The sequence below is a fragment of the Micromonospora cremea genome (assembly GCF_900143515.1).
Lineage (GTDB): Bacteria > Actinomycetota > Actinomycetes > Mycobacteriales > Micromonosporaceae > Micromonospora > Micromonospora cremea.
The window spans coordinates 3,469,851-3,525,111 of sequence record NZ_FSQT01000002.1; the positions used below are offsets into that span (position 1 = coordinate 3,469,851).

The following is a 55,261-nucleotide window of genomic DNA, read 5'->3' on the forward strand; positions in this document are numbered from 1 at the left end:
CCGCGGGGCGGGACTCCTCGGCGAAGCACTCCTGGAGATAGACGCGAAGCCCGGCACGTCCGCGGTACCGGCGGAACATCGACGCCCAGTGGTCGCCGTCCTCGCTCTGCAGGGCGGCGATCGCCTCCACGTCCCGGACCGGCCAGGCTTCGGTCCAGGTCCTGGCCCACCGCCGGGCCAACTCTCGGGCGTCCACGACCGTCTCCTCCGCCAACCGATTCCGTGTCACCGCACGTCGTACCAGGAACCCCTGACATCCCCGGGGGCGGACATCCGGCCTAGTCCTGAGTCGCCAGCCGCGCGACCGCCTGGGCCAGGACCTTCGCCCGCGTCTCGGGGGTGCGGGCCTTGAGCAGCGGCAGGATCACGGCGTACCGGGCGGAGCGACCGAGCCGCTCGAAGGCGGCGGCCGCGCGTGGTTCGCCGGCCAGCGCGGCCGTGAGATCGGGCGGGACGGCGGCGGTGCGCTGCGACTCGTACGCCGCCTCCCACCGCCCGTCCGCCTTGGCGGCCGCGACCTCCGCGAGCCCCGCGGGGCGCATCCGCCCAGTCGCCGTCAGTGCCTCGACCTTCGCCACGTTGACCTGCGACCACGAGCTCCGTGGCCGGCGGCGCGAGTACCGCTGGAGGAACGACACGTCATCGAGGCCCTTGCGCTGGCCGTCGATCCAGCCGTAGCAGAGGGCCACGTCGAGCGCCTCCACGATCGTGATCGAGGCGAGCCCCGAGTGCCGCTTGGCGATTCGCAGCCACGCCTCGCCCCGCACCTCGTGCTGCGCGGCGAGCCAGGCCTCCCATGCCGTGGCATCGGCGAAGTCGAGCACGTCCACGTCACGCCGGCTTCAGGGACGAGAGGACGTCGAGGTAGTGCGGGTTGTTCATGACGCCCAGCACGTTGCCGAACGGGTCGACCACCGCGGCCGTGATGAACCCCTCGTCCCCGTGCGGCGTGATCGGCTGGTACTCCGTGGCGCCCATCGCCAGCAGTCGCGCGACGGTGGCGTTGAGGTCGTCTACGTGCCAGTGCACGACGGCGCCGCCGGGCCCGGTCGCGCCGGGCGGCGCGTACCTGCGGTCGATGATGCCCAGTTCGGCCTGGTAGTCGCCGATGCGGAACTCGGTGTAGGCGGGGCGTCCGTCGGGTCCGGCTCGCAGGAAGTAGGCCTGTGTGCCCAGGAACTCCGCGTACCAGGCCGTCGCCGCTGCCACGTCGTCCGCCCAGATGTTCAGTGTGGCGAATCCTCGCAGGCTCATCACGTGTCCCCTCGTCGATGTCTTCTGCGGCCACGTTATCGGCGATTGCGGAAGCTGCGGTTCCGCACTGACGGCACACGCGGAGTTGTTGGACGTACTGCGACCATCGACCGCCCGTCAGAAGAGGGTCAGGGGCTCGACCGGTATCGGCTCGGGCAGCGCTTCGAGCTCGGGTACGCGTGCTCGTACCTCATCGTGGAAGCGGCGGGCGAGCACGGGCGCGTCGGCGTTGTCCGGGGTGTGGACGAACATCGTCGGCGAGCGACCCTCGCGCAGCCATCCGGCGACGACGTCGACCCAGCGCTGCCACCCCTCGACCGTCCGCGTGGTGTCGTCGCGACCGAGGTAGCGGACGATCGGCCGGTCGGTCAGCGCGAGTGAGCGGAGCGGCACGCGCGGCTTCTTCGTCCAGGCGTCCCGCTCCGCGTCGCTGGTCGGCGGGCTGGCGAAGAACGCGGTGGTGTCGAACGGGATCCACTCCGCGGCCGCGGCGGTGAGGGTCTCCGCCAGAAGTCGGGTCGCGCGGGGGTCGGTGAAGAACGCGGGATGGCGGACCTCGACGGCGTACCGGTGGGACCGGGGGAGCCGGCTCAGGAAGCGGCTCAGGGTCGGGACGTCGGCGGGCGAGAACGACCCGGGCAACTGGATCCAGAGGGCATGGGCGCGCGGCCCGAGCGGCTCGATCGCGTCCAGGAACGCGCGCAGCGGTTCGTCGGCGTCGGTGAGCCGGCGTTCGTGGGTGACGACCTTGGGAAGCTTGAGGACGAACCGGAAGTCGGGATCCGTCTGCGCGGCCCAGGACGCCACGGTGTCCCGGGCCGGAGTCGCGTAGAACGTCGTGTTTCCCTCGACGGCGTCGCACCAACTGGCGTAGTGCCGTAGGCGCTCCTGCGGCGGAAGAGGATGCGCCAGCAGGCGGCCCTGCCACGACCTGTGGGTCCACATCGCGCATCCCACGTAAAGACGCACCGCCGCCCCTCCCCAGGTGAACCGCCTGACCGGAGCCCACGGTATACGCGCCGCCGGACGGACCGGGAGCGGCGGTGCGGCGTGTAGGGTCCGACGCCATGCGCGTGCTGTTTGCCAGCCTTGCGTCCGTCGGTCACACGTACCCGTTGATCCCACTGGCGATCGCCGCGCGGGAGGCCGGGCACGAGGTGCACTTCGCGGCCGGCACGGAGGTGCACGCGCCGCTGGCCGCGAACGGCCTGCGGCCGTTCCGCCCCGGCGACGCGTTCTACGAGGTGTACGCCGAGGATCTCGAACCGGAGCTGGCCCGACTGCGCCCCGACCTGGTGGTGCATGAGTGGGGGCTGCCGGGAGCGGCCGTCGCCGCCCAGCGGGCCGGCATCCCGGGCATCTGGCACGGGTTCGGTCGGATGTTCCCCGACGGCATCGGTCTCGAACTGCCCGCGAAGAACACCGAGGTGGCCGGTCGCCCGCACCTCGACATCTGTCCACCTTCGTTGCAGGACAAGGACTTCCTCGCCACGGAACGCCGGATCGAGCTGCGGCCGGTCCCGTTCTCGACACCGGCCGCGCTGCCCGCGTGGGCGAGCCACCGCACATCCCGAGCACTCATCTACCTGACCCTCGGTACCGCGTTCGGTACGGCGCAGCTGCTGAGAACGGCGATCGCGGGATTGGCGGCGCTGGACGCGCAGGTGGTGGTGGCCGCCGGTCGGGTGCCACCGGAGCAGCTCGGCGAGATTCCCGACAACGTGGCCGTGTACCCCTGGGTGTCGCAGGCGGAGCTGTTGCCGCACGTCGACCTGGTGGTGCACCACGGCGGCAGCGGCACCACCCTCGGCGCGCTCGCGGTCGGCGTCCCGCAACTGCTGCTGCCGCAGGGCGCGGATCAGTTCGCCAACGCCGACGCGGTCAGCGTCGCGGGCGCCGCCCTGCGCCTGCTCCCCGACGAGGTGGACGCGGACGCCATCGCCGAGCACAGCCGCAGGCTGCTGCCGCGCCACGCGAGGGCCGAGCACCGCCAGGCGGCCCGGGCGATCGCCGAGGAGATCGCCCGCATGCCATCCCCGGCCGCCGTCGCTCACCGCCTGCCGGAGTACGCCAGGGCGGGCTGAGCCGCCGATGCCCGGACGGGCCGCCCACCTACCGCCGCTGCGCCTATCCGACGATCAGGTCGAGCGTCGCGAGCTGTTCCGGGTCGGCCACCACCTCGATGCCGATGATCCGGTCGGTGACGATGAAGCTGAGCGCGAGCCGGACGCCCTCGCCGAGCTCCACGACCGCCCCCGGCATCCCGTCGACGTACGCCGGCGACGCCCCCTGGGCGCGGCCGTTGAAGAAGCCGGCGATGACGGCCGAGCCGCGCCTCTCGGCGGCCGACCCCAGGGCCGCGGCCACCGGATCGGCGCGCATGACGACGTGCGGGTCGAGCAGACTCACCAGGTCGTCGAACCGGCCCTCGCGCGAGGCGGCGAGGAAGGCCTCGACCACTCGCCGCTGACGGGCCGGGTCCGTCTCCCGAACGGTCCCGCCCTGGTGCACCCTGCGGCGGGCCCGGCTGGCGATCTGGCGGACGGCGGCGGGACTGCGGTCGACCACCGCGGCGATCTCCTCGAACGAGACCGCGAACATGTCGTGCAGGACGAACACGAACCGTTCCGTCGGCGCGAGGGTGTCCAGGACGACCAGGAGCGCCCGCCCGACCGACTCGGTCAGCATGGCCTCACGCTCGGGGTCGACCGGGGCGCTGTCGGTCGGGTCGGGCTCCGGTGCGGCGGTGTCCCACGGCTGCTCCGGACGGGCGGTACGCGTTCGCAGCCGGTCCAGGCAGACCCGGCCGACCGTGGTCGTCAGCCAGCCGGGCAGATTGTCGATGCCCGCGACATCGGCTCGACTGAGCCGCAACCAGGTGTCCTGAACGGCATCCTCGGCCTCCGCGCCGGAGCCCAGCATCCGGTGGGCGACCGCCCGTAGCCGCGACCGGTTCTCCTCGAAGCGACGGGCCAGCACATCCGCTTCGATCATGACCTTTCCACCCCCGCGCGCCTGAGCGCTCTGTGACCGCCGCCACATCTGTCACGCCGTCGGCTTGCCGGCCGACATCCCAGTGACAACCGGGACGTCGTACCGCGACGGACGCCGGGCAGCCTAACAAGACGGGACGACCAACATGATCACCGAACCGCGCATCCAGAACCCCGCCAGCCTGCTGCCGGACGCCGTGAAGGCGAGCAACCTGCTCTACAGGGCCGCGCACTCGGTCGGGGTGCCGGGCAGCACGCTGGAGCTGGTGCACCTTCGGGTCAGCCAGATCAACGGGTGCGGCGCATGCGTCGACTCGGGTGCCCGGGGCGCCCGGAAGGCGGGCGAGACCGAGGAGCGGCTGTTCGCGGTGGCCGCCTGGCGGGAAACCCCGTACTTCACCGAGGCGGAGCGGGCGGCGCTCGCGCTCGCGGAGGCCGCCACCCGGCTCGCCGACCGGGCCGACGCCGTGCCCGACGACGTCTGGGCGGAGGCGGCCCGGCACTTCGGCGAGAAGGAGCTCGCCGCGATCGTGCTCTGGGTGGCCACCAGCAACTTCTTCAACCGGCTCAACGTCACCACCCGGCAGCCGGCCCCGCAGGCATGGGGCTGACGAACCCTCAGCTTGATCACCTGGTGCTCAGCAGCTGCTCCGGCGACGTGCTGAGCATCAGGTGTTCGAGGGTGCATTGATCGTCAACTTGAGGTTGACGCCTGGGTGGCGTCAACCTATGGTTGACGCATGACGGATCCTATCCAGATGACGAATCCCGTTCGCCTCGACGACCTGATCCAGGCGATCAAGAAGGCGCACAGCGACGCGCTCGACCAGCTCACCGACGCGGTGATCGCCGCCGACCACCTGGGTGACGTCGCCGACCACCTCATCGGTCACTTCGTCGACCAGGCCCGGCGCTCGGGCGCCTCCTGGACCGACATCGGCCGCAGCATGGGGGTCAGCAAGCAGGCTGCGCAGAAGCGGTTCGTGCCGAAGGCCTCGACCGAGGCCGCGGCCCTCGACCCGAACGCCGGCTTCGGTCGGTTCACGCCCCGCGCCCGCAACGTGGTGGTGGCCTCGCAGGAGGAGGCCCGCGCCAGTGGACACGCCGAGATCGGCCCCGAGCACCTGGTGCTGGGCCTGCTCGCCGAGCCGGACGGGCTGGCCGCCAAGGTGATGGCTGGTCGGGGCGCCTCCCCGGAGGCGGTGCGCGAGGCGGTGGGCGCCGCCCTGCCGCCGCCGGCCGACCAGGTCCCGGACCTCATCCCGTACGACGTGCGCGGCAAGAAGGCGCTGGAGCTGACGTTCCGGGAGGCGCTGCGGCTCGGGCACAACTACATCGGCACCGAGCACATCCTGCTCGCCCTGCTCGAGCAGGAGGATGGCGCCGGCGTGCTCACCAACCTCGGCCTGGAGAAGTCGACCGTCGAGGCCGACCTGGCCGCCGCCCTCGCCGCAGCCGTCCGCCAGAAGTGACCCTGCGCGATCAGGGCGTCGGGAAGCCGTAACGCAGGGCGTGCTCCGGATCGGCCGGGTCGATCTGGCGCACGCCCGCGTCGGCGAGGCGCTTGTTGACCTCGTCGAGCTGCTCGCGCACCAGCCGGGCCTCCTCCTCGGTGACCCGTCCCCGGTGCGGCTTGCCGGCGTGGTCCAGCGTGCCGTGGTCGATCTTCTCGGCGCTCTTGCGCGCCTTCGGCGGGCGGACCCGCTCGGCCGTCTTCAGCAGCTGCGCCATCGGCACGTCGGTGGCCATCGCGTCGAACTCGCTGGCGGTCAGCACCACCCGGCGCGGCTCGCCGCCGCCGTGCCGGTCGTGGATCTCGACCACCGCGACGTCCAGCGCCGCGTCGTCGATGTTCTCCACCTCGGTCGGGGTGGCGTCCAGTTGCACGGGCCCGGCGACCAGGTCCGGGTGCTCCAGGACGACGACGCGGACCACCTCGTCGTCGTCCTGCAGGACCGTGCCGGTGAAGTCGGAGACGTGGATCGTCTTCTTGCCCATGCGCGGAGCTTCTCCTGTCGTAGGCCGGATTTCAGACCAGAAGAAGTTACCCGACAGGTGTGCGAAAGCCGGCGTTGGACAGCCCGGGTGTGTCGTGGCCGGCGCCACCCGGGTCAGCGGGTGTTGAGACCCCGCCGTGCGGAACTGCCGGCCGGCAGCTTGTTCAGCTCCGCCCAGGACAGGGCGTCCGCGCTTCCCGTCGTGCGGGTGCGGCGGTACCGCGGCTGGGCCGGAAAGCGTCCGGCGGCCTCCGCTGCCCGCCAGAGTCGCTCGGGGTCCTGCTGGTAGCGGTCGTTCGGCTGAATCGGCATGACCATACCGTCCCAAACAAAGGTGTCCATGTATGGAAATACCTATGACGGTCGATCGGTGCGCCTGGTTCCCCGTCTCAACGGCAAAGTGGTCTGCGGCGTCGCAGCCCGGCCCTCGGGGATCGTCCGCCCGTCGGGGCCGCCCGGCGTACGGTGATCCACGACGGGCCGGCTGAACGGGGAGGTGCGCATGCTCGACCGGCGGCTCCAGCTGCACCTGGCCACCTGGCTCGGCCAGTGGCCGGCCGCTCCCGGGCTGCACGTCGTCGCCTCGCACCGGCGGGCCGAACCGGCCTGGGATGGCCGGCTGCGCCCCGCGCTCGCCGTGGACACCGGGCAGAGCGCCGTGCTCTCCGTGCCGCCGGACCGGGTGGCGGCGGTCCGCGCTCTGATCCGGCGTGCGCCGGATCGGCTGCTTCCGTCGCTGCCGGAGACTGTCGGGCTGCCCGACTGGTGCGTGCACGACGGCCCCTTCCGGTGGACGCTGGCTCCCGCGCCGCTGCCGGACGTGGGGGAGTGGACCGAGTCGACGGCCCCCGGGCTGCCGCCCTGGCTGCGGCTGTTCGACCGGCCGGTGCTGGTGGTCCGCGACGCGGACGGCAACTACCTGGCCGGGGCGGGGATCAAGCGGCACGACGCGTACGGGCGCGAGCTGGCCGTCGGCACCGCGCCCGCCGCGCGCGGTCGCGGTCTCGCCCGCCGGCTCGTGGCGCAGGCGGCCCGGCGGGTGCTCGACGAGGGCGCGGTGCCCACCTACCTGCACGAGCGGGACAATCACGCCTCTGCCCGGGTCGCGGAGGCGGCTGGCTTCCCGGACCGGGGCTGGCGTGCGTACGGGGTCTATCCACGCTGAGGCTGCCGTCGCGGGGCGCGGACCGCGGATCCCGGGCCGGATCCACGGTCCGCAACCTTCCCCCCAGGTCCCGGCTTTCCGGTGACCGGCCGCGTGGTGGACGGGCCGGTACGTGCCGATCACGCTACGTATCGAGCAGGCTCGGTGCAAGGTGCGAGCTGTCGGTTCGGAGTGTCGAATAGCGGACTTGACCTGCGGCTGAGCTGGTCGAGGATGTCGGCCGGCTCAGTGACGTAGCGTGCGGATGAGGTCGAGCACCTGCCGGGTCACGGGGCGGAGCACCCGCAGCCGGGACAGCGCCACGAGCCGGTCGATCAGCGGTACGGCACCGTCGATCAGCTGCCGGGTCTTGATCTGCCCGGAGGATCTGTCGTGCACCCAGTAGAGGACCACGCCCATGTACGCCAGCCAGAGCAGCTCGGGCAGCTGGGGGCGTAGTTCGGCGTCGACCTTGGCGGTCGAGCCCGTCAGCACCTCGGCGAAGAGGTCGATCGCCGCCTGTCGGGCGCCGGACGACTCGGCGGAGAAAGGGCTGAGCGGGGAGGTGGGCTCCGCCGCCGTCTTGAAGAAGGTGGCCGCGAAACCATGCGATGGGGTCAGCACGTCGATGCCCGCGTGCAACACCCCGGCGAGCCGGGCGGCGAACTCGTCTTCCCGGTCGAGCACCGGTTGGGCGGCGGCCCGGTGCTCGATCTGGGAGTGAGCGTAGAACTCCTGGATCAGGTGGTCCTTGGACCCGAAATAGTAGTAGGCGTTGCCGACCGCGACGCCGGCCTCCTGCGCGATCGCCCGCATGGTGGTCTGGGCGTAACCGCGCTCGCGGAAGAGCCGCATCGCGGTGTCCCGGATCAGCTGCCGCGTCTGCTCGCCTCGGGCGGTCGCAGGCTCACCCGCAGCGGTCGTCGGCGCAGTCTCCTCGGTCATCGAGGTCACCGTATCCCGCCATCTCGTCAGCCGGCTCAGCCCGCGCATCGCGAACCCGCTCCCGTATCGCCGAGGCGGTGGCCACCACGTGCCGGGCGAGCGGCAACAGGTGCGGTCGGGCCAGCCGATCAGCCGTGGACCGGTGGTCGGCCAACGCCCAGAGGCAGGCGAACCAGGCGCCGTCGCCCGCGTACACCTCGCCGCTGTCGGCCACCACGGTCAGGTCGCGCAGTGTCGCGTCGTGGTTCAGGCCCGGAAAGCGCCGCCGGGCCTCGGCCGAGCCGGCCGGCACGAACTCCAGGGGTACGAGCTGGGCCCGGGAAGCCAGCCATCGGCGGGCGGCACGGCAGAGCGGGCAGTTCGCGTCGAACAGGACGACGAACTCCCGGATCCCACCGCCCCCGTGTGCGGTGGGATCCGGGAGCCGGCCGTGGCTGTCGGCCGGTGAGGCAGTCATCGCGGCGGCGGTGGATTGTGCACCGACCCGCCGCCCGGCTGCGAGGTCGGCTGGGCGGCTGCCTGCGCGCCGGTCGGCAGGAGTGGGCTGGTCGGAGGCGAGCCGTGCGGTGTGGACGGCATGGGAAGCCGGCCGACCGGTGCGAGCGGCGGATGGGTGGCGAGCTGGCGGAGTCGACCGCGGCGATAGCGGCCGAGCGCGAAGACGTTGAAGGAGTGCAGCGCGCCGAGCACCAGCAGCACCAAGCCGACCTTGAGGGACAGCTCCTCCATCGCCTGGCTGGTCGAACCCACCGGGTCGGGGTGTTTCATCGCCACCGTCACGTAGCCGAGGTTGAGCAGGTAGAAGCCGACCACCAGGAGGCTGTTCACCGCTTGGGCCAGCCGCTCGTCGGCGAACACCTCCTCGAGGAAGACCTGCCCGTTGCGGGACAGCGCCCGGGCCACCCAGATGGTCAGGCCGATGCTGACCACGAGGTAGATCAGGTACATCCAGACCTTGATATCCATGCGGACGCCCTTCTTGAACCTGTTCAACTACCGACGGCGTCAGCGTAGGACAGGTATTGAACATGTTCAAGAGAGGATGGCCGACCCCGGACCCGACCTGCTCGACCGCTCAGCCGGCCAGGCCGAGCGCCTCCGCCGCCGCCCGACCGTTGGCGTGGCTCGCGCCGTACGTGGTGACGAAGGCGCGTACGCCGGCCGGGCGCCACTGCGCCGGCCAGCCCATCTCCACCACGGTCACCGGGTGCTCCGCGGCCAGGCCGGCGATCAGCTCCGGGCCGCCGGGCAGCCGGTGCAGGTGCCGCCCGACCAGCACGATCGGCCGGTCACCGGCCAGCTCGCGCAGCGTCGCCTTGTCGGTCTCGGCGGCGATCACCCGGATCTCCTGCACACCGTCCAGGTGCGGGCCAAGGCCCCACGGCACCCGTCCTTCGGCGATGGTGGACTCGGTGTGCAGCTGCACCACCAGCGGCCGACCCAGGCCGGTGAGGATCCCGTCCACCTGGACCGCCCGGCGCGCGGCCGCGTACCCCAGGTCGGTTTCGGCGGTGCCCGGCGATTCGCCGGCGGTCCGGGTCCACTCCGCGAGCGCGGCGGCGCGGCCGGCCGCCTCCTCGACGCGGGAGGTCGCCAGCCGGCCGTCGGTGATCGCGTCGACGATCTCGGCGGCCACCCGCTCGACCAGTTCGGCGTCGACCTTCGCGCCGATGCAGAGCAGGTCGGCGCCGGCGGCCAGGGCGCGCACCGCGGCGGGGCCCACGCCGCCGGCCGCGACTGCCGCGCCCTTCATCTCCAGCGCGTCGGTGATGACGGTGCCGGTGAAGCCGTACTCGGTGCGCAGCAGGTCGACCAGGACGGCCCGGCTGAAGGTGGCCGGACCGGTGCCGGTCAGCGCCGGCACGCGGATGTGCGCGGTCATCACCGCGCGCGCCCCGGCGGCGACGACCGCGGCGAACGGCGGCAGGTCCCGCTGGCGCAACAGGTCCAGCGGAACGTCCACGGTGGGCAGCTCGTGGTGAGAGTCGGTGACGGTGGCGCCGTGGCCGGGGAAGTGCTTGGCGCAGGCGGCGACGCCGGCGGCCTGCAGGCCTGCCACAGCGGCGGCCGAGTGGGCGGCCACCCGCACCGGATCCGCGCCGAACGACCGCGTGCCGATCACCGGGTTGTCGTCGGCGGTGTTCACGTCCACCGTCGGGGCGAGGTCGACGGTGATGCCGAGGGCGGCCAGCTCGGCGCCGATCGCCTGGTAGACCCGTCGGGTGAGCGCCACGTCGCCGATCGCGCCGAGGGCGGCGTTGCCGGGGTACGGGCTGCCGGTGGCGTGGGCCAGCCGGGTCACGTCGCCACCCTCCTCGTCGATGGCGATCAGCACGTCCGCCCGGCCGGCGCGCAGCGCGGCGGTGCTCGCCGCCACCTGGGACGGGTCGTGCACGTTGGTGCCGAACAGGGTGTGCCCGGCCAGCCCGTCGGCCACCAGGTCGACGGCCCAGTCCGGGGGGACCGGTCCCGGGTACGCGGCGAGCAGCGTGCCGAGTGCGAGCCGGCGCAGTCCTGGATCGAGCCCCACGTGATCTTCCCCCTTCGGTACCCACGGGTACGAATGTCGTACCGGCGGTGGTCATCGCCCTGCCGGGTCGGCCGAGCGCTCCGCCTCCGGGTGGCCGATACGCTACGGCTACCCGTTCGCAGGTCGGTTTACAGTTAGCAAAGTTTACTAAAACTAGAGGACGTGGCATGAGTGCGACCCGGCTGCCCGGCACCCCCCGCCTGTTGCGCGCGCTCAACGACCGTGCCGCGCTGGAACTGCTCCTCGAACGCGGGCCGCTGACCCGGGCCCGGCTCGGCGAGCTGACCGGGCTGTCCAAGGTCACCGCCTCCCAGTTGGTCGAGCGGCTGGAGGAGCGCGGACTCGTCACCCGGGTCGGCGAGCAGGCCGGCGGGCGCGGCCCGAACGCCCAGCTCTACGCGGTACGCCCGGGCAGCGCCCACGTGGTCGGTGTGGACGTCGGGCCGGACCGGGTGGTGGCCGCCTGCGCCGACATCACCGGCGCCGTGATCGGCCGGGTCGAACAGTCCACCCGGGACACGGACGACCCGGTGGGCGTGGTGCACAACGCCGTGGTGCAGGCCGCGAGCAGCGCCCAGGCGCAGCTGAGCAGCGTACGGCGGATCGTGCTCGGCACGCCCGGTCTGGTCGACCCGCACACCGGCGACATCACCTTCGCCTTCAACCTGCCGCGCTGGCACAGCGGCCTGCTCGCCGCGCTGCGCGACGACCTGCACACCCCGGTGGTCTTCGAGAACGACGTCAACCTGGCCGCGGTGGCCGAGGCGCAGTCCGGCGCCGCGCAGGGGGTGGGCGACTTCGTGCTGGTCTGGGTGGGCGCCGGCGTCGGCCTGGCGATCATGCTGGGTGGGCGGCTGCACCACGGCAGCAGCGGCGCGGCCGGTGAGATCGGCTACCTTCCGGTGCCCGGCGCGCCCATCCCACGTGACGTCTCCCGTCGCGCCAAGCCGGCGTTCCAGCAGTTGATCGGCGCGGACTCGGTGCGCGCGGTGGCCCGCGAGCACGGCTACCCGGACGCCGACGCCGCCGAGGCGGTCCGCGCGGCCGTCGCCGACGGCGACCGCGGCGGCCCCATGCTCGACGAGCTGGCCCGCCGGCTCGCGCTCGGCGTGGCCAGCACCTGCGTGGTGCTCGACCCGCCGCTGGTGGTGCTCGCCGGGGAGGTCGGCCAGGCCGGCGGCGCCGCGCTCGCCGACCGCGTCCAGCAGGAGGTGGCGGCGATCACTCTGGTTCGGCCCCGGGTGGTGCCCACCGGGCTGACCGAGGAGCCGATCCTGCGCGGCGCGCTGCGCACCGCACTGGACGCCGTCCGCGACGAGGTGTTCGGCTCCACCGTCGGCTGAGCCCGCAGGGGCGGTCATGTGAAAGAATATTTCACCGCTGGCCGGCCTGCTGCAAGCTCTTGCCGCAACCGCCTGGGCCTGCCGGGCCGCCCGCACCGGGGCGGGCGGCCCGGACCGCGACTCAGATCAGATCGCGGCGACGGAACACGGCGAACGCCGCCACGGTCAGCCCGCCGGTGAGCACGAGCAGCACCACCAGCGCCGGCGCCCAGGTCAGCGAGTAGAACCCCTCGCAGTACATGCCCGGTTTCGTTCCGGTGCAGAGCTGGCTGTCGTAGAACTTCGCCTCACCGCTGAGCCACGCCCCGATGTAGCTGGAGAGCATCAGCTGGTCCGGGCGGCGGGCGTCGACGATCTCCAGCACCAGCCGGGCGCCCAGCTCCCAGACCACCGCGTACGCGGCGACCGCGCCGAGCGCCGCCGAGGTGTGCCGACCCAGCGTGGCGATGGCGAAGCCCAGCGCGCTGGCCAGCAGCACCAGCACCAGGCCACGGCCGTGCACCGCACCGAGGGAGCGCCAGAAGTCACTGCCCAGCCGGCCGGCCAGCCCGGCGGTCTGCCCGATCACCCAGAACGTGGCCAGGTAGACCACCGAGGCCACCACGGCCAGCGCCAGCACCGCGCCGAGCAGGGTGCCCAGCTTCGCGCCGAGCACCGTCAACCGGCGCGGTCGCCAGAGCAGCAGGTTCACCACGCCACCCGAGTTCAAGTCCGCGCCGATGTAGGAGGCGCCGACCAGGAACCCGAACAGCACCAGGAACGCGATGAGGAAGTAGAGCAGCGGACGTGCCTGCTGGGCGAAGCTGAACACCCCGGGGAGGAAGTCGGCGGCGATCGGCAGCCGGTCCCGCAGCGTCGGGTCGATCTCCGAGCAGTCGGAGGGGAAGTACTGCTCAGAGTCGCTCGGCGGGAGCGTGCCGTTCTGTCGGGCCAGACACTGCTGGTACGTGTCCTCCATGCTCTGCCGCGCCTCGGCGGCCTGGCTCCGCGCAGAGCTGAGCTCCTCCGCACTCGGCTTGTGCGAGCCAGCCAGGGTGGTCGCCGTGGTGACGCCGAACGCCAGCACCAGCAGCACGACCATGAGCTGCACGAATCGACGCGCGGACAGCCGCTCCACCTCGGCCCGGACCAGGTTCACGCGTCCACTCCCCGTACGTCGAGATCGATCTCAGCATCGCCCGCACCGAGCGGCAGCCCCGAGTCGTCCACCTGCCGGGGCACCGACGGATGCCCGCCAGCGCCAGTCAGCTCCAGGAAGACGCTCTCCAGATCCGGCCGCAGCGGGGTCAGCTCGCCCACCCACAGCCCCTGTTCACCGAGCACCCGGCTGATCACCGTCGGGTCGGTCACCCCGCCCACCACCAGCGCCTCGCCGTCCACGCTCGCCGTCAGCTCGGCCTCGTGCAGCAGCTCCACGGCCCGCTCCGGCTCGGCCACCCGGACCAGGAACTCATGCCGGTCATAGCCGGCCAGCACCTCGTCCACCCGGCCGGTCGCCACCCGCCGCCCCCGCGAGATGATCGTGACGTGGTCGCAGATCAGCTGGATCTCGCCCAGGATGTGACTGGACACCAGCACGGTCACCCCGGCCGCCGCCAGCGAGCGCATCAGGTCCCGCATCTCCCGGATGCCGGCCGGGTCCAGCCCGTTCGCCGGCTCGTCCAGGATGAGCAGCTGCGGGTCCTTCAACAGTGCCGACGCCACCGCGAGGCGCTGCTTCATGCCCAGCGAGTAGCCCTTCACCCGCTCGTCGCCCCGGTCGCGCAGGCCCACCGTGTCCAGCACCTCGTGAACCCGCGCGATCGGAACCCCGCCTGCCCGGGCCAGCAGCCGCAGAGTGCGGTACCCGGTGAAGTTGCCGAAGAACTGCGGGCTCTCCACGATGGCGCCGATCCGGCCGGCCACCCGGGGCAGCAGCTGTGGCGACGGCTCACCGAGCACGCTCATCCGCCCGCTGTCGGCCGAGACCAGCCCGAGCAGGGCACGCAGCGTGGTGGTCTTGCCGGAGCCGTTCGGGCCCAGGAACCCGTGGATCTGACCCGCCTCGACCAGCAGGTCGAACCCGTCGACCGCGACCCGTCGGCCGTTCCGCAGGCTGTGGAAAGTCTTTCGCAGACCCTCGATTTCGATGACCGCGCTCATCCGCGCGGCTCCGTACCTCGACGGGGCATGGGCCGTCCTCCGGGTGTGGTGATCAACGACACGGCGCTTCACCCTATGACTGGGACGCCGCCCATGGGGGGCACCACGGCGCTGCGTGGTTGGATGGTCCGGTGACTGGTGACCTGATCCCCGGCGCTGCCGGCGCCGCGCCTGCCGCCGCACCCGTGGACCCGGATCTGGTGGTCAGCCTCGACGGCGTCGGTGTACGCCGGTCCGGCACCGCCCTGCTGCAGGATCTGACCTGGCGGGTCGAGCTGGACGAGCGCTGGGTGGTGCTCGGCCCCAACGGGGCTGGCAAGACCACCCTGCTCAACCTCGCCGCCGGCCGGCTGCACCCCACCACCGGTGTCGCCCACGTGCTCGGCGAGCGGATCGGCCGCACCGACGTCAACGAGTTGCGTACCCGGATCGGGCTCTCCACCGCCGCGCTCGCCGAGCGGCTGCCCGCCGAGGAGCGCGTCAGCGACGTGGTGGTCACCGCCGCCTGGTCGGTGGTCGGCCGCTGGCGGGAGAGCTACGACCGCGGCGACGAGGCGCGGGCGCGGGCACTGCTGGGCCAGCTCGGCATCGGCGGCCTCGCCGAGCGCCGCTACGGCACCCTCTCCGAAGGTGAGCGCAAGCGGGTGCAGATCGCCCGCGCGCTGATGACCGACCCGGAGCTGCTGCTGCTCGACGAGCCCGCCGCCGGGCTCGACCTGGGTGGGCGGGAGGACCTCGTGGCCCGGCTGGCCGAGCTGGCGTACGACCCGGACGCCCCGGCCCTGGTGCTGGTCACCCACCACGTGGAGGAGATCCCACCGGGGTTCACCCACGCGCTGCTGCTGCGGGAGGGCGGGGTGGTCGCTCAGGGCCTGCTCGCCGAGACGCTGACCGGCGACAACCTCTCCAAGACCTTCGGCCTGCCCCTGGTGGTCGAGCGGTCGGGCGACCGCTACACCGCCCGCGCCGCCTGAGCGCGCGACAGGGCGGGAGGTGACCGTGCCGCAGACCCGGGTGGTCGTGGTGGGCAGCGCCAACATGGACCTGGTCGCGATGGCGCCCGCGCTGCCCCGGCCGGGCGAGACGATGCTCGGCACCGACTTCGTGATGGTGCCCGGCGGCAAGGGCGCCAACCAGGCGGTCGCCGCGGCCAGGGCGGGCGCCTCCAGCGCCTTCCTCGGCGCGATCGGCTCCGACGCGTTCGGCGTCACCCTCCGGGCCCGGATCACCGCGGCCGGTGTGGACACCGGCCACCTGCGGGTGGTCTACGGCGCTTCCGGGGTGGCGCTGGTGATGGTCAACGCGCAGGGGGAGAACGCCATCGTGGTGACCCCCGGCGCGAACGACGCGCTGACCGGCCTCACCGAGGAGGAGTTGGCCACGGTACGCGGGGCGGACGTCCTGGTCGCCCAGCTGGAGATCCCGGTGCAGACGGTGGCCGCCGCCGCGACGGCCGCCCGCGCCGCCGGCACCCGGGTCATCCTGAACGCCGCCCCGGCCCGGGATCTCCCACCGGAGCTGCTCGCCGCGGTGGATCTGCTCGTCGTCAACGAGGGTGAGGCGCAGGCGTTCACCGGCCGGGGTCGGGACGAGCCACGGGCGCTGCTCGACCTGGTGCCCCGGGCCGTGCTCACCCTCGGCGGTGAGGGTGCCTGGTACGTCGACCGGGAGGGCACCGAGGTGCACGTGCCCGCCGTCCGGGTCGACGTGGTCGACTCCACCGCGGCCGGCGACGCGTTCACCGCCGCGCTGGCCGTCGGCTGGGGCGAGGGACGGGACCTGGTCGACGCGGTGCGCTGGGCGTCGGCGGCCGGCGCGGCCTGCGTCCGTCGGCTCGGCGCCTCGGTGGCGCTGCCCCGCCGTGCCGAGATCGACGAGCTGTACGCCCCGGGCTGATCCCACCCGCGCTACGCCGGCCGGTCGGTAGCCGCCCCGGTGCGGAAGGCCCGGCGGTACGCCGACGGCGAGGTCCGCATGACCCGGCCGAAGTGGTGGCGGTACGTGACCGGGGCGTCGAAGCCCACCGCCCCGGCGATCTGTTCGACCGGGGCGTCGGTCTCCTCCAGCAGCGCCAGACTGGCCCGGACGCGCTGGTCGATCAGCCAGCGGATCGGGCTGGTTCCGGTGGCACGGGCGAAGTGCCGCAGGTAGGTGCGGGGCGACATGTGCGCCTGCTCGGCGAGCCGGGCCACGGTCAGCGGCTCGGTGAGGTGCGCGAGCGCCCAGTCGATGCTGCCGGCGATCCGGTCGTCGCCCGCGCCGCTGGGCACCGGCGCCTCGACGAACTGCGCCTGCCCACCATCGCGGTGCGGCGGGATCACCAGCCGGCGGGCGACCGCGTTGGCGATCGCCGCGCCATGGTCCCGCCGGATCACGTGCACGCAGAGGTCGAGCCCGGCGGCGCTGCCGGCGCTGGTGAGCAGGTCGCCGTCGTCGAGGTAGAGCACGTCCGGGTCCACCTCGACCCGCGGGTACCGCTGCGCCAGCAGTTCGGCGTACCGCCAGTGGGTGGTGGCCCGCCGGGCGTCCAGCAGCCCGGCGCCGGCCAGCGCGAACGCGCCGGAGCAGATCGACATGATCCGGGCGCCGCGTTGGTGCGCCTGACGCAGCGCGGTCACCAGCTCGGGCGACGCGTCGGCGGTCACGTCTGGCACGCCGGGCACGATCACCGTTCGCGCCGCCGCCAGCTCCGCCAGGCCGTACGGAGTGTGCAGGCTGGCCCCACCGACCACCGGCACCGGCCCGGGCCGTTCCGCGCAGACCACCAGGTCGTACCAGTCGACGTCGAACTCGGGCCGGGGCAGCCCGAACACCTCGGTGACGATGCCGGTCTCGAACACCGACATTCCCGGGTACGCGAGCACGGCGACGCGGTGACCGGCGGCCGGCCGCCGGGGCGACGGCAACGGAAGCGGCTCGGCCGCCAGAACACGGGTCGGCATGGCGGGATGTTAGCGCAGGACGTCGTTCCCGCCACTCGCCTCGGGTCGTGGTGCCCGCCAGGATCGGTCCATGACCTTCACCTTCGCCGTCCCGGCGGCCGATCCGGCCACCGCCGCCGCTCGTTTCCTCGCCCGGCTCAGCGTCGAGACCGACGTCAGCGACGTGCACGCCGACCTGTCCGCCCGCACTCCCGGGTTGGTGGTGGTCGATTCTCGGGGGGAGGCCGCCTGGGCGCAGGGACACCTGCCGGGGGCGGTGCACCTGCCCACCGCCGAGATCGCCAGCCGAGCGGCCGGGCTGATCCCGGCCGGCTCGGCCGTGGTCACCTACTGCTGGGGGCCGGGCTGCAACGGCGCGACCCGGGCCGCGTTGGAGTTCGCGCGGCTCGGTTACCCGGTCAAGGAGATGCTCGGCGGGTTCGAGTACTGGGTGCGGGAGGGTCTGCCGGTGGTGACCGAAGCCGGGCTGACCCGGCGCCCGGTCGACGATCTGACCGCGCCAGGCGCGTCGATCACCTGCGACTGCTGACTCCGGCTGCGGACCGTTAGGGGCCCGGCCGGCGAGGGCTCAGCCGACCAGATCGTCGCTGGCCTTCTCGCCCCGTCGGCGCAGCATGCCCAGGCCCGGGATGCCGGCGACGGCGAGCTTGAGGTCGCGGGTGACGTCGAGCAGGTCGTGCAGGTCGGGCCCGACCCGGTCCAGGGTGGCCAGGATCGGCAGGATGTCCGCCGTCAGGTGCTGCTTGAGCTTGGGCAGCTCGTCGATCAGGCGGATCGCCGCGGTGACCTCCTCGTGGCTCAGCTCCCCGACGAACCGGCCCGCCATCGGCGCGGCCCGCCGCAGGGCCGGCTCGTACGCCGCCAGCAGCTCAGCTGCGGTGGCCGCCGCCTCGGCCGCGGTGCCCACGGTGACCGCGGCCCGGCCGGCCACCGTGTCGGCCTCGGCGACCACCGTGCCGGCCAGGCGGGCGACCTGGTCGGCCTCCTGGACCACCACGGCCGCGGCCGTCGCCACCTCGGTGGCGGTGTCGATGGCGGTGGTGGCGGCGGCGCTGATCACCGCCACCTCGCGGACCGCCGTCTCGGCGTCGGTGAGCACCTGGTCGGTCCGGTCCAGCGTCGTCTCGATCCGATCCACCACGCCGTTGATCCGGGCCAGCAGCGCCTCCACCCCGTCCAGCACCGCGAACGCGCGGGCGGGCACGGCGGCGAATGAGGCGGCCGAGCCGAGCGCCTGGTCGAGAGCGGAGCGGGTCAGGCCGACCATCGCGGTGGGTGTGGGGAGAGGGATCGCCATGGGATCAAGTGTGCGCCGGCCGCACCACAACCCCCCGACGGCAGCCGGCCGGCGCGGCGGCCTCGGCCCGGCGGCTGGTCACCGATGATCCCCCTGCTGCTCGACGGCGCGTTGCACCGCTCGGTAGATCTGCCCGAACCGCAGCGCGTCCGGGGTGCGCAGCAGCAGCTGCTCCCGGCCGTGGTGCTGCACCCACAGCTCGTGCACGTGGTTGCCGCGCTCGTAGGAGCGGTCCAGCCAGCCGAGCGGGATCTCGAGGAACGGGGTCAACGCCAGCGCCCCCACGGCGCAGGCGACGAGGACGAGCAGCGCCATCTGCCAGTTGCCCCGGTCCTGCGCCGTGTAGGCCAGCGAGAGCACGCAGACCAGCGCGACCAGCGGCGGCAGCGAGAGCAGCAGGACCAGGACGCCGCGACCGAGCACCCGGCCGCGTACCGCGAGCGTCTTCGGGCCGCGCGCGTGCCAGACGTACGTCACGTCGGAGAGGGGGACGAGGTGACCGCCCGCCCGGATCGACTCGGAGGTCACCTGCACCGCGTCGTCCCGGTAATAGAGGGTCATCGCTAAGCCTAACCATCCGCCGGCAACCCGTACCCCTCGTGCGGTTTCGCTCAGATCTTGGACAGCTACCGTTCGCGCCGATCGGTAAGTGTCCAAGATCTTGGGGCTGGCGGGGTACGTCCGCCGCTTGCAAGCGACCGTCGGCGGTCGGTGCGGACACGGTCGTCCGGGTAGCTTGTCGAGACATGTCCGAGCAGGAACGCAATACCGAGGCGGTCCTCCGCTACCTCCGTACGTTCGTCACCAGGGACCTCGCCGAGCTGCGCGCGGTGGTCGCGCAGGACGTCCGGATCTACGGGTCAGGCATGGCGGTGCGGGGCCGGAACTTCGTGGAACAGGCCGTGCTCTCGCCCGGGTTGACGGTGCTTGACCAGGAGATCGTCGAGCTCTTCGCGGCCGGCGACCGGGTCGTCGTCTCGGTGGCGCAGACCTACCGGCGGGACGCCACCGGGGCCACTGCCGTGCAGAGTGCCTGCAAGATGTACCGGCTTGCGCAGAGCCGGATCGTCGAGTTCTGGGGCGAGCAGGACCTGTATGGCCTGCTGCGCGGGCTCGACCTGCTGCCGGACGAGCCGATCCGGTTATGAGCTGGGACCGCTATCGGCGGTTGCCGGGGCGGGCCGGTTGGCTGCGTTCGGCCGCGCGCTGCACCGCCCGGTAGATCTGACCGAAGCGCAGCGCGTCGCCGGTGCGCAGCAGCCGCACCGGCTGGCCGCGCCAGCGCGCCCAGATCTCCAGTTGCCGGCTGCCCCGGGCGTACGAGCGGTCCAGGTGTTCGAAAAGGAAGTCGGCGATCGGGCCGACGGCCAGCCCCACCAGCACCGACGCGCCGACGATCGCGATCGTCACGGTGGGCGAGCGTTGCAGCCAGACGGCCACGCCGATGCCGAGCACGGCCGCGACCAGCGGACCGGCCAGCGCGGCGCCGATCGCACCGCGCCCGACGAGGACCCGCCAGGAGCGGCTGCCCCGGCGGTGCCAGATCATGGTGATGTCGGCCAGCGCGTAGCTGCGGCCGTCCACTCGGACGGCGGTGGAGGTGACCTGCACCGACCTGTCGTCGTAATAGGTGATCATGGCTGAACTCCCGCCCGCGGGGCTGACACCAGACTACTTACCCAAACGAGCCGGGTCGTAAGGTTGGCACGCGACTTCGACGAGGAAGTGAGGGCAGCGTGGGCGAGTTCGTTCGGCTGGAAACCAAGGACGGCATCGGCACCATCCGGCTGGAGCGGCCGCCGATGAACGCGCTCAACACCCAGGTGCAGGAGGAGTTGCGCGCCGCCGCGACCGCGGCCACCGCGGACCCGCAGGTCCGCGCCGTCATCGTGTACGGCGGGGAGAAGGTCTTCGCCGCGGGCGCGGACATCAAGCAGATGGCCGAAATGTCCTACGTGGACATGGCCGACCGGGCCGCGAACCTGTCCAGCGCGCTCGGCGCGATCGCCCGGATCCCCAAGCCGGTGGTCGCCGCGATCACCGGTTACGCCCTCGGTGGCGGCTGCGAGCTGGCGCTGGCCTGCGACTGGCGGGTGGTGGCCGAGGACGCCAAGCTCGGCCAGCCGGAGATCAAGTTGGGCATCATCCCCGGTGCTGGCGGCACCCAGCGGCTGGCCCGGCTGGTCGGCCCGGCCCGCGCCAAGGATCTGATCATGTCGGGGCGGATGGTGGACGCGCAGGAGGCGTTGCGGATCGGCCTGGCCGACCGAATCGTCCCGGCCGCCGAGGTGTACGAGGCGGCGGTCGCGCTGGTGACGCCGTACCTGACCGGGCCGGTGCAGGCGCTGCGCGCGGCGAAGCTGGCGGTCGACGGCGGCCTCGACATGGACCTGAACTCGGGCCTGGCCTGGGAGAGTCAGCTCTTCGCGGCGCTGTTCGCCACCGACGACCGGCGCGAGGGCATGGCGGCATTCGTCGAGAAGCGCAAGCCGGGCTTCACGGGCCGCTGACCGGGCGGGGCCGGCGGTGCGCGACGCCGGCCCGACGGTGAGCCGAGAACGGTTCACATCCTGCCTACCGGCCAGTAGCGTGGGCCTCCGGTCAGAAGCGACGAAGGGAAGCGGCGATGACGGAGCGGGTCGAAGGTCACGGCGGGGAGTTGGCGCTCGCGGCGCTGCGGGCGCACGGGGTACGCGAGATGTTCACCCTCTCGGGCGGGCACGTCTTCCCGCTCTACGACGCCGCGCACAAGACCGGTTTCCCGATCTACGACGTCCGGCACGAGCAGTCCGCTGTCTTCGCCGCCGAGGCGGTGGCCAAGCTCCAGCGTCGCCCCGGCCTCGCCGTGCTCACCGCCGGCCCCGGCGTCACCAACGGGATCTCGGGCATGACCAGCGCCTTCTTCAACGCTTCACCGGTGCTCGTGCTCGGCGGCAGGGCGCCCGCGTTCCGCTGGGGCTCGGGCAGCCTGCAGGAGATGGACCACCTGCCGCTGGTCGCCCCGGTCACCAAGCACGCCGAGACGGTGTTCAGCACCGACGACATCCCGCGCGCGGTGGATGCGGCGCTCACCGCGGCGCTCACCCCGCACCGCGGCCCGGCCTTCCTCGACTTCCCGCTCGAGACGGTCTTCTCGGTCGCCGAGGCCGACCTGCCCGCCCCGACCGGCATCGACCCGGTCGAGCCGGACCCGGACGAGGTCTCCCGGGCCGCGACGCTGATCGCCGCCGCGCAGCGGCCGGTCATCATCGCCGGCTCCGACGTGTACGCCGGCGACGCAGTCGCCGCGCTCCGGGAGGCCGCCGAGACGTTGCAGGTGCCGGTCTTCACCAACGGCATGGGCCGAGGCTCGCTCCCGCCGGAGCACCCGCTCGCCTTCGCCAAGGCCCGCCGGGCCGCGCTCTCCGGCGCCGACGTGGTCGTGGTGGTCGGCACCCCGCTGGACTTCCGGCTCAGCTTCGGCGACTTCGGCGAGGCCAAGGTGGTGCACATCGTCGACGCGCCCAGCCAGCGCGCCGGGCACGTGCAGCCGGCCGCCGCCCCCGCCGGCGACCTGCGCCTAATCCTCTCCGCGCTGGCCGACCACGCGGGTGACCGGGCCGACCACAGCGGCTGGATCGCCGACCTGCGCACCGCCGAGGACGCCGCCCGGGCCCGCGACGCGGCCGAGATGGCCGCCGAGACCGACCCCATCCGGCCGGCGCGGATCTACGGCGAGCTGCGCCGGGTGCTGGCCCCTGACGCGATCACCATCGGCGACGGCGGTGACTTCGTCTCGTACGCCGGGCGGTACCTGGAGCCGGCCCAGCCCGGCACCTGGCTGGACCCGGGCCCGTACGGCTGCCTCGGCACCGGCATGGGCTACGCGATGGGCGCCCGGGTCAGTCACCCGGACCGGCAGATCTGCGTGCTGATGGGCGACGGGGCCGCCGGCTTCTCGCTGATGGACGTCGAGTCGCTGGTCCGCCAGAAGCTGCCGGTGGTGATCGTCGTCGGCAACAACGGCATCTGGGGTCTGGAGAAGCACCCGATGCGGGCCATGTACGGCTACGACGTCGCCGCCGACCTCCAGCCGGAGCTGCGCTACGACAATGTGGTCAGCGCGCTCGGCGGCGCGGGGGAGACGGTCGCCAAGGCCGCCGACCTGGGGCCGGCCCTGCAACGGGCGTTCGACGCCGGAGTGCCGTACCTGGTCAACGTGCTCACCGACCCGACCGACGCGTACCCCCGCTCGTCGAACCTGGCCTGAGTCGCACCCGCCACCCGCGCCGTCGCCCCCAGCGGGCGGCGGCGCGGTGTCGTCCCGCAGCTAAATCAGCGGAATGTCAGCGCCGGTCGTCGTAACGTCAGCCGGGGATCGGCGGGATGTCAGCCCTGTCGCCCATGGTGGTGTCCCCACCGAAGACGACAGGAGTTGCGATGGACCACGCGATCCGAGCCGAGGGCCTGGTGCGGCGTTTCGGCGCCACCACCGCCCTCGCCGGAGTTGATCTGGCGGTCCCGACCGGGACCGTCTTCGGCCTGCTCGGGCCGAACGGCGCCGGCAAGACCACCGCGGTGCGAGTGCTCGCCACCCTGCTGCGCGCCGACGAGGGGCACGCCACGGTCGGCGGCTTCGACGTCGTCCGCGACGCCCATCGGGTGCGCCAACTGATCGGCCTGACCGGCCAGTACGCCTCGGTCGACGAGACCCTGACCGGCGCGGAGAACCTGCTGCTGATCGGCCGGCTGCTCGGGCTGAGCCGGGCCGACGCCAAGCAGCGCGCCCGCCAACTGCTCGCCGACTTCCAGCTCAGCGACGCCGCCGACCGGGCCGCCAAGACCTTCTCCGGCGGTATGCGGCGCCGGTTGGATCTCGCCGCCAGCCTGGTCGGCCGGCCGCAGGTGCTCTTCCTCGACGAACCGACCACCGGCCTGGACCCGCGCAGCCGCAACGAGCTGTGGGACATCGTCCGCGCCCTGGTCTCCGACGGGGTGACGGTGCTGCTCACCACCCAGTACCTGGAGGAGGCCGACCAGCTCGCCGGTGAGATCGCGGTGGTCGACCACGGCCGGGTGATCGCGCAGGGAACGCCGGAGGAACTGAAGGCCAAGACCGGAGGTCAGACCCTCACCGTGCGGCCGTCCGACCTCGCCGACCTGGGCACCGTGACCGCCATCGCCGCCGAGGTGTCCGGCGCGACGCCCGAGGTGGCCCAGAACGCGGTCACCGTCGCGGTGAACGACCCCGGTGTGCTGCCCGCGGTGGTGAGCCGCCTCGACGCCGCCGAGATTGCGGTCGCCGAGCTGGCGCTGCGCGGCGCCAGCCTGGACGAGGTCTTCCTCTCCCTCACCGGCCACCGGGCCGAGGACGCCCCGGCCAGCACCGACGATCTGGAAAGGACGCCAGCTTGACATCCTCCACCGCCGTGAAGGGCGGGGAGTCCCTCGGTCGCCCGAGGGGGTTCCTGCTTCACCGGGCCGCGCCTTCACCGCTGACGCGGGTCGGGTCTTACCGTCCCTCCACAGGCGTTTTATCTCTCCGCGAGCCCGGCGGCGAGGATGTTGCGGGCGGCGTTGACGTCCCGGTCGTGCACGGCGTCGCAGCCGGGGCACGTCCAGATGCGGACGCCGAGGGTCATCGCGGTGTTGATCCGACCGCACGCCGAGCAGGTCTTCGTGCTCGGGTGCCATTGGTCGATGGCGATCACGGTCCGCCCGTACCAGGCGGCCTTGTACTCGATCATGTTGCGCAGGTGTGTCCACGCCGCGTCGGAGATGGCGCGGGCCAGCGAGTGGTTGCGCAGCATGTTGCGCACGCTGAGGTCTTCGATCACGACCGTTTGGTTCTCGCGGACGAGTCGAGTCGACAGCTTGTGCAGGTGATCCCGCCGCCGGTCGGCGATGCGGGCATGGATCCGGGCCACCGCAAGGCGGGCCTTGGCCCGGTTGGCGGAGTCCTTGGCCTTACGCGACAGGTTGCGTTGCGCCTTGGCCAGCTTGCGCCGGTCAGCGCGCTCGTGGCGCGGGTTGGTGATCTTCTCCCCGGTGGACAGGGTGAGCAGACTGGTGATGCCCGCGTCCATCCCCACCGCAGCGCCCACCGGCGGCAGGGCCGCGACGGCGGAGTCTTCCACCAGCAGGGACACAAACCACCGACCCGCCGCGTCGCGGGACACGGTGACCGTGGTCGGTTGTGTGCCCTCGGGCAGGGGCCGGGACCACACGATGTCCAGTGGGGTGTCCATCTTGGCGAGGGTGAGTTGCCCGTGACGCCAGCGGAACGCCGAGCGGGTGTACTCCGCCGACGCCCGGGACTTACGCTTGGACTTGAACCGCGGATAGCGCGAGCGCTTGTCCCAGAACGCGGCGAACCCGGCTTGCAGGTGCCGCAGCGCCTGCTGCAAGGGCACGGAGCTGACCTCGTTGAGGAACGCCAACTCCTCGGTGCGTTTCCATTCGGTGAGCCATGCCGAGGATTGCACGTAGGTGCTGCGTTGCCGGTCGACGGCCCACGCACGGGTGCGCGCTTCCAGCGCCAGGTTGTAAACCTTGCGCACACATCCGAAGGTGCGATTCAACTGTTCAGCCTGCTCAAGGGCCGGATAGAAGCGGTACTTGTACGCCCGCTTCACCACCTCACCCACGCCTCACATTCTAATCCACTTTGTAAGACGATTATTGAGGGGAGGGAGCGGCGTTTCCTCCTCCGCCTGAAAGCGGAGGTGTCCACGCCGCGATCCCGATGACCGCCGCTACTCTGCCCGCTCCGCTGGCCCCGGCCCGCCGGCTCAGCGCCGCCGCCGGTCTGCGGCACACCTTCACGCTGGCCTGGCGCAGCCTGGTGCAGATCAAGCACAACCCGATGGAGCTGCTCGACCTGAGCATCCAGCCGGTGATGTTCGTGCTGCTGTTCACCTACGTCTTCGGCACCGCCATCGCCGGGTCCTCCGGCGAGTACCTCACCTTCATGCTGCCCGGCATCATGGTGCAGAACGCGCTCTTCGCCACCATGACGACCGGGTTCGGGCTGAACAACGACCTCACCAAGGGCGTCTTCGACCGGCTCCGGGCGCTGCCCATCGCCCGGTGGGCGCCGCTGGCCGGTCGGATCCTCGCCGACACCGTCAAGCAGGCCTGGTCGATCGCGCTGCTGCTCGGCGTCGGGGCGATCCTGGGCTTCCGGGTCGGCAACGGCCTGCTCGGGGTGGTCGGGGCGTTCGCGCTGCTGCTGGCGTTCACGCTGGCCGCGTCCTGGATCTCGGTGCTGGTCGGGGTGCTGGTGAGCGAGCCGGACAAGGTGCAGATCTTCGGCTTCATGGTGATCTTCCCGCTGACCTTCACCAGCAACATCTTCGTGCCCACCGACCGGATGCCGGGCTGGCTGCAGAACTGGGTGGAGGTCAACCCGGTGACCGTGGTGGCCGACGCGCTGCGCGGGCTCCTGGTCGCCGGTCCGGTCGCCGGCCCGGTGCTCCAGACGCTGCTCTGGGGCGCCGGCATCGCGGTGATCTTCGCACCGCTGGCGGTGCGGGGGCTCAAGCGTCGGGTGTGACCCGCGGCGGCGCCGACACCGGCGCGGCCGCGAGCCCGCTCACACCTCCGGCCGGTCACCCTCGCGCGGCGGTTCGCCGTCGCGGCGGCGCAGGTCGTCCTCGCGCCGGCGTAGGTCTTCCTCCCAGCGGCGGAAGAGTTCTTGGTCCTGCTGCTGGGCGCGGTCCTGCACGGAGCGGAGGAACTCCGGGTCGTCGTCGGGTGCGACCGGGCGGCGGCGCGGCCGCTCGGTGGAGCCGGTGCCGGCCGGCCAGGGCTTGCGGGCGCCGGAGCCGGGCTCCCGACCGGCGACGAACCAGGCGATCGACCCGACCAGCGGGAAGAACAGGATGATCAGCACCCAGGCGATCCGGGGCAGGGCGCGGATCTGGCCCTCCTCGGCGGAGAGACAAGAGATCAGCGCGCAGACCGCGAGGACGATCTGCACCAGGAAGAGGAGTACGTACAGCCGGGCCATACGCCTATCATGGCGCACCCGGTCCCGTCACCACAGTCCGCGAACCACCAGCAGCGCACCGAGCAGCGCGAGCCCGAGGGTGGCCAGCGCGGCCAGGCGCAGTCTCGGGCCGCCGGTGCGCACCGGCCCGCTGTCGCTGCCCCAGGGCCAGCAGACCAGGAGCACGGCCCCCCAGAGCAGCGCGGCGATGCCGGCGATCGACGCGTCGGTCGGGTCGCCGGTCGAGCCCAGGCGGACGGCGAGCACGGTCACCACCGTCAGCGTCAGCATGGTGCGCCGCCATGCCAGCCGGGTCCGCTCCGGTTGCAGCCCCGGGTCGCGCCCGGCGCTCACCCGTCGCCGATCGTCCGGGCCAGCACAGCGACCACCAGCAGCACCGCGCCGGCACCGACGGCGAGGGCGAGGACGGCGGGGAAACGGGAGGCGGGCAGCTCCTGACCGAGCCGGATGGCTCGTTCGGTTCGCGCCCAGTGGTCCACCGAGCGGACGGCGACGGTGCCGCCGAGCAGCAGCAGCGCGACGGAGATCACCTCCCGCAGGTGGGTCAGCGGCAGCGGCGGCAGGAACTGCGCGGCGGCGAGCCCGCCGCCGACCAGCGCCAGGCCGGTGCGCAGCCAGGCCAGGAAGGTGCGCTCGTTGGCCAGGGAGAAGCGGTAGTCGGGCGGCTCGCCGACCGACCGTAGGTCCGCCGGGTCGAACCACCGCCTGATCGCTTCCCACACGCTGCCGATTATCCGCTTGTCCTGCCGCTTAACCTGAGCCGGTGACCGACCTTGACGTGATGACGTTGCGCGCCGCCTACGACAACCAGCTCCGCCCGGAGGTCCCGGACCCGGTCCCGGCCGGGGTGACGGTGGAGCGGGACGGGCCGTTGGTCCGGATCTGCGGGCTCGACGCCGGTGGATTCCTCACCTACCGCGACCTGGGCGGGTTGACCGGCGACGCGCTGGATGAGCTGATCGCCCGGCAGGTGGAGCTGTTCCGCCAGCGCGGCGAGTCGGTGGAGTGGAAGCTCAACGAGCACGACGAGCCGGCGGACCTGGCGGACCGGTTGCGCGCCGCGGGCTTCGTGGCGCAGGAGCGGGAGACTGTGGTGATCGGGCCGGTCGCGGCCTTGGCGGCGGCGCTGCCGGTCGCTCCCGAGGGGGTACGCCTGCGTGAGGTGACCTCCCGGGCCGACCTGGAGCGGATCGCCGCCATGGAGGAGGAGGTCTGGCAGGCGGACCGCTCGCACCTGGTCCGGGGGCTGGTCAAGGAGATCGACGCCGATCCGAACTCGATCACCGTGGTGGTGGCCGAGGCGGGCGAGACGGTGGTGAGTGCCGGGTGGGTGCGTTTCCCGGCGAACACCGGCTTCGGCACCCTCTGGGGCGGGTCCACCCTGCCGCAGTGGCGTCGCAAGGGCATCTACCGGGCGCTGGTCGCCTACCGGGCGCGGCTGGCCGACCAGCGGGGCCGGACGCTGCTGCAGGTCGACGCGTCCGAGGACAGCCGGCCGATTCTGCAGCGGCTCGGCCTCGTCCCGGTCACCACCACCACCCCGTACGTCTACACTCCGTGATCATGGAGCAGCGGTTGACGGACGAGGAGCGGCTGACCCTCAAGACGGGCGCGTTCGGGGCCGTCTTCCTGGTCTCCAATGCCGATCCGGGCATGTTGGGCGTGATTCGGGAGAGCCTCGCCGCCTCCGGCGCGCTGGCCGACGCCAGCGGGGTGGTCAAGGAGGCGCTGACCAGCGGTCCGCTGCCCCGGCTGCCCCGGGACTCCCAGTTGGAGATCGAGTCGGTGGTGCTGCCGGCTCTCGACCGGGCGATGCGGATCCTGCGGGAGAAGGCACCGGCGGACGTGGACGCGTACCGCGCGGTGGTGTTGACCGCGGCGGACCGGGTGGCCCGGGCGCACGACGGGGTGGCCGCGGCGGAGGCGGCGGTCATCGACCGGATCCGGGGAGCGCTGGCCGACCCGGCCTGACCGGCCCGCGCCGCTGCCGGTGTCGGTGAGCTGTGTCACTCTGAGTGCCCCGGGGAGCGCAACCTACTGGCAGGTAACATTGCGCCGTGGGCAACCGCACAGCAGCTCGCGGTTGACCGGGCGTCGACCGACGCGCGAGGCTGCGCCCGAGACCGGGCGAGCGAATCGCAACACCACACAGGAGGGTCGTCGAAGCGCGATGAATATCGTCGTACTCGTCAAGCAGGTGCCTGATTCGGGCGCGGACCGCAACCTGCGCAATGACGACAACACCGTCGACCGCGGTTCGGCGAACAACGTGATCAATGAGATGGACGAGTACGCCATCGAGGAGGCGCTGAAGATCAAGGAGGCGCACGGTGGCGAGGTCACCATCCTGACCATGGGTCCGGACCGGGCGACCGAGTCGATCCGCAAGGCGCTCTCCATGGGCCCGGACAAGGCCGTGCACGTGGTGGACGACGCCCTGCACGGTTCCTGCGCGGTGGCCACCTCGAAGGTGCTCGCCGCCGCGCTCGGTCAGCTCAACGCCGACCTGGTGATCTGCGGCGCCGAGTCCACCGACGGCCGGGTCCAGGTCATGCCGCACATGATCGCCGAGCGGCTCGGCGTCGCGGCGCTCACCGGCGCCCGCAAGCTCACCGTCGACGGCGCCACGCTGACCGTCGAGCGGCAGACCGAGGAGGGCTACGAGGTCGTCACCGCCGCCACCCCGGCCGTGGTCTCCGTCTGGGACACCATCAACGAGCCGCGCTACCCCTCGTTCAAGGGCATCATGGCCGCCAAGAAGAAGCCGGTGCAGACGCTCTCCCTGGCCGACCTCGGTGTCGCACCGACCGAGGTGGGCTTCGACGGCGCCACCAGCGCCGTGGTCGAGCACACCAAGCGCCCGCCGCGCTCCGGCGGCGCCAAGATCACCGACGAGGGCGAGGGCGGCGTCAAGCTGGTCGAGTTCCTCGCTACCGAGAAGTTCGTGTGAGAGCGGGGTCTGGACATGTCTGAGGTTCTCGTCGTCGTCGAAGCCACCAAGGAATTCGGCGTCAAGAAGGTCACCCTGGAGATGCTCACCCTCGCCCGCGAGCTGGGCACCCCGAGCGCGGTGGTGCTCGGCGGTTCCGGCGCCGCGGAGGCGCTCAGCGCCAAGCTGGGCGAGTACGGCGCGGAGAAGATCTACGCCGCCGAGGGTGACGAGATCGACGGCTACCTGGTGGCTCCCAAGGCCACCGTGCTGGCCGAGCTGGTCAAGCGGGTGCAGCCGGCCGCCGTGCTGCTGGCATCGGCGCAGGAGGGCAAGGAGATCGCGGCCCGGCTCGCCGTCAAGCTGGACAACGGCATCCTGACCGACGTTGTCGGCCTGGACGCCGACGGCACCGCCACGCAGGTCGCCTTCGCCGGCTCCACCATCGTCAAGTCCAAGGTCACCAGGGGCCTGCCGCTGGTCACCGTCCGGCCCAACTCGGTCAACCCGACCCCGGCAGCGGCCACCCCGGCGATCGAGCAGCTCACCGTGTCGGTCACCGACACCGACAAGCTGGCCAAGGTCGTCGACCGGGTCGCCGAGCAGAAGGGCTCCCGCCCCGAGCTGACCGAGGCCGGCGTGGTCGTCTCCGGCGGTCGCGGCGTCGGCAACGCCGACAACTTCAAGCTGGTCGAGGAGCTGGCCGACCTGCTCGGCGGCGCCGTCGGCGCGTCCCGCGCCGCGGTCGACTCCGGCTTCTACCCGCATCAGTTCCAGGTGGGCCAGACCGGCAAGACGGTCTCCCCGCAGCTCTACGTCGCGCTCGGCATCTCCGGTGCCATCCAGCACCGCGCCGGCATGCAGACCTCGAAGACCATCGTCGCGGTCAACAAGGACGGCGAGGCGCCGATCTTCGAGCTGGCCGACTTCGGCGTGGTGGGCGACCTGTTCAAGGTCGTCCCGCAGGCCGCCGAGGAGATCCGCAAGCGCAAGTGACCGACTCCGGGGGTGTGCTTCGGCAGCCCCCGGACAGCACGACGCAGAGAGTGGCCGCCCACCGTCGGGCGGCCACTCTCTGCGTCGTACCGGTGGATCTGGTCGCGGCCGGTGGAGAAGGGAGCTGATCGGCGGGCCGGGGAGCTGATCCGGCCCGCCGATCAGCCCGTCAGGGTGCCCCTCGGCAGGCTGTCGCCGGAGTGGGCGGGCTTGTTGTCGTACTGCTCGGCGGAGACGTCGACCACCGAGTAGCTGCCCAGGTCGACGTTGGGGGGCAGTGGTAGCAGGGCGTCCGAGCCGCCACCGAGGGTGCCGACCGAGAACATCTGCATCGTCGTCGGGTTGATGAGCCAGACCTCGTAGTACCCCGGCACGCGCGGGAGATTCGCCACGTGCAGATGTAGTTGGCCGTTCTGCAAGATTCGGGCGTCGCCCCTGGCGTCCAACGGCGTCGATCCGTACGCCGCCAGCGGCGCACTGGCCACCACTGGCTGCGTCGGTGCGGGCGTCGGGTCGTCCGATCGCAGCACGGCGACCGTGCCCACCACACCGATCGCCGCGGCGGCGACCGCGGTCGCCGCGGTGACCGCCCAGCGGGACCAGCCACCGCGCCGGCGGCCCCGGGACCGGGCGGCCGCCGTTTCCCGGCCGGCCGACTCCCGCGTCGTCGGCAGGTCCGCCGTGCCGTCGACCGGCTCGGCGACCTGCTGACGCGGAGTCAGCGACGGCAGGCCCTCCGCCGCCCGGATCTCCGCCGCGATGCCCTGCCAGACGTGCTCCGGCGGGTCGGGCAGGTCAGCCAGCCCCTGCGTCTCGGCGCCGAGCCCGGCCACCTGCTGGAGGGTCTCCATCTCCAGCCGGCAGTGCGCGCAGGTGTCGAGGTGGGTGCTCTCTCCGTTGGCCGCCTCGCTCTCACCGAGCGCCAGAAAGACCAGCCGGTCGTGGTCCAGGTGCTGCACCGTCCACCTCCCATCTGCGTTTCAAGCTCGCCATGCCGCGCCGGATGTGACTCTTCACGGTGCCCAGTGGCACTCCGGTCGCCGTGGCTATCTGCTGGTGTGTCAGATCGTCGTAGAAGGCCAGCTCCAGCATGCGTCGTTGGTCGTCCGGTGGGCGAGCGAGCTCGTCGGCGACCACCAGCCGATCCACCACCCGGTCCGGATCGGGACCGGTCTGCGCCGGCTCGGGCAGCTGACGGACCATCTCGACCACCCGGGTCTCCCGCGCCGTGGCCCGCATCCGGTCGATCACCTTGCGCCGGCCGATGCCGAGCAGCCAACCGATCAGCGAACCCTTGGCCGGATCGAAGGTCTCCCGCCCCAGCCAGGCCGCCACGAACGTCGCCTGGGTCACGTCCTCGGCGTCGCTGCGGTTGGCCAGCATGGAGGTGGCCAGGTGCAGCACGGCCCGGCCGTACCGGTCGTACGGCTCGCGGAGCGCGACGTCGTCGCCGGCGCGGAACCGGAGGGCGAGGTCGTCCACCGGGGGGGTCCGGTTCCTGTCCTGACGCCGTCATCGGGCGGCTCGCCTTCGATGGGGCATGCCCGACTGTAACTCCCACAGCCCCCGCCCCACTCTCCCCGTCGATGTCATCTCACCCCGCTCTTCGTTCCCCGGACCCGGTCCGGATGCGGACGTGGCCGGAAAAAGAAATCGCCTCCGGGTCGCATCCGCCCAGCGCGGAGCCGGCGTAACCCGTTCTGCAAGCCAGGCCTGACGAATCAGCACCAATCAGCAGGAGGCAGACATGCAGCTCTCGTACTTCCGTCGGGTCGCCGCGGGCGGCGCCGTCGCCGCGCTGGCATTCGTCGGCGTCGGTGCGTTCACCGCCACCCCCGCCTACGCCGCCACGTCGCAGGTCTCCGTCGTGCACGGCATCCCGGACACCCCGGTGGACGTCTACGTCAACGGCGAGAAGACCCTGGACAACTTCAAGCCCGGTGACGTGGCCGGCCCACTGAACCTCGAGGAGGGCGAGTACGACATCGCGCTCACCAAGCCGGGCGAGCCGGTCGGCAGCGCGATCCTCACGGTCGACAACGCCGCGGTGCCGGGCGGAGCGAACATCAGCATCGCGGCGCACCTCGACGCCGCCGGCCAGCCGAAGATCACTCCGTTCGTGAACGACGTCTCGAAGGTCGACGCCGGCAAGGCCCGGCTGATCGTGCGGCACACCGCCGCCGCCCCGGCGGTGGAGGTCCGCGCCGGTGGCACACCCCGGTCTTCGAGGATCTGACCAACCCGAACGAGGCCAAGGGCGATGTCGACGCGGGCAGCGTGCAGGCGGATGTGGTGCTCGCCGGCACCGACACCGTGGCGATCGGCCCGGCGGACCTCCACCTCAGGGACTGCACCGCGACGATCGTCTACGCGATCGGCTCGGCCGAGGGCAAGACCCTCGACGTGGTGGCCCAGACCATCACCGGCCGGCACTCCGCCCCGGGCGGCGTGCCGAGCGGTGACGGTGGTCAGGCTGGCACCGGCGTGGACACCTGGTGGTACGTGCTCACCGGTGCCGGCGTCCTGCTGCTGCTCGGCGGCGGGGTGCGGGCGGCCACCGCCCGGACCGGTCGCCGGTGACGGTGCGCAACCGCGGCGCGCTGGCGGCCATGGCCGCCGGCGTTGCCGCGCTCACCGTCGCGGCCCTGGTGGCGTGCGGCTCCCAGCCTGCCGACGACGTGGGCGCCGAGGAGGCGAGCGCGCTGGCCAGCGCCACCCCGAATCCGCCGGCCGCCGCCACGACATCCGTCCCGGTGACCGCCGGGGAGTTGCCAGCCGACGCGGCGATCGTCCCACCGGTCCGGCTGGTGATCCCGGATATCGACGTCACCGCCACGGTCAACGCGGTCGGCGTCAACCAACGGACCAACGACTTCGAGGTGCCGCCGAGCGTCGACCAGATCGGCTGGTACCGGTACGGCCCCGGCCTGGAGGCGGGTGCCGGCTCGGTGGTCATCGCCGGACACGTGGACAGCGCCGAGCAGGGTGCAGGCGCGTTCTTCCGGCTGCGCGAGCTGGACCGGGGCGACACCCTGACCGCGACCGGCAGCGACGGCAAGGCACGCCCGTACCGGGTCGTCGCCCGGGAGGAGTACGTCAAGACCAGGATCCCGTTGGACCGGTACTTCGCCCGGGACGGCAAGCCGCGGCTGACCCTGATCACCTGCGGTGGGCCGTTCGACGCCAAGGCCCGCAGGTACCGCGACAACATCGTCGTCACGGCGGTTCCCGCCTGACCGCACGCGCCGGGCCACCCGGGGCTGCCGGCCCCGCAGTGGACCTCGGGCCGGGGTGGGGAGAGGAACCTCCTTCCGCCCCGGCCCTACCGCGTCGAGCGGGGCCGCGGGTCCGGCAGGTCCCCTCCGCCATCCGGTCTCCGACCTGTCGGCCGTAGGCTGAACGGTGATGGCTTACCTGGATCACGCGGCGACCACTCCGATGCTCGACGAGGCACTGGAGGCGTACGTCGCCACCGCCCGCGAGGTCGGCAACGCGTCCTCTCTGCACGCGGCGGGTCGCCGTGCCCGCCGGCGGGTCGAGGAGTCGCGCGAGCGGGTGGCAGCCGTGCTGGGTGCCCGGCCGTCCGAGGTGATCTTCACCGGTGGCGGTACGGAGAGCGACAACCTCGCGGTCAAGGGCATCTTCTGGGCACGCCGCGGAGCCGGCCCCGACCGCCGGCGGGTGGTCTCCAGCGCCGTCGAGCACCACGCGGTGCTGGACGCGGTGGACTGGCTGGCCCAGCACGAGGGAGCTGAGGTGGGCTGGCTGCCGGTGGACGCAGCCGGCCGGCTCGACCCGGATGACCTGCGCGCCGAGCTGGCGGCGCACGCCGACCGGGTGGCGGTGGTCACCGCGATGTGGGCGAACAACGAGGTGGGCACCGTCCAGCCGGTGGCCGAGCTGGCCGCCGTCGCCGCCGAGCACGGCGTGCCGTTCCACACCGACGCCATCCAGGCGGTCGGGCAGGTGCCGGTCGACTTCGCCGCGAGCGGCGTCGCCGCGCTGACCGTCACCGGGCACAAGCTGGGTGGTCCGACCGGGGTGGGCGCGCTGCTGCTCGCCCGGGACGTGGCGGCCACACCGCTGCTGCACGGCGGCGGGCAGGAACGCGACGTCCGCTCCGGCACCCTGGACACCGCCGGCATCGTCGCCTTCGCGGTCGCTGTCGAGGCGGCGGTGAAGGGCCAGCAGGAGTACGCGGCCCGGGTGGCCGCGCTCCGCGACGACCTGATCGAGCGGGTCCGCCGGGCGGTGCCCGAGGTGATCTACAACGGCGACCCGGTCGACCGGCTGCCCGGCAACGCGCACTTCTCCTTCCCGGGCTGCGAGGGAGACGCCCTGCTGCTCCTGCTCGACGCCCAGGGCATCGCCTGCTCGACGGGTTCGGCCTGCTCAGCCGGGGTGGCCCAGCCCTCGCACGTACTGCTGGCGATGGGCGCCGACGACGACCGGGCCCGCTCCTCGCTGCGCTTCACGCTCGGCCACACCAGCACGCAGGACGACATCGACGCCCTCATCGCGGCCCTCCCCGCCGCCGTCGGCCGCGCCCGCCGAGCCGCCGCCCTCCGCACCCCCCGCTGACCCCACCCCGCCCCCGCCCCGCCCCTGCGGCCCCGCCCGCCCTTGCACCCGTCGATCTAGGGCAAATCGTCGTGGAGTGATCTCTGATCACGACGATTCGCCCTAGATCGACGGAGCGGGGTCGGCGCACGGTCGGGGGCGGGGTCGGCGCGCGGTCGGCGCGCGGGGCAAGGGCGAGGTCGCAGGGCGGTCGGCGGGGTCGGCGCGGGGTGGCGGCGGGTGGCGGCGGGCGGCTCGGGGTGGCGGCGGGCGGCTCGGGGTGCGGCGTTGGTGGGGTCGCGGGGCGGGGTGGATAGGCTGGAGGAGGGAAGGGAGTCAGCTGGTGAGGGTGTTGGCGGCGATGTCGGGCGGGGTTGACTCGGCCGTGGCGGCGGCGCGGGCGGTGGCGGCCGGGCACGACGTGACCGGTGTGCACCTGGCGCTGGCCCGCAATCCGCAGACGTACCGGACCGGGGCGCGCGGCTGCTGCACCCTGGAGGACTCCCGGGACGCCCGGCGGGCCGCCGACGTGATCGGCATCCCGTTCTACGTCTGGGACATGGCCGACCGGTTCCACGAGGACGTGGTGGACGACTTCGTCGCCGAGTACGCCGCCGGTCGTACGCCGAATCCCTGCCTACGCTGCAACGAGAAGATCAAGTTCGCCGCGGTGCTGGACCGGGCGGTGGCCCTGGGCTTCGACGCGGTGGTCACCGGCCACCACGCCCGCCTCGGCCCGGACGGCCTGCTGCGACGCAGCGTCGACGTGGCCAAGGACCAGTCGTACGTGCTGGCCGTGCTCACCCGCGAGCAACTGGACCGGTCGATCTTCCCGCTCGGCGACTCGACCAAGGCGCAGGTCCGCGCCGAGGCTGCCGAGCGTGGCCTGGCGGTGGCCGACAAGCCGGACTCGCACGACATCTGCTTCATCGCCGACGGCGACACCCGCGGCTTCCTGGCCGGACGGCTCGGCGAGGCGCCCGGCGACGTGGTGGACGCGAGCACCGGCGCGGTGGTCGGCAGCCACACCGGCGCGTACGCGTACACGGTGGGCCAGCGCCGCGGGCTGCACCTGGACCGGCCCGCCCCGGACGGCCGGCCGCGCTACGTGCTCTCCATCACCCCCAAGACCAACACGGTGACGGTCGGCCCGGCCGAGGCGCTGGAGGTGTCCGAGGTGCGTGCCGAACGGCCGGTCTGGACCGGTGGCCCACGCCCGGACGCGCCGGTCGAGTGCGAGGTGCAGCTGCGCGCGCACGGCGACGTGGTGCCGGCCACCGTGGCCCTCGACGGCGCCACCCTCCACGCCGAGCTGCGCCGGCCGGTACGCGGCGTCGCCGCCGGCCAGGCCGTGGTGGCGTACCGGCCGGACCCGGCCGGCGACGTGGTCCTCGGCTCCGCCACCATCACCGGCTGACCCGGCACAGCGTCGCCCTGGCCGTCGCGGCCCGGGCGGCCGGCATACCGGATACCCTTCCGCCGTGACAGATCAGGTGTGGCCCTGGCCGGTGGGCGCGGCAACCGGCATCGGTTCGCTGCCCGGCACCGACATCGCCGAGGCCCAGCGGGTGGTCCTCGGCGAGCTCCCCGCGCTGCCCCACCTTCCCGAGCTGCCGGCCCGCGGCCCCGGAGCCGACCTGATCGGTCGGACCGCGGGGCTGCTGGTCGAGCTGCCCGTCGAGCTGTACACGGGGCGCTGGCGGGTCGCCCCGCGCCCGGGCCGCGACCTGCGCCGGGCCCGTGACCTGATGGAACGCGACCTGGACCAGCTCGCCGAGCAGGCCGAGGGGTACGCCGGCCCGATCAAGGTGCAGGCCGCCGGCCCGCTCACCCTGGCCGCGACCCTGGAGCTGCCGATCGGCGGCCGACTGCTGCGCGACCCCGGCGCGGTCCGCGACCTGACCGGCTCCCTCGCCGAGGGGCTGCGCGCGCACGTCGCGGCGGTCGCCCGGCGACTGCCCCGCGCTTCGGTGCTGCTCCAGCTGGACGAGCCGTCGCTGCCGACCGTGCTGGCCGGGCGGGTGCCCACCGAGAGCGGGCTGGGCGCGTACCGGGCGGTGGATTCGGCGGACGCGGCGGCGCTGCTGCGCACCGTCGTCGACGCGGCCGGCGTGCCGACCGTGGTGCACTGCTGCGCCCCGGACGTGCCGTTGGAGTTGATCCGTTCGACGGGCGCCGCCGGGGTGGCCCTCGACCTGGACCTGCTCACGGAGCTGGACCCGTTGGGTGAGGCGATCGACGCCGGCCTCGGGTTGCTGGCCGGGGCCGTGCCGACCCGGCCGCCGTCGACCGGCCAGGCGCCGACCTCCGCGCAGGTGGCCGACCGGGTGCGCCAGCTCTGGGACCGGCTCGGCTTTCCCCGCCGGCAGCTCGCTCAGCAGGTGGTGGTCACCCCGGCCTGCGGGTTGGCCGGGGCCAGCCCGGAGTACGTCCGGGTGGTGCTGGCCGCGTGCCGGGACGCCGGCCGGCGGCTCGCCGAGGACTGAGGTTTCCTGTCGTACTCGGTGGGCAGGATGACGGTCATGATTGGACAGCTACGTACAGTGGTGATCGATTGCCCGGATCCGCAGGCGCTGGCGGCGTTCTACGCGGAGCTGCTCGGCGTGCCCCTGGTCGAGGGTGACTCCGATGACGAGTGGGTGGTGCTGGGCGGCCAGCCCGGGCACCAGCCGCGCCTGGCGTTCCAGCGGGCGCTCAATCTGCGTCCGCCGGCCTGGCCGGATCCGGAGCGCCCGCAGCAGTTCCACCTCGACGTGACCGTGGACGACATCGAGACCGCCGAGAAGGCGACGCTCGCGCTCGGCGCCCGCCGGCTGCCGGGCGGGGGCGCGGACTTCCGGGTCTACGTCGACCCTGCCGGCCACCCGTTCTGCCTCTGCTGGGACTGACTTTGGTGTGGGCCGCGTCGGCCGGGCATCATGGCCGCCGTGGCCCACGACCCTCTGCTGCGCGCCTCTGGCTCGCTCTTCGGCCTTGCCTATGGTGACGCGATCGGCAAGCCGACCGAATTCCTGACCGTCGCCGAAATCGAGCACCGGTACGGTCCGGCCGGTCCACGTGACCTGTCCGGCGAGCCGGCGCTGGTCACCGACGACACCCAGATGGCGCTGGCGGTGGGCTGGGCGCTGCACGAGGCTCCGTCGCTCACCCCGAAGGGGGTGGAGCCGCTGCTCCGGCGGCGCTTCCTGGCCTGGGCGGTCAGCCCGGACAACAATCGCGCCCCCGGCATGACCTGCCTTCGCGCCTGCGCCGAGCTGGGTCGCGGGCTCCGCTGGCAGGAGGCGACGGTGACCGCGTCCAAGGGGTGCGGTGCCAACATGCGGGTGACGCCGGTCGGCTTGCTCGATGTGGACCTGGACACGCTGGCCGGGCTGGCTCAGTTGCAGGCCGGGTTGACCCACGGCCACCCGACCGGGCTGGCGGCCAGCGAGCTCACCGCGTACGCGGTCTTCGCCCTGCGCGGGGGCGCCACGCTCGCCGAGCTTCCCGCGATTCTCACCGAGCGGGCGCGGACGCAGCGCCGCGTGTACCGGGAACAGTGGCTGGGTGACCTCTGGCAGCGCGCCGGGGTCGGCACCGCGGAGGACTTCATCGCGCGGGGCTGGGATGAGTGCCTGGCGGTGCTGGGCCGGCTGACGGCCGCCCTGGGCCAGCCGGACGACGGCGGTGACCCGTGCCGGGCCACCGGGGAGGGCTGGGTGGCCGAGGAGGCGCTGGCGACCGCTCTGCTCTGCGCCGTACGGCACGCCGACGACCCGGTCGCGGCGCTGGCCCGGGGTGCGACCACCGCCGGGGACTCCGACTCGATCGCCGCTCTGGCCGGCGCCTTCGTGGGCGCGGCCGCCGGGATGACCGCCTGGCCGCCGGGGTGGGCCGACCGGATCGAGTACGCCGACCAGCTCGCCACGCTCGGCGCGGCCTGGGACTGATCCTCGTCCCCGCTCCCGGAGCTGTCCTGCCTGGCCGGACCGAGCCGGGTGACCGGCGAAGGCCCGGCGGGGCGGCAGACGGTCAGCGGGTCGGCAGGTGGTTCAGGCTGCGGACCGACCGCCACAGGTCGGCGTCGCAGTTGCCGGCGCGGTCGGCGAAGGCGGCCGAGCTGATCCGGGTCGGCTCGGTGAGGCTCAGGTAGCTGTCGTGCTCGGCGCCGGGGTCCCAGTCCCGGGTGGGGATGCGGACGTGGTCGTCCCGGTCGCTCTTGTCCTGGCTGGTGATCTTCAGTACGTCGGCGCCCCGGGAGTCGGCGCGCAGCACCAGACACGGCCGCACCTTCGACCCGCTGCCGTCGGCGTACGGCACGTCGGCCCACCAGATCTCGCCCGGCGCCGGCGTGCCCGCCCCCCGAGCGGCGTCGCGCGACCGGGGCCTGGTGGCCGGCCGGTCGGCGGCGCGGGGTCGCGGCGGCGCGGGGCGACGTCCGCCGGTGCGGGCCGAGCCCGGCCGGCTGCCCGAGCGACGGTTCGCGACCCGGTGCCGCCAGCTGTTCCACGCCCAGCCGGCCGCCACCGCCAGCAGGATCGCCACCGCCCAGAGCAGGGCCTCGGGCATCGGTACCTCCGCCATCGTCCGGCGGCCCACCGGCCCCCGTCGTCCGGCGATCCTCGCACGCCGATCACCCCGCCGCGCGCCAACCACGCACCGCGTTCTCGTGATGACGAGAACGCTGGGTGCGGGTGGGCGACTGTTTGTCCCACCGGGCCGATACCGTGCCGGAGTAGCGTGATCAGGGAGGTCGCAGGCGTGTCCGAAGGTGGCGGTGTGTCCGAGGAGCAGATCGGTCAGCAGGTCAGCCCGGCGCAGGAGGCGGCGGCCGGCGCCGAGCCGACGCCGCAAGCTCGGGAGCGGCACGCCACGCTCAGCCGCGAGCTGACCGAGCATCAGTACCGCTACTACGTGCTGGACGCGCCGATCATCGCCGACGCCGAGTTCGACCGGCAGCTGCGTGAGCTGGAGGCGCTGGAGGATGAGTTCCCGGCACTGCGCACACCGGATTCGCCGACCCAGCGGGTGGGCGGCACCTTCTCCACCGACTTCACCCCGGTCACCCACGCCGAGCGGATGCTCTCGCTGGACAACGCCTTCGCCGACGAGGAGCTGGCCGCCTGGGCCGAGCGGGTCGAGCGGGACGCCGGCGGCCCGGCGCCCTACCTCTGCGAGCTGAAGGTCGACGGGTTGGCGATCAACCTGACCTACGAGGATGGCCGGCTGGTCCGGGCGGCCACCCGGGGTGACGGCCGCACCGGCGAGGACGTCACCGCCAACGTGCGCAGCATCCGGGACGTGCCGAGCCAGCTCACCCCGTCCGCCGAGTTCCCGGACATTCCCGGGCTACTGGAGGTCCGGGGCGAGATCTACTTCCCGATCGCCGCGTTCGCCGACCTCAACGCCGGCCTGGTCGAGCAGGGCCGAGCCCCGTTCGCCAACCCGCGCAACGCCGCCGCCGGCAGCCTGCGGCAGAAGGACCCACGGATCACCGCTTCCCGGCCGCTGCGTCTGGTGGTGCACGGCATCGGCGCCCGCCGCGGGTTCCAGCCCACCGCCCAGTCCGAGTCGTACGCGGCGCTGAAGGCGTGGGGCCTGCCGACCAGTGACCGGTGGCGGGTGGTGCCGGATCTGGCCGGCGTGGCCGAGTACATCGCCTACTACGCCGAGCACCGGCACGACGTCGAGCACGAGATCGACGGCGTGGTGGTCAAGGTCGACCCGGTGTCCATCCAGGGTCGGCTCGGGTCGACCAGCCGCGCCCCGCGCTGGGCGATCGCCTTCAAGTACCCGCCGGAGGAGGTCACCACCAAGCTGCTCGACATCGACGTCAACGTGGGGCGCACCGGGCGGGTCACCCCGTTCGCCGTGCTCGAACCGGTGCGGGTGGCCGGCTCCACCGTCGCGCTCGCCACCCTGCACAACGCCCGTGAGGTGGAGCGTAAGGGTGTGCTGATCGGCGACACCGTGGTGCTGCGCAAGGCCGGCGACGTGATTCCCGAGGTGCTCGGCCCGGTGGTCGACCTGCGCCCTGCCGACGCGCGGCCGTTCGTCATGCCGACCACCTGCCCGGCCTGCGGCACCCCGCTCGCACCGGCCAAGGAGGGCGACGTCGACATTCGTTGCCCCAACACCCGCAGCTGTCCCGCCCAGCTACGCGAACGGGTGTTCCACCTCGCCGGCCGCGGCGCGTTCGACATCGAGGTGCTCGGCTACAAGGGCGCGGCGGCGCTGCTGGACGCGGAGATCATCGCCGACGAGGCGGACCTCTTCCAGCTCGACGCCGAGCAGCTGGCGCGGTCCCCGTTCTTCGTCAACAAGGACGGCAGCCTGGGCAGCAACGCGGTCAAGCTGCTGGACAATCTGGCCGTGGCCCGGGAGCGCGACCTGTGGCGGGTGCTGGTGGCGCTCTCCATCCGGCATGTCGGCCCGACCGCGGCCCAGGCGCTCGCCCGGCACTTCCGCTCCATGGAGGCCATCGACGCGGCCAGCGAGGAGGAGCTCTCCTCGGTCGACGGGGTCGGTCCGACGATCGCGGCCAGCATCCGGGAGTGGTTCGCCGTGGACTGGCACCGCGACGTGGTCCGCAAGTGGGCCGAGGCGGGCGTACGGATGGCCGAGGAGGCGGTCGACGAGGGGCCGCGCCCGTTGGAGGGGCTGACCGTGGTGGTGACCGGCACGCTCGCCGGCTTCTCCCGTGACCAGGCCGCCGAGGCGGTGCAGAGCCGGGGCGGCAAGGTCAGCGGCTCGGTCTCCAAGAAGACGAGCTTCGTGGTGGTAGGGGACAACCCGGGGTCCAAGGCCGACAAGGCGGCCAGCCTCAAGGTGCCGGTGCTCGACGAGGACGGGTTCCGGCTGCTGCTGGACGCGGGTCCGGACGCCGCGCGGGACGTCGCCCGGCTGGAGGGCTGACCGCTCCGGCGACCGCTGGCCGCGCATACCAACTTAATTACGACTACGACCGATTCGTGACTGTCATACCGGGAAACCCGGGGCTGAGGGCGTTTCATTGGGTCACGGCGTGCATACGGGCACGCCGACCGTTGGTCGGGAGGTGTGATGGAGGTCGCCGACCCGCGCAACTCCGTCCCGCCCGGACGGGTGGCGCCGTTCACCGCCTTCATCGTCAGCATCCTGGCGGTCGCCGCGTTGACCGCCGCCGGTCCACTCGCGACGCTCCCGGCCGAGCTGTCCCGGCTGCCGGTGGCGTTCTGGACGATGGCCGCGCTCGCGCTGGTCTGCGACGCCCGCCCGTTCGTGCCCCCGGGGCGCCGGCAGTCCTCCGCGGTCTTCCCGTCCACCTGCTTCACCTTCGCGATCCTGCTCGGCTGGGGGCTCGGCCCGGCGGTGGCGGTGCAGGCGGTCGGGGTGGTCGTCTCGGGCTGGCGGATGCGGCACGCCGCGTGGCGGACGGCGTTCAACGTCGGCCAGTACGCCTGCGCCCTCGCCGCCGCGTACGGGATCCTCCAGCTCGGGCCGGGCATCGTCTTCTCCGGCGGTCGGTTGCACTGGACCGACGTGGTCGCCGTCGGCGGCGCCACGGTGGCCTGGTTCGTGGTCAACTACGGGCTGGTCAGCTGGGCGGTACGGCTGCGCTTCGGCGACCGGTGGTGGCCCACCGTCCGGCAGGGCCTCGGTTTCGAACTGCTCTCCACGGGCTCACTGCTGCTGCTCGCCCCGGTGCTGGTCGCCGCGGCGCGGGTCAGCGCGGCGCTGATTCCGCTGGTGCTGGTGCCGCTCTTCGCCGTGTACCGGATGGCCCGGCTGACCGTCGAGCAGCAGCACCTCGCCGCCGCGGACCCGCTCACCGGGCTGCCCAACCGCAAGGCCCTGCTGGCCGAGGTGGCGGAGCAGGTGCACCTGCACGCCGAGCGGACCGCTCGCGGCGAACCCGATGGGCACCTGGCGCTGCTGCTGATCGACCTGGACCGCTTCAAGAACGTCAACGACGCGCTCGGGCACGCCGTGGGCGACCGGCTGCTCGTCGAGGTCAGCGCCCGACTCACCGACGTGGAGCCCCGCCCGCAGATGATCGCCCGGCTCGGCGGCGACGAGTTCGCCATCGTGATGACCGGGCTGACCGACGCGAGCCAGGCGCGTGACCTGGCCGACCGGGTGGTCGCGGCGCTGGCCGAGCCGGTGCCGCTGGACGGGCTGCCACTGGACGTGGGCGGCTCGATCGGGATCGCGCTCTTCCCGGAGCACGGCGAGGACTTCGCCACCCTGATGCGCCACGCCGACGTGGCGATGTACGACGCCAAGCACCGCAACGACACGGTGGCCGTCTACGCCCCGGCATCCGATCACAACTCCGCCGAGCGGCTCAGCCTCCTCGCCGACCTGCGCCGGGTACTGGAGTCCGGCCCGTCGGTCGACGACCCGCTGGACGCCGAGCCGGCGGGACACGCCCGGCCGGCGGGAACGGCCGACGAGGACGACCGGGACGCGGGGGCGGCCGAGTCGGGTGGCGCCGAGCGGGCGGCCGACCTACCCCTCGGCACGGCGGCGGAGGTGCGCGGCGGGGATGGTGCGGCGCTGCCCAGCGGTGACCTGCGCCCCGCCGAGGCCGCGCCGCACGAGGACGCGTCGCCGGTGGTCGCCGCGCTCCCGCCGTCCGGCGGCCGGTGGTGGGGGCGCCGCCGCCGGCCGGGCACCGAGCTGACGCACGCCGACGAGCTGATCAACCGGATCGCCACCGGCGCCGACCCGATCCGTGGCCGGAACACCCGCGCCACGGTCGCCGGCACCCGCCCGGGCCCGGTCCGGGACCGGCGCGCCGGGGGCGGGCAGGGACGGCGATCGCCGAACGGGGGCGCGGTGTCCGCGCTGGCTGGCGGCGGCGCCGGTCCGCGACGTGACGTCGGGCCGGCCACGCCGGACGTGCCGCTCGGGCCGACCGGTTGGGCGCACTCCGGCGGTGAGACGGCCGACGACGCCGGCGAGATCACCATGTACTACCAGCCGCAGATCGCCATCGCGACCGGCGAGGTGGTCGGCGTCGAGGCGCTGCTGCGCTGGCGGCACCCACGGCGGGGGATGGTCGACCCGGAGGAGCTGATCCGGGTGGCCGAGCAGAGCGCGGTGATGCGACTGCTCACCCGGCGGGTGGTCGACGACGTGGTGGAGCAGCTCGCCAAGTGGTCGGCGGCCGGCATCGGGCTGCGGGCGGCACTGAACGTGAGCGTGCGTGACCTGCACACCGGCGAGATCGCCGACCAGATCGCCGACCGGCTGAGCCGCTACGGGGTGCCGGCCGAGCGGCTGCAACTGGAGATCACCGAGGGTGCCCTGATGGCCGACCCGCGCCGGGTGCTGGCCACGATCTCCCGGCTGCACCGGATCGGGGTGGCCATAGCCCTGGACGACTTCGGCACCGGGTATTCCTCACTGCAGCACCTGCGTCGGCTACCGCTGTCCGAGGTGAAGGTGGACCGCTCGTTCGTGCTGGGCATGGCCGACGACGCCGACGACGCGGCGATCGTCCGGTCGATGATCGAGCTGGCCGGCGCGCTGGGGCTGCGGGTGGTCGCCGAGGGCGTGGAGGACGAGCGGACCTGGCGGATGCTGCACGCCGCCGGCTGCGACGCCGCGCAGGGCTGGTTCTACGCCCGACCGATGCCCGCCGAGGAGCTGGTCACCTGGCTGGCCCGGTACCGACCGGTCCGCCCGAGCGGCGGCCCGGAGCCGGACGCCGGCCGTCGTCCGACCCGCTGACCCGCCCGCCGACGCGGCGCGAGAGGCCGGCGGAGGGGGAGTCGTGGACGCGGCACCGGAGCGGAACAATAGACTCGCTCCGGTCACCGCGCGTCACGCTCCACCCGTCGCGCGATCGGCACACCGCCCGACCAGCAGGACATCAGAAGGGGGCACGGATGGCCGCCATCTCCCGCGAGGAGGTCGCGCACCTGGCGCGCCTGTCGCGGCTCGCCGTCACCGAGGAGGAGCTGGACATGTTCGCCGGCCAGCTCGACGTGATCCTCCAGGCGGTCGCCCAGGTCGGCGAGGTCGCCGCGGCGGACATCCCGCCGACCTCGCACTCGGTGCCGCTGACCAACATCTTCCGCGAGGACGTGGTCACGCCGTGCCTGACCCCGCAGGAGGTGCTGTCGGGCGCACCCGACGTCGAGGACCAGCGGTTCCGCGTACCGCGGATCCTGAGTGAGGATGTGGCCTCATGAGCGACCTGACCAGAATGACCGCGACGGAGATCGCCGCCCTGGTCGCTGGCGGCGAGACCTCCGCCGTCGAGGTGACCCGCGCCCACCTGGACCGGATCGCCGCGGTCGACGACCGGGTGCACGCCTTCCTGCACGTGGACACCGACGGCGCGCTGGCCGCCGCCCGCGCCGTGGACGAGCGCCGGGCCGCCGGCGAGGAGCTGGGCCCGCTGGCCGGCGTGCCGGTCGCGGTGAAGGACGTGCTCGCCACCCGGGGCGTGCCGACCACCGTGGGGTCGAAGATCCTGGAGGGCTGGCGCCCGCCGTACGACGCGACGATCGTGCAGCGGCTGCGTGAGGCCGGCACGGTGATGCTCGGCAAGACGAACATGGACGAGTTCGCGATGGGCTCCTCCACCGAATACTCGGCGTACGGCGCGACGCACAACCCGTGGGACCTGAGCCGGATCCCGGGCGGCTCAGGTGGCGGCAGCGCCGCCGCGCTGGCCGCGTACGAGGCGCCGCTGGCGATCGGCTCGGACACCGGCGGCTCGATCCGCCAGCCCGGCGCGGTCACCGGCACCGTCGGCGTGAAGCCCACCTACGGCGGCACCTCCCGCTACGGGCTGGTCGCCTTCTCCTCGTCGCTGGACACCCCCGGCCCGTGCGCCCGTACGGTGCTCGACGCGGCCCTGCTGCACCAGGTGATCGGCGGGCACGACCCGCGCGACTCCACCTCGATCCCGCAGCCGGTGCCGGACGTGGTGGCCGCGGCGAAGCTCGGCGCGACCGGTGACCTGACCGGCGTGCGGCTCGGCATCGTCAGCGAGTTCGTCGGTGAGGGCGCCGAGCCGGGCGTGATGGCCGCGTTCCGCGAGGCGGTGGACGCGCTGGCCAAGCTGGGTGCGGAGATCGTCGACGTGTCCTGCCCGACCTTCGCCTACGCGCTGCCCGCGTACTACCTGATCGCCCCGAGCGAGTGCTCCTCCAACCTGGCCCGGTTCGACGGCGTCCGGTTCGGCCTGCGGGTCGGCGACGACGGCAACCGGTCGCTGGAGGAGGTCATGTCGCTGACCCGGGAGGCCGGTTTCGGCCCCGAGGTCAAGCGCCGGATCATGATTGGCACGTACGCGCTGTCGTCGGGTTACTACGACGCGTACTATGGGCAGGCGCAGAAGGTCCGGACGCTGATCACGCGGGACTTCACCGCCGCGTTCGAGCGGGTCGACGCCCTGATCTCGCCGACCACCCCGTCCGTGGCGTTCCCGATGGGCGCGCGCACCGCCGACCCGTACCAGATGTACCTGGCCGACCTGTTCACCATCCCGACGAACCTGTACGGCGGACCGGGCATCTCGGTGCCCTGCGGCCTCTCCGAGGGGCTGCCCGTCGGCCTGCAGGTGATGGCCCCGACGATGGCCGACGACCGGATGTACCGGGTCGCCGCCGCGCTGGAGTCCGCGGTCGGCACGTTCACCCCACCGGCACTGTGAGGCAGGAGCCCAGATGACGACGACGCTGCCCGCGTACGACGAGGTCGTCGCGCGCTACGAACCGGTGATCGGCCTGGAGACCCACGTCGAGCTGGGCACGAACACCAAGATGTTCTGCGGCTGCCCGACCGACTTCGGTGGCGAGCCGAACACCCGGGTCTGCCCGGTCTGCCTGGGCCTGCCTGGTTCGCTGCCGGTGGCCAACAAGGCGGCCATCGAGGCGATCATCCGGATCGGCCTGGCGCTGAACTGCTCCATCGCCGAGTGGTGCCGGTTCGCCCGGAAGAACTACTTCTACCCGGACATGCCGAAGAACTTCCAGATCAGCCAGTACGACGAGCCGATCTGCGTCGACGGCTACCTGGACGTCGAGGTCAACGGCGAGACGGTGCGGATCGAGATCGAGCGGGTGCACCTGGAGGAGGACACCGGCAAGACGCTGCACGTCGGTGGCGCCACCGGCCGCATCCACGGCGCGACCGAGTCGCTGGTCGACTACAACCGGGCCGGCATTCCGCTGGTCGAGATCGTCACCAAGCCCATCCCGGGCACCGGCGCGCTCGCGCCCGACGTGGCCCGGGCGTACGTCACCGAACTGCGGGACGTGATCCGCACTCTCGGCGTCTCGGACGTGCGGATGGAGGAGGGTTCGCTGCGCTGCGACGTGAACACCTCGCTCAACCTGCCGGGGCAGGAGTGGGGCACCCGCACCGAGACCAAGAACGTCAACTCGCTGCGCTCGGTGGAGCGGGCGGTCCGCTCGGAGATGCTGCGGCAGGCCTCGGTGCTGGACGCCGGCGGCCGGATCACGCAGGAGACCCGGCACTTCCACGAGGACACCGGCGACACCACCCCGGGACGCTCCAAGGAGACCGCGACCGACTACCGGTACTTCCCGGAGCCGGACCTGGCGCCGATCGCCCCGGACCCGGCCTGGGTCGCGGAGCTGAAGGCCGCCCTGCCGGAGCTGCCGCGGGTGCACCGGCGCCGCCTCCAGCAGCAGTGGGGCCTGTCCGACCTGGACATGCAGTCGGTGCTGAACGCCGGTGCGGTCGAGCTGATCGAGGCGACCGTCGCCGCCGGCGCCACGCCGGCCGCCGCCCGTAAGTGGTGGCTCGGCGAGCTGTCCCGCAGGGCCAACGAGAGCGGCGTGGAGCTGGCTGACATCGGCGCCACCCCGGCCCAGGTCGCCGAGTTGCAGGGCCTGGTCGACGCCGGAAAGCTCAACGACAAGATGGCCCGCGCGGTGCTGGAGGGCGTGGTCGACGGTGAGGGCTCGCCCACCGAGATCATGACCAACCGGGGCCTGGAGGTCGTGTCGGACACCGGCGCGCTCACCGCCGCGGTGGACGAGGCGATCGCCGCCAACCCCGGCATCGCGGACAAGATCCGTAGCGGCAAGGTCGCCGCGGCCGGCGCGCTGGTCGGCGCGGTCATGAAGACCACGCGCGGCCAGGCCGACGCGAAGACCGTCCGCGAGCTGGTCCTGGAGCGCCTCGGCGTCCAGGGCTGAAACCCGCCCGGAGCAGGCCGTCGCCGTGACCCGGCGGCGGCCTGTAACCGCTGTCGCGTACGCGGCCACCCCGCGTCCCCCTCGCGAGGGCGTCAACGACGACGCCCGGATGGAGTCACCGTGAACCAGCACGACCTCGATGTCCTCGACGAGATCCAGCGGCGGGTGCTCTGGCTCGCCACCCGGATCGTGGACGCCGCCAACCACGACCGGGTCACCGGCGACGGGGTGAAGGTCGGCGGGCACCAGGCGTCCAGCGCCTCCCTGGTCACCGCGATGACCGCGCTCTGGTTCGCGCACCTGGACGCCGAGGACCGAGTCGCCGTCAAGCCGCACGCCTCCCCGGTGTTCCACGCCATCCAGTACCTGCTCGGCAACCTGGACCGCTCGTACCTGCCGCGGCTGCGGGCCCGGGGCGGCCTCCAGTCGTACCCGTCGCGCACCAAGGACCCCGACGAGGTGGACTTCTCCACCGGTTCGGTCGGTCTCGGCGCCGCGGCGCCGCTCTTCGCCGCCGCCACCCGGCGTTACGTCGACGCGCACTTCGGCGCCCGCCCGCACTCCCGGTTCGTCGCGCTGATCGGCGACGCCGAGCTGGACGAGGGCAACATCTGGGAGGCGGTCGCCGACCCCGCCACCACCGGCCTGGGCAACGTCATGTGGCTGGTCGACTTCAACCGCCAGTCGCTGGACCGGGTGGTGCCCGGCATCCGGATCAACCAGTGGCGCGGCCAGTTCGAGGCGGCCGGCTGGCACGTCGTGGAGGTCAAGTACGGCCGCCGGCTCGCCGAGGCGTACGCCCGGCCCGGCGGCGAAGCGCTGCGCGACTGGATCGACGCGATGCCCAACGAGCAGTACCAGTCGCTGTTCGGGCTGGCCGGCACGGCGCTGCGCAAGCAGTTCCTGGACGGCGCGCCGTCCGGCATCGCCGAGCTGATCGCCGACGTCGCCGACGAGGAGCTGGGCCCGCTCGTCACCGACCTCGGCGGGCACGACCTGCAGGCGATGCTCGACGCGTACGCCCAGTGCGACGCGGTCACCGACCGGCCCAGCGTCGTCTTCGCGTACACGGTCAAGGGGTGGGGGTTGCCCATCGCCGGCAACCCGCGCAACCACTCGGCGCTGCTCAGCACCGAGCAGGTCGACGCGTTGCGCGCCGCGCAGGGGCTGACCCGCGAGACCGAGTGGGATCGCCTCGACCCGGCGTCACCCGCCGGCATCCGGGCCGGCGCCCGCCGGGAGGCGCTGTCCCGCGCGCCCCGCGAGCGGGCGCTGGGGGTCACGGTTCCGGAGAGCACAGGAGTACGCGCGGCCAAGCCGATCTCCACGCAGGAGGTCTTCGGCCGGGTGCTGGTGGACCTGGCTCGGGACCGGGAGGTCGGCCGCTACCTGGTGACGACGGCACCGGACGTGGCCACCTCCACCAACCTCGCCGGGTTCATCAACAAGACCGGGGTGTTCGCCCCGACCGAGCAGCGTTCCTGGACCGAGGACCGGATGCTGCGCTGGACGGAGAGCCCCGCGGGGCAGCACATCGAGCTGGGCATCTCGGAGATGAACCTGTTCCTGCTGCTCGGCCAGCTCGGCCTGTCCTGGGATCTGTCCGGGCAGCCGCTGCTGCCGGTGGGCACGGTCTACGACCCGTTCGTGCTGCGGGGCCTGGACGCGTTCCTGTACGGCACCTACTCCGGCTCCCGGTTCGTGGTCGCCGGCACCCCGTCGGGCATCACCCTGGCCCCGGAGGGCGGCGCCCACCAGTCCACCATCACCGCCTCCGTCGGGCTGGAGCTGCCCGGGGTGACCTTCGTCGAGCCGGCGTACGCGACCAGCCTGGACTGGCTGCTCTGCGACGCGCTCGGGCGGATCGCCGGCGGGTCGGCCCCGGCCGCCACCGCCGCGCCGACCGAGGACGGGGCGTACTACTTCCGGCTGAGCACCCGGCCGCTGGACCAGGCGCCGTTCGAGGCGGCCCGGGCTCGGCTCGGCGACGCGGTGCTGCGCCGGCAGGTGGTGGCCGGGGCGTACCGGTTGGTCGACGCCCACCAGGCGTACCCGCACCTGGCCGACGCCCCGGTGGTGCAGCTGGCCGCCTCGGGTGCGGTGCTGCCCGAGGTGCTGGCCGCCGCCGCCGAACTGGCCGAGGAGGGCGTCGCCGCGCACGTGGTGGACGTGACCTCGCTGGATCGGCTCTACCGGGCCTGGCAGCGCACGCTGCGCCAGGGTGTGCGGACGGCGACGGTGCCGAGCGTGCCGGGCGCGCTGCGGTCCGCGTTCGCCGACCGGGTGCCGGTGGTGACCGTGCACGACGCCGCGTCGCACGCGATGGCCTGGCTCGGATCGGCGGTCGGCGCCCCGGCGGTGCCCCTCGGGGTGGACGAGTTCGGTCAGTCCGGCACCGTGGCGGAGCTGTACGAGCTGCACGACCTGCTGCCCGGCAGCATCGTCAACGCCGCCCTGGCCGCCCTCGCCCTGCGCTGACGCCCGAGTTCCCGACGGTGCGGCCCCGGCCCGCGTTCAGCGGGTCGGGGTGGGAGTGACCGAGGGGGACGGCCCGGCGGTCGGGCCGTCCACCACGTGCCGTTCCAGGTTGACCTGGGCCTGCCCGGTGCCGCCGACGGTGATGTCGTCGTACGCCTGGAGCATCTTTTGCTGGTCGAAGTAGAGCACGCTCATCGACAGCGGGGTCGGCTTCTCACCCTCCAGACCCCGAAGCCCGGCGCCGCCGGTGGAGCCCTCCACCATCAGCGTGGTGGGCTGCTGGCCGGGGGCCTGGGGCAGCTTGGAGATCTGGCGGGCGTGGGTGTGCCCGGCGAGCACCAGCGGGCAGGTGCCGGCGAGCGGCCCGGCCGACGCCGGGTCGTGCACCAGCGCGATGTTCACCGGCCGTGGTGAGCGGCGCACGGTCGTGGCGAGCTGTTCGCCGGCTCCGATCACCTGGTCGGCAACCTGCTGGGTCAGCCCGCTGCCGGCCGGCGACGTGTTCTTGTCCGGGGTGAAGCGGGGGTCGCCGATGCCGGCGATGGTCAGCCCGGCGACCGTGGTCGTCGAGTTGTTCAGCACGATCGCATTCGGTTGGCGGGCCACCGCGGCGCCGGTCCGGCCGGAGTCGTGGTTGCCCCGGATGAAGACGTACGGCTTCTTCAGCAGGCCGATCGAGCCGACGAAGGACGCCTCCGGCTCGCTGCCCCAGTCGGTGATGTCCCCGGTGTCGATCACCACGTCGATGTCGAACTGCTCCACCACCGTCCGGATCAGCTGCCAGGCGGTCGGGTTGAGGTGCAGGTCCGAGATGTGCAGGACCCGGGTGGTGCCCGGGGCCGGCTCGAACACCGGCAGCGCCGACACCGTGGTGTAGAGCTGGCTGACGTTGCCGACGATGCGTTGCAGCTGCTCGGCGTACTTGGTGTAGTCGTTGGCGATCCGGCGGGCGTCACCGACGATGGCCGGCGCGTTGACCAGCAGCCCCTCGTAGCGCGGCTCCTCTATCGCCTGCGGGCGCAGGGTGGCCGCCGCCGTGCCGAGGCTGCCGGCGGTGACCAGGAGCGCCAGCCCGCCGGCCCAGGCGGTGCGCCGTACGTCGCGGAAGGCCAGCCCGGCCAGGATCAGGGTGACCAGCACCGCCGAGGCGAGAGTCCGCAGGCCGAGCCGCATCACCCCGGACCGGACGTCCTCGACGGCGCTCTGGCTGGCCCGGCTGATGCTGGCGGGGTCGTCGATCAGCGCCTCGGTGCGCCCCTGGTCCAGTGCGCCGAGTCGCACGGTGAGGTGCGTGGGCCCGTCGTGGCTGTCGAGCAGCAGCGCGCCGAGTGGCGGCACGTCGACGGTAGTGCCGCCGGCGCTGGCGGGGGCGAGGGTGAGGGTGGCCCGGAACGGCCCGATGTCGGTGTCCACCCGGCCGCCGGCGAGCACCCCGAGCACGGCTCCGGCCAGTGCCACGGCGAGCACGGCGAGGATGACCCCGGTGCGGCGCACGGGACCGGGCCGGCCTACCGACCGCCTCGGCGCAGGACTGGTCACCGGCTCGTCCCGGTCCCCGGCGCCGTCGTGCTGCTCGTCGTGCTGCCCGTCCATGCTGAGAGTCTGACCTGCCCGTCGGAGGATCTTGGCAAACCTGACCGGATGGTGACGCGAATCAGCTGCGACCGCCGTCGCCGCCGGCGAAGACCACCCGCAGGAGACGGTCGTCGTCGGCCGCCGGGGCGCCCCGTCCGTCGTGGTTGGAGGTGCTCACCCAGAGTGAGCCGTCCGGCGCGGCGGCCACTGCGCGCAGCCGGCCGTACCGGTTGGTGAGCAGCTCGCTGGGCTGCCCGAGCAGCGTGCCCGTGTCGGTCAGCTCCATCACCCAGAGCCGCTTGCCGCGCAGGCAGCCGGTGACCAGCAGCCGGTCCGTGGCGGCCAGGCCGGAGCAGGACGCGTCCGAGGTCGCCCACTGGGTGATCGGGTCCGTGTACCGCCTGTCGTCAACCCGCCCCTCAACCTCCGGCCAGCCGTAGTTGCCACCCTTGGTGATCTGGTTGATCTCATCCCAGGTGTTCTGGCCGAACTCGACGGCGTACATCCGTTTGGCTGCGTCCCAGGTGAAGCCCTGCACGTTGCGGTGCCCCAGCGACCAGACCGGGGAGCCGGGGTACGGATTGCCCGCTGCGGGCTTGCCGTCCGGGGTGATCCGCAGGATCTTGCCGCCGAGGCTCTTCACGTCCTGGGAGTTCGGGCGCTGCCCGGCGTCCCCCGTGCTGACGTAGAGCTGCCCGTCGGGGCCGAAACCCAGCCCACCGCCGTTGTGCACGTTGGCTTTCGGGATGCCGGTGAGGATCGGGGTGGGTTGCCCGCCGAGTTGCAACCGGACGACCCGGTTGTCCTGCTCGGTGGTGTAGTAGACGAAGAGCGTCCGGTCCCGGTCGTAGCCGGGGGAGACGGCGATGCCCAGCAGGCCGCCCTCGCCCGCCGCGGCCACGTCGGTGATCGTCTGCACCACGCGGATCCGCAGCCCGTCCGGCCCGGACTCGGGGCCGACCTGGAGGATCCGGCCGCTGTCCCGCTCGGTGACCAGCGCCCCGCCGTCCGGCAGGAAGGCGATGGCCCAGGGCACCCGCAGCCCCTTGGCGAGCACGGTCGCCACCGCCTGCTGGCCGGCGCCGCCAGGGCTGGCCGACGCCGACGGGGTCGGCAGGTTGGGCGGCTCACCGGCCGGGTCCGGCTCCGGCTCACCGAAACTGCAACCGGCGGTGAGGAGCAGGGCCGCGCAGGACGCCGCGAGGGCCGCACGGAGGCGGCGGATGCGAGAGTACGGGGGACGGGCGCTCACCCGGCCCAGGGTAGCCCGCCGGCCGCCCCGGCCGGGCCCGACGGGATCCGACCGGCCGCCGGTGGTGGGGCCGGTGATCCCCGGGTGGACGGTTCAGCGAGCCCGTACGGCCAGCAGCGCGGTGTCGTCCTCACGGTGCCGGATCGAGCTGAGCAGCAGGTCGCACAGCTTGTCGAGGGGCAGCGTGTCGGTGCCGGCCAGCCGGGCCACCAGCTCGGCCAGCCCGTCGTCGATGGACCGGTCCCGTCGTTCGATCAGCCCGTCGGTGTAGAGCAGCAGGGTGTCGCCGACGGCCAGGCTGGTCGATCGGCTGGTTCGCCGCGACGGGCGAGCCAGGCCGAGCAGCGGCTCCGGCGGCGCTTCGAGGATCTCCACCGCCCCGCCGGCGCGGACCAGCAGGGCCGGCGGGTGCCCGGCGTTGCACCACGTCATCTCCCGGGCGCCGGAACGCTCGGGACAGATCCGGACCAGCGTCGCGGTGGCCGGGATCGGCAGCCGCAGGCCGCGCATCGCGCCGTCCAGGTGGGTCATCAGCTCGCCGACCGTGTCCGGCCGGCCGAACGCGTTGCCGCGCACCAGGTTGCGCAGCTGACCCATGGTCGCCGCCGCCTCGATGTCGTGCCCGGCGACGTCTCCGATCGCGGCGATCAGATCCCCGTCGGGTTGGACGAAGGCGTCGTACCAGTCGCCGCCCACCGCCACCCGGTCGGCCGCCGGCTGGTAGCGGGCCGCCAGCTCCAGCTCGGGTACGACCGGCAGCCGCGGCAGCATGCTGTGCTGCAGGACCTCGGCGACGTGCCGCTGCTCGCCGTACATCGAGCTGTTGCCGATCGCCTGTCCGGCCCGGCGGCCGATGTCCACCGCGGTGAGCAGGTCGCGGTCGTCGAACTGCTGGCGTTGGGAGTCGTTCACGAGGGTGATCGCGCCCAGCACGGTGCCGCCGGCGGCCCGCACCGGCACGCTCAGGTAGGAGGCGATGCCCAGGCGGGCGGCGATCGACGACATCTCCGGGTTCGTGGTTCCCCGCGTCACGTCGGCCAGTGACGCCACGCCGCCGAGCCGGGGCTGGCCGGTCCGCAGCACCGCCCGGATGATCGACTCCGGGCTCAGACCGGTACGCAGCAGCTCGGCGAAGCGGTCGACGTCCGCCGTCCGGGCCGGATCGCGGTGCACCGCGACCACCTCGCGGGGCAGACCGGTCGGCCCGACCAGGGTGAGCAGGCACCAGTCGGCGAGCAGCGGCACCATGGTGGCGGCGAGCCGGCGCAGCGCCGTGCCCACGTCCAGCGTGCCGGCCAGCGTCTCGCTCACCCCGGCGAGCAGTTCCAGCCGATCGTGCGCCTGCACGACCCGCCGGCGGTCCTCCTGCGCGCCGTCCAGCGCGATCCGCAGCCGTAGCTCCGACGAGCAGGCGGCAGCCAGGTCGGCCAGCGTCTGCAGCTGCCCGGCGGTCCAGACCCGCGGTTTGCTGTCGATGGCGCAGAGTGAGCCGAGCACCCGGCCGGAGAGGTCGGTCAGCGGCATCCCCGCGTACGCGACCATGCCGAGGTCGTCGATGGCCAGGTTGTCCCGTACCCGGGGGTAGAGCCGGGCGTCCGGCAGCACCATGGGCACCTCGATGTCCACCACGTGCTGGCAGAACGAGTGGCTCAGCGGGGTGTGCCGGCGCTCCGCCCAGGGCTCGGGCAACCCGACCGCGCCCGGAAAGAACTGCCGGTCGGCGGAGACCAGGGAGACCAGCGCGACCGG

General features: G+C 73.0%; 55 protein-coding genes and 2 pseudogenes (2 of these 57 only partly in view). 30 read left to right on the forward strand and 27 right to left on the reverse strand.

What is annotated here, in order from left to right; translation table 11 throughout:
* From BUS84_RS29750 to BUS84_RS29765, 4 genes are all read right to left on the reverse strand, one after another.
* Positions 1-229 carry the 5' end (the start) of a nuclear transport factor 2 family protein gene (locus tag BUS84_RS29750; RefSeq protein WP_342199020.1) on the reverse strand. Its footprint begins 236 nt before the window's first position, so the window shows 229 of its 465 coding nt (coding positions 1-229); the start codon lies at positions 227-229; its stop codon lies off the left edge, out of view.
* A 49-nt stretch (positions 230-278) separates the two neighbouring features.
* Entirely contained in the window at positions 279-830 is a 552-nt protein-coding gene (locus BUS84_RS29755; protein WP_074317548.1) for a YdeI/OmpD-associated family protein, read from the reverse strand.
* 1 nt (position 831) lies between these two features.
* A complete protein-coding gene (locus tag BUS84_RS29760; RefSeq protein WP_074317549.1) occupies positions 832-1,254 on the reverse strand; it encodes a VOC family protein in 423 nt (140 codons plus the stop codon).
* Positions 1,255-1,371: 117 nt separating this feature from the next.
* On the reverse strand, positions 1,372-2,199 hold the full coding sequence (locus tag BUS84_RS29765; protein WP_208869761.1) for a DUF72 domain-containing protein: 828 nt from the start codon (positions 2,197-2,199) through the stop codon (positions 1,372-1,374).
* Positions 2,200-2,321: 122 nt separating this feature from the next.
* Between BUS84_RS29765 and BUS84_RS29770 the strand changes: the two genes are divergently transcribed.
* Positions 2,322-3,338 (forward strand): glycosyltransferase, encoded by a 1,017-nt coding sequence (locus BUS84_RS29770; RefSeq protein ID WP_074317553.1) that lies wholly within the window; start codon positions 2,322-2,324, stop codon positions 3,336-3,338.
* Between the two features lie 43 nt (positions 3,339-3,381).
* Here the strand turns inward: BUS84_RS29770 and BUS84_RS29775 are convergent, their stop codons facing one another.
* On the reverse strand, positions 3,382-4,248 hold the full coding sequence (locus BUS84_RS29775) for a sigma-70 family RNA polymerase sigma factor (RefSeq protein ID WP_074317555.1): 867 nt from the start codon (positions 4,246-4,248) through the stop codon (positions 3,382-3,384).
* A gap of 145 nt (positions 4,249-4,393) precedes the next feature.
* Between BUS84_RS29775 and BUS84_RS29780 the strand changes: the two genes are divergently transcribed.
* Both BUS84_RS29780 and BUS84_RS29785 read left to right on the forward strand, forming a co-directional pair.
* On the forward strand, positions 4,394-4,858 hold the full coding sequence (locus BUS84_RS29780; protein ID WP_074317556.1) for a carboxymuconolactone decarboxylase family protein: 465 nt from the start codon (positions 4,394-4,396) through the stop codon (positions 4,856-4,858).
* 129 nt (positions 4,859-4,987) lie between these two features.
* Positions 4,988-5,719 (forward strand): Clp protease N-terminal domain-containing protein, encoded by a 732-nt coding sequence (locus BUS84_RS29785; protein WP_074317558.1) that lies wholly within the window; start codon positions 4,988-4,990, stop codon positions 5,717-5,719.
* Positions 5,720-5,729: 10 nt separating this feature from the next.
* Here the strand turns inward: BUS84_RS29785 and BUS84_RS29790 are convergent, their stop codons facing one another.
* Complete coding sequence (locus BUS84_RS29790; protein ID WP_074317560.1) at positions 5,730-6,245, reverse strand: hypothetical protein; 516 nt, start codon at positions 6,243-6,245, stop codon at positions 5,730-5,732.
* Between the two features lie 113 nt (positions 6,246-6,358).
* Positions 6,359-6,556, reverse strand: coding sequence for a DNA repair protein (locus BUS84_RS29795; RefSeq protein ID WP_074319208.1), 198 nt, complete (start codon positions 6,554-6,556; stop codon positions 6,359-6,361).
* A 190-nt stretch (positions 6,557-6,746) separates the two neighbouring features.
* Between BUS84_RS29795 and BUS84_RS29800 the strand changes: the two genes are divergently transcribed.
* On the forward strand, positions 6,747-7,409 hold the full coding sequence (locus BUS84_RS29800; RefSeq protein ID WP_074317562.1) for a GNAT family N-acetyltransferase: 663 nt from the start codon (positions 6,747-6,749) through the stop codon (positions 7,407-7,409).
* Between the two features lie 225 nt (positions 7,410-7,634).
* Here BUS84_RS29800 and BUS84_RS29805 read toward each other — a convergent pair whose 3' ends face one another.
* From BUS84_RS29805 to BUS84_RS29820, 4 genes are all read right to left on the reverse strand, one after another.
* Positions 7,635-8,333 (reverse strand): TetR family transcriptional regulator, encoded by a 699-nt coding sequence (locus tag BUS84_RS29805; protein ID WP_074317564.1) that lies wholly within the window; start codon positions 8,331-8,333, stop codon positions 7,635-7,637.
* Positions 8,296-8,790, reverse strand: a complete 495-nt coding sequence (locus BUS84_RS29810; protein ID WP_074317565.1) for a thiol-disulfide oxidoreductase DCC family protein — start codon at positions 8,788-8,790, stop codon at positions 8,296-8,298. The genes BUS84_RS29805 and BUS84_RS29810 overlap by 38 nt, the downstream gene beginning before the upstream one ends.
* On the reverse strand, positions 8,787-9,299 hold the full coding sequence (locus tag BUS84_RS29815; RefSeq protein ID WP_074317567.1) for a hypothetical protein: 513 nt from the start codon (positions 9,297-9,299) through the stop codon (positions 8,787-8,789). The genes BUS84_RS29810 and BUS84_RS29815 overlap by 4 nt, the downstream gene beginning before the upstream one ends.
* A 109-nt stretch (positions 9,300-9,408) precedes the next feature.
* Positions 9,409-10,863, reverse strand: coding sequence for a glycoside hydrolase family 3 N-terminal domain-containing protein (locus tag BUS84_RS29820; RefSeq protein WP_074317569.1), 1,455 nt, complete (start codon positions 10,861-10,863; stop codon positions 9,409-9,411).
* A gap of 167 nt (positions 10,864-11,030) precedes the next feature.
* Here BUS84_RS29820 and BUS84_RS29825 point away from each other — a divergent pair, with 167 nt between their 5' ends.
* On the forward strand, positions 11,031-12,206 hold the full coding sequence (locus tag BUS84_RS29825) for an ROK family transcriptional regulator (protein ID WP_074317571.1): 1,176 nt from the start codon (positions 11,031-11,033) through the stop codon (positions 12,204-12,206).
* A gap of 121 nt (positions 12,207-12,327) precedes the next feature.
* Here the strand turns inward: BUS84_RS29825 and BUS84_RS29830 are convergent, their stop codons facing one another.
* Both BUS84_RS29830 and BUS84_RS29835 read right to left on the reverse strand, forming a co-directional pair.
* A complete protein-coding gene (locus BUS84_RS29830; RefSeq protein WP_074317573.1) occupies positions 12,328-13,344 on the reverse strand; it encodes an ABC transporter permease subunit in 1,017 nt (338 codons plus the stop codon).
* Entirely contained in the window at positions 13,341-14,348 is a 1,008-nt protein-coding gene (locus BUS84_RS29835; RefSeq protein ID WP_074317575.1) for an ABC transporter ATP-binding protein, read from the reverse strand. Before BUS84_RS29835 ends, BUS84_RS29830 begins: the two co-directional genes overlap by 4 nt.
* Before the next feature lie 131 nt (positions 14,349-14,479).
* Here BUS84_RS29835 and BUS84_RS29840 point away from each other — a divergent pair, with 131 nt between their 5' ends.
* Positions 14,480-15,322 carry an ABC transporter ATP-binding protein gene (locus BUS84_RS29840; RefSeq protein ID WP_074317577.1) on the forward strand — a complete coding sequence of 281 codons (843 nt, stop codon included), beginning with the start codon at positions 14,480-14,482 and terminating at the stop codon, positions 15,320-15,322.
* 25 nt (positions 15,323-15,347) lie between these two features.
* Positions 15,348-16,244, forward strand: coding sequence for a ribokinase (locus BUS84_RS29845; protein WP_074319209.1), 897 nt, complete (start codon positions 15,348-15,350; stop codon positions 16,242-16,244).
* 11 nt (positions 16,245-16,255) lie between these two features.
* Here BUS84_RS29845 and ftrA read toward each other — a convergent pair whose 3' ends face one another.
* Positions 16,256-17,290, reverse strand: a complete 1,035-nt coding sequence (ftrA, locus tag BUS84_RS29850) for a transcriptional regulator FtrA (RefSeq protein ID WP_074317578.1) — start codon at positions 17,288-17,290, stop codon at positions 16,256-16,258.
* Between the two features lie 70 nt (positions 17,291-17,360).
* On the opposite strand from ftrA, the gene BUS84_RS29855 reads away from it, so the two are divergent.
* Positions 17,361-17,819 (forward strand): rhodanese-like domain-containing protein, encoded by a 459-nt coding sequence (locus BUS84_RS29855; RefSeq protein ID WP_074317580.1) that lies wholly within the window; start codon positions 17,361-17,363, stop codon positions 17,817-17,819.
* Between the two features lie 39 nt (positions 17,820-17,858).
* Here the strand turns inward: BUS84_RS29855 and BUS84_RS29860 are convergent, their stop codons facing one another.
* Positions 17,859-18,587, reverse strand: coding sequence for a hypothetical protein (locus BUS84_RS29860; protein WP_074317582.1), 729 nt, complete (start codon positions 18,585-18,587; stop codon positions 17,859-17,861).
* A 78-nt stretch (positions 18,588-18,665) separates the two neighbouring features.
* Positions 18,666-19,148: a DUF6232 family protein gene (locus BUS84_RS29865; RefSeq protein ID WP_074317584.1), complete on the reverse strand. Its 483-nt coding sequence runs from the start codon at positions 19,146-19,148 to the stop codon at positions 18,666-18,668.
* A 185-nt stretch (positions 19,149-19,333) separates the two neighbouring features.
* Here BUS84_RS29865 and BUS84_RS29870 point away from each other — a divergent pair, with 185 nt between their 5' ends.
* Positions 19,334-19,735, forward strand: coding sequence for a nuclear transport factor 2 family protein (locus BUS84_RS29870; protein ID WP_074317586.1), 402 nt, complete (start codon positions 19,334-19,336; stop codon positions 19,733-19,735).
* A 10-nt stretch (positions 19,736-19,745) separates the two neighbouring features.
* Here BUS84_RS29870 and BUS84_RS29875 read toward each other — a convergent pair whose 3' ends face one another.
* Complete coding sequence (locus BUS84_RS29875) at positions 19,746-20,225, reverse strand: DUF6232 family protein (RefSeq protein ID WP_074317588.1); 480 nt, start codon at positions 20,223-20,225, stop codon at positions 19,746-19,748.
* Positions 20,226-20,323: 98 nt separating this feature from the next.
* On the opposite strand from BUS84_RS29875, the gene BUS84_RS29880 reads away from it, so the two are divergent.
* The 3 genes from BUS84_RS29880 (at position 20,324) to BUS84_RS29890 (ending at position 23,981) form a co-directional block, all read left to right on the forward strand.
* On the forward strand, positions 20,324-21,097 hold the full coding sequence (locus BUS84_RS29880) for an enoyl-CoA hydratase/isomerase family protein (protein WP_074317590.1): 774 nt from the start codon (positions 20,324-20,326) through the stop codon (positions 21,095-21,097).
* Positions 21,098-21,213: 116 nt separating this feature from the next.
* A complete protein-coding gene (locus tag BUS84_RS29885; protein ID WP_074317593.1) occupies positions 21,214-22,836 on the forward strand; it encodes an acetolactate synthase in 1,623 nt (540 codons plus the stop codon).
* Between the two features lie 170 nt (positions 22,837-23,006).
* Positions 23,007-23,981 (forward strand): ATP-binding cassette domain-containing protein, encoded by a 975-nt coding sequence (locus BUS84_RS29890; RefSeq protein WP_074317595.1) that lies wholly within the window; start codon positions 23,007-23,009, stop codon positions 23,979-23,981.
* A 119-nt stretch (positions 23,982-24,100) separates the two neighbouring features.
* Here the strand turns inward: BUS84_RS29890 and BUS84_RS29895 are convergent, their stop codons facing one another.
* Positions 24,101-25,213: an RNA-guided endonuclease InsQ/TnpB family protein gene (locus tag BUS84_RS29895; RefSeq protein ID WP_074317597.1), complete on the reverse strand. Its 1,113-nt coding sequence runs from the start codon at positions 25,211-25,213 to the stop codon at positions 24,101-24,103.
* A gap of 98 nt (positions 25,214-25,311) precedes the next feature.
* Between BUS84_RS29895 and BUS84_RS29900 the strand changes: the two genes are divergently transcribed.
* A complete protein-coding gene (locus tag BUS84_RS29900) occupies positions 25,312-26,121 on the forward strand; it encodes an ABC transporter permease (RefSeq protein ID WP_074317599.1) in 810 nt (269 codons plus the stop codon).
* Between the two features lie 39 nt (positions 26,122-26,160).
* On the opposite strand, the gene BUS84_RS29905 is transcribed toward BUS84_RS29900, so the two are convergent.
* From BUS84_RS29905 to BUS84_RS29915, 3 genes are read right to left on the reverse strand one after another with little or no spacing between them, the layout of a single operon-like run.
* Entirely contained in the window at positions 26,161-26,577 is a 417-nt protein-coding gene (locus tag BUS84_RS29905; protein ID WP_074317600.1) for a PLD nuclease N-terminal domain-containing protein, read from the reverse strand.
* 27 nt (positions 26,578-26,604) lie between these two features.
* Complete coding sequence (locus tag BUS84_RS29910; RefSeq protein WP_074317602.1) at positions 26,605-26,910, reverse strand: DUF202 domain-containing protein; 306 nt, start codon at positions 26,908-26,910, stop codon at positions 26,605-26,607.
* Positions 26,907-27,299 carry a YidH family protein gene (locus BUS84_RS29915; protein WP_074317604.1) on the reverse strand — a complete coding sequence of 131 codons (393 nt, stop codon included), beginning with the start codon at positions 27,297-27,299 and terminating at the stop codon, positions 26,907-26,909. The genes BUS84_RS29910 and BUS84_RS29915 overlap by 4 nt, the downstream gene beginning before the upstream one ends.
* 41 nt (positions 27,300-27,340) lie before the next feature.
* Here BUS84_RS29915 and BUS84_RS29920 point away from each other — a divergent pair, with 41 nt between their 5' ends.
* The 4 genes from BUS84_RS29920 to BUS84_RS29935 all read left to right on the forward strand — a co-directional run bounded on the left by BUS84_RS29920 (position 27,341) and on the right by BUS84_RS29935 (position 30,502).
* Positions 27,341-28,138, forward strand: a complete 798-nt coding sequence (locus tag BUS84_RS29920; RefSeq protein ID WP_074317605.1) for a GNAT family N-acetyltransferase — start codon at positions 27,341-27,343, stop codon at positions 28,136-28,138.
* Complete coding sequence (locus BUS84_RS29925; protein ID WP_074317607.1) at positions 28,135-28,548, forward strand: hypothetical protein; 414 nt, start codon at positions 28,135-28,137, stop codon at positions 28,546-28,548. Before BUS84_RS29920 ends, BUS84_RS29925 begins: the two co-directional genes overlap by 4 nt.
* 199 nt (positions 28,549-28,747) lie before the next feature.
* Positions 28,748-29,527 carry an electron transfer flavoprotein subunit beta/FixA family protein gene (locus BUS84_RS29930; RefSeq protein ID WP_074317608.1) on the forward strand — a complete coding sequence of 260 codons (780 nt, stop codon included), beginning with the start codon at positions 28,748-28,750 and terminating at the stop codon, positions 29,525-29,527.
* Between the two features lie 15 nt (positions 29,528-29,542).
* On the forward strand, positions 29,543-30,502 hold the full coding sequence (locus BUS84_RS29935; RefSeq protein WP_074317611.1) for an electron transfer flavoprotein subunit alpha/FixB family protein: 960 nt from the start codon (positions 29,543-29,545) through the stop codon (positions 30,500-30,502).
* Between the two features lie 161 nt (positions 30,503-30,663).
* Here BUS84_RS29935 and BUS84_RS29940 read toward each other — a convergent pair whose 3' ends face one another.
* Positions 30,664-31,461, reverse strand: a complete 798-nt coding sequence (locus BUS84_RS29940) for an anti-sigma factor (RefSeq protein ID WP_074317613.1) — start codon at positions 31,459-31,461, stop codon at positions 30,664-30,666.
* Positions 31,415-32,018 (reverse strand): annotated as a pseudogene (locus BUS84_RS29945) (RNA polymerase sigma factor). Before BUS84_RS29945 ends, BUS84_RS29940 begins: the two are co-directional and overlap by 47 nt.
* A 231-nt stretch (positions 32,019-32,249) precedes the next feature.
* Here BUS84_RS29945 and BUS84_RS29950 point away from each other — a divergent pair.
* From BUS84_RS29950 to BUS84_RS29980, 7 genes and pseudogenes are all read left to right on the forward strand, one after another.
* A pseudogene (locus tag BUS84_RS29950) lies at positions 32,250-33,082 on the forward strand (DUF4397 domain-containing protein).
* On the forward strand, positions 33,079-33,738 hold the full coding sequence (locus BUS84_RS29955; RefSeq protein ID WP_074317614.1) for a class F sortase: 660 nt from the start codon (positions 33,079-33,081) through the stop codon (positions 33,736-33,738). The pseudogene BUS84_RS29950 and the gene BUS84_RS29955 overlap by 4 nt, the downstream one beginning before the upstream one ends.
* 169 nt (positions 33,739-33,907) lie before the next feature.
* Positions 33,908-35,083, forward strand: a complete 1,176-nt coding sequence (locus tag BUS84_RS29960; RefSeq protein WP_074317615.1) for a cysteine desulfurase family protein — start codon at positions 33,908-33,910, stop codon at positions 35,081-35,083.
* A gap of 322 nt (positions 35,084-35,405) precedes the next feature.
* Positions 35,406-36,479, forward strand: coding sequence for a tRNA 2-thiouridine(34) synthase MnmA (mnmA, locus tag BUS84_RS29965; RefSeq protein ID WP_084757639.1), 1,074 nt, complete (start codon positions 35,406-35,408; stop codon positions 36,477-36,479).
* Between the two features lie 64 nt (positions 36,480-36,543).
* The gene (locus tag BUS84_RS29970; RefSeq protein WP_074317618.1) at positions 36,544-37,548 is read left to right on the forward strand and encodes a methionine synthase; all 1,005 of its coding nucleotides are present in this window, start codon (positions 36,544-36,546) and stop codon (positions 37,546-37,548) included.
* Between the two features lie 36 nt (positions 37,549-37,584).
* Complete coding sequence (locus BUS84_RS29975) at positions 37,585-37,950, forward strand: VOC family protein (RefSeq protein WP_208869763.1); 366 nt, start codon at positions 37,585-37,587, stop codon at positions 37,948-37,950.
* Between the two features lie 30 nt (positions 37,951-37,980).
* A complete protein-coding gene (locus tag BUS84_RS29980; RefSeq protein ID WP_074317622.1) occupies positions 37,981-38,991 on the forward strand; it encodes an ADP-ribosylglycohydrolase family protein in 1,011 nt (336 codons plus the stop codon).
* A gap of 82 nt (positions 38,992-39,073) precedes the next feature.
* On the opposite strand, the gene BUS84_RS29985 is transcribed toward BUS84_RS29980, so the two are convergent.
* Complete coding sequence (locus BUS84_RS29985) at positions 39,074-39,610, reverse strand: type II toxin-antitoxin system PemK/MazF family toxin (RefSeq protein ID WP_074319210.1); 537 nt, start codon at positions 39,608-39,610, stop codon at positions 39,074-39,076.
* A gap of 210 nt (positions 39,611-39,820) precedes the next feature.
* Between BUS84_RS29985 and ligA the strand changes: the two genes are divergently transcribed.
* The 6 genes from ligA to BUS84_RS30015 all read left to right on the forward strand — a co-directional run bounded on the left by ligA (position 39,821) and on the right by BUS84_RS30015 (position 50,685).
* On the forward strand, positions 39,821-41,956 hold the full coding sequence (gene ligA, locus BUS84_RS29990) for an NAD-dependent DNA ligase LigA (protein ID WP_074319211.1): 2,136 nt from the start codon (positions 39,821-39,823) through the stop codon (positions 41,954-41,956).
* A gap of 147 nt (positions 41,957-42,103) precedes the next feature.
* A complete protein-coding gene (locus BUS84_RS29995; protein ID WP_074317623.1) occupies positions 42,104-44,758 on the forward strand; it encodes a putative bifunctional diguanylate cyclase/phosphodiesterase in 2,655 nt (884 codons plus the stop codon).
* Positions 44,759-44,916: 158 nt separating this feature from the next.
* Positions 44,917-45,222, forward strand: a complete 306-nt coding sequence (gene gatC / locus BUS84_RS30000; RefSeq protein WP_074317625.1) for an Asp-tRNA(Asn)/Glu-tRNA(Gln) amidotransferase subunit GatC — start codon at positions 44,917-44,919, stop codon at positions 45,220-45,222.
* Positions 45,219-46,694: an Asp-tRNA(Asn)/Glu-tRNA(Gln) amidotransferase subunit GatA gene (gatA, locus tag BUS84_RS30005; RefSeq protein ID WP_074317627.1), complete on the forward strand. Its 1,476-nt coding sequence runs from the start codon at positions 45,219-45,221 to the stop codon at positions 46,692-46,694. The genes gatC and gatA overlap by 4 nt, the downstream gene beginning before the upstream one ends.
* Before the next feature lie 13 nt (positions 46,695-46,707).
* Positions 46,708-48,207 carry an Asp-tRNA(Asn)/Glu-tRNA(Gln) amidotransferase subunit GatB gene (gene gatB, locus BUS84_RS30010; protein WP_074317628.1) on the forward strand — a complete coding sequence of 500 codons (1,500 nt, stop codon included), beginning with the start codon at positions 46,708-46,710 and terminating at the stop codon, positions 48,205-48,207.
* Between the two features lie 120 nt (positions 48,208-48,327).
* Positions 48,328-50,685 carry a transketolase-like TK C-terminal-containing protein gene (locus BUS84_RS30015; protein ID WP_074317629.1) on the forward strand — a complete coding sequence of 786 codons (2,358 nt, stop codon included), beginning with the start codon at positions 48,328-48,330 and terminating at the stop codon, positions 50,683-50,685.
* A gap of 36 nt (positions 50,686-50,721) precedes the next feature.
* Here BUS84_RS30015 and BUS84_RS30020 read toward each other — a convergent pair whose 3' ends face one another.
* From BUS84_RS30020 to BUS84_RS30030, 3 genes are all read right to left on the reverse strand, one after another.
* A complete protein-coding gene (locus BUS84_RS30020) occupies positions 50,722-52,278 on the reverse strand; it encodes a metallophosphoesterase (protein WP_074317630.1) in 1,557 nt (518 codons plus the stop codon).
* Between the two features lie 61 nt (positions 52,279-52,339).
* Positions 52,340-53,512: a PQQ-dependent sugar dehydrogenase gene (locus BUS84_RS30025; protein ID WP_074317632.1), complete on the reverse strand. Its 1,173-nt coding sequence runs from the start codon at positions 53,510-53,512 to the stop codon at positions 52,340-52,342.
* Positions 53,513-53,605: 93 nt separating this feature from the next.
* Positions 53,606-55,261 carry the 3' portion of a SpoIIE family protein phosphatase gene (locus BUS84_RS30030; RefSeq protein ID WP_074317634.1) on the reverse strand. The gene runs 162 nt beyond the window's last position, so only the last 1,656 of its 1,818 coding nucleotides appear in the window; the start codon falls outside the window, past its right edge; the stop codon is at positions 53,606-53,608.

What these genes read in the sequence shown, in the direction of transcription:
- BUS84_RS29975 (WP_208869763.1), top strand. Translation starts at nt 37,585, where the DNA reads ATGATTGGACAGCTACGTACAGTGGTGATCGATTGCCCGGATCCGCAG.
- BUS84_RS29780 (WP_074317556.1), top strand. Translation starts at nt 4,394, where the DNA reads ATGATCACCGAACCGCGCATCCAGAACCCCGCCAGCCTGCTGCCGGAC.
- BUS84_RS29855 (WP_074317580.1), top strand. Translation starts at nt 17,361, where the DNA reads ATGACCTTCACCTTCGCCGTCCCGGCGGCCGATCCGGCCACCGCCGCC.
- BUS84_RS29815 (WP_074317567.1), bottom strand. Translation starts at nt 9,299, where the DNA reads ATGGATATCAAGGTCTGGATGTACCTGATCTACCTCGTGGTCAGCATC.
- gatC (WP_074317625.1), top strand. Translation starts at nt 44,917, where the DNA reads ATGGCCGCCATCTCCCGCGAGGAGGTCGCGCACCTGGCGCGCCTGTCG.
- gatB (WP_074317628.1), top strand. Translation starts at nt 46,708, where the DNA reads ATGACGACGACGCTGCCCGCGTACGACGAGGTCGTCGCGCGCTACGAA.
- BUS84_RS29765 (WP_208869761.1), bottom strand. Translation starts at nt 2,199, where the DNA reads ATGTGGACCCACAGGTCGTGGCAGGGCCGCCTGCTGGCGCATCCTCTT.
- BUS84_RS29775 (WP_074317555.1), bottom strand. Translation starts at nt 4,248, where the DNA reads ATGATCGAAGCGGATGTGCTGGCCCGTCGCTTCGAGGAGAACCGGTCG.
- BUS84_RS29825 (WP_074317571.1), top strand. Translation starts at nt 11,031, where the DNA reads ATGAGTGCGACCCGGCTGCCCGGCACCCCCCGCCTGTTGCGCGCGCTC.
- BUS84_RS29860 (WP_074317582.1), bottom strand. Translation starts at nt 18,587, where the DNA reads ATGGCGATCCCTCTCCCCACACCCACCGCGATGGTCGGCCTGACCCGC.
- BUS84_RS30020 (WP_074317630.1), bottom strand. Translation starts at nt 52,278, where the DNA reads ATGGACGGGCAGCACGACGAGCAGCACGACGGCGCCGGGGACCGGGAC.
- BUS84_RS29805 (WP_074317564.1), bottom strand. Translation starts at nt 8,333, where the DNA reads ATGACCGAGGAGACTGCGCCGACGACCGCTGCGGGTGAGCCTGCGACC.
- BUS84_RS29885 (WP_074317593.1), top strand. Translation starts at nt 21,214, where the DNA reads ATGACGGAGCGGGTCGAAGGTCACGGCGGGGAGTTGGCGCTCGCGGCG.
- BUS84_RS29905 (WP_074317600.1), bottom strand. Translation starts at nt 26,577, where the DNA reads ATGGCCCGGCTGTACGTACTCCTCTTCCTGGTGCAGATCGTCCTCGCG.
- BUS84_RS29870 (WP_074317586.1), top strand. Translation starts at nt 19,334, where the DNA reads ATGTCCGAGCAGGAACGCAATACCGAGGCGGTCCTCCGCTACCTCCGT.
- BUS84_RS29810 (WP_074317565.1), bottom strand. Translation starts at nt 8,790, where the DNA reads ATGACTGCCTCACCGGCCGACAGCCACGGCCGGCTCCCGGATCCCACC.
- BUS84_RS29770 (WP_074317553.1), top strand. Translation starts at nt 2,322, where the DNA reads ATGCGCGTGCTGTTTGCCAGCCTTGCGTCCGTCGGTCACACGTACCCG.
- BUS84_RS29875 (WP_074317588.1), bottom strand. Translation starts at nt 20,225, where the DNA reads ATGATCACCTATTACGACGACAGGTCGGTGCAGGTCACCTCCACCGCC.
- BUS84_RS29995 (WP_074317623.1), top strand. Translation starts at nt 42,104, where the DNA reads ATGGAGGTCGCCGACCCGCGCAACTCCGTCCCGCCCGGACGGGTGGCG.
- BUS84_RS29865 (WP_074317584.1), bottom strand. Translation starts at nt 19,148, where the DNA reads ATGACCCTCTATTACCGGGACGACGCGGTGCAGGTGACCTCCGAGTCG.
- BUS84_RS29785 (WP_074317558.1), top strand. Translation starts at nt 4,988, where the DNA reads ATGACGGATCCTATCCAGATGACGAATCCCGTTCGCCTCGACGACCTG.
- BUS84_RS29890 (WP_074317595.1), top strand. Translation starts at nt 23,007, where the DNA reads ATGGACCACGCGATCCGAGCCGAGGGCCTGGTGCGGCGTTTCGGCGCC.
- BUS84_RS29935 (WP_074317611.1), top strand. Translation starts at nt 29,543, where the DNA reads ATGTCTGAGGTTCTCGTCGTCGTCGAAGCCACCAAGGAATTCGGCGTC.
- BUS84_RS29835 (WP_074317575.1), bottom strand. Translation starts at nt 14,348, where the DNA reads ATGAGCGCGGTCATCGAAATCGAGGGTCTGCGAAAGACTTTCCACAGC.
- BUS84_RS29800 (WP_074317562.1), top strand. Translation starts at nt 6,747, where the DNA reads ATGCTCGACCGGCGGCTCCAGCTGCACCTGGCCACCTGGCTCGGCCAG.
- BUS84_RS29985 (WP_074319210.1), bottom strand. Translation starts at nt 39,610, where the DNA reads ATGCCCGAGGCCCTGCTCTGGGCGGTGGCGATCCTGCTGGCGGTGGCG.
- gatA (WP_074317627.1), top strand. Translation starts at nt 45,219, where the DNA reads ATGAGCGACCTGACCAGAATGACCGCGACGGAGATCGCCGCCCTGGTC.
- BUS84_RS29930 (WP_074317608.1), top strand. Translation starts at nt 28,748, where the DNA reads ATGAATATCGTCGTACTCGTCAAGCAGGTGCCTGATTCGGGCGCGGAC.
- BUS84_RS29900 (WP_074317599.1), top strand. Translation starts at nt 25,312, where the DNA reads ATGACCGCCGCTACTCTGCCCGCTCCGCTGGCCCCGGCCCGCCGGCTC.
- BUS84_RS29795 (WP_074319208.1), bottom strand. Translation starts at nt 6,556, where the DNA reads ATGCCGATTCAGCCGAACGACCGCTACCAGCAGGACCCCGAGCGACTC.
- ftrA (WP_074317578.1), bottom strand. Translation starts at nt 17,290, where the DNA reads ATGCCGACCCGTGTTCTGGCGGCCGAGCCGCTTCCGTTGCCGTCGCCC.
- BUS84_RS29980 (WP_074317622.1), top strand. Translation starts at nt 37,981, where the DNA reads ATGGCCGCCGTGGCCCACGACCCTCTGCTGCGCGCCTCTGGCTCGCTC.
- BUS84_RS29790 (WP_074317560.1), bottom strand. Translation starts at nt 6,245, where the DNA reads ATGGGCAAGAAGACGATCCACGTCTCCGACTTCACCGGCACGGTCCTG.
- BUS84_RS29760 (WP_074317549.1), bottom strand. Translation starts at nt 1,254, where the DNA reads ATGAGCCTGCGAGGATTCGCCACACTGAACATCTGGGCGGACGACGTG.
- BUS84_RS29960 (WP_074317615.1), top strand. Translation starts at nt 33,908, where the DNA reads ATGGCTTACCTGGATCACGCGGCGACCACTCCGATGCTCGACGAGGCA.